Origin of the sequence: Streptomyces sp. NPDC059255, from assembly GCF_042752355.1 — a bacterium.
GTDB lineage: Bacteria > Actinomycetota > Actinomycetes > Streptomycetales > Streptomycetaceae > Streptomyces.
Genome location: NZ_JBHYZP010000028.1, coordinates 1 through 55,818, shown reverse-complemented (window position 1 = coordinate 55,818; position 55,818 = coordinate 1). Strand labels below are relative to the sequence as shown.

Genomic DNA, 55,818 nt, shown 5'->3' with positions numbered 1-55,818 from the left:
GGCGCCCGCCCACAGCGGCCGCAGCACATCGGCCTCCCCGGCCCCCGGCGGCAGGCACCGGTCGAGGCAGGCGAGACCGCTCGCGGCCAGGCCGCGCTCGTCCGCTTGCGCGATCAGTTTCACCAGACTCATGGACGACTCCCGTCACGGACGCAGTACTGACCAGTACTGCGTCAATCATCCGGAAAACGTCACTCCGAGATCGCGCGTAGACCACCTATAGGCCGTGGAACGCCCATGCATGCATCAACCATCTTCCAACGGCCCGCGTCCGGGGATGCCGAGTCCGTCGAGCAGCCGGAAGAAGAGCCCTTCCGCGCCCGCCTCCGGTGACTCGGGACGCCGCGCGTGCAGGACGTCGAGCAGCGGCCCCGGCTCCACCGCCGCGCCCGCCTCGACCGCCCACTCCACCGCGCGCCGCGCCGCGTCCTCCCCCGGCAGGAAGAGTTCGTCCAGCGACCGGCCGCTCGCGGCGAGATGGCGGGCCATCGGCTCGCGCGCCAGGCAGGCGTACCAGGACCCGCTCTCGGGCGCCGCCGCCTCCACCGCCACGCACTCGCTGTTCATGACGAAGCCGAAGAGCACCGGCGAGGAGAGCGCACGGGCCAGCGCCCCCATGCCGCCCGCGTCCGGTTCGCTGGGGTGGCGCCACACCTGCCAGCCGCCCGCGCGCCGCTCATGGAGCGTCAGCCCGGCCCGTACGGCGGCCAGCGCCGGCAGCTCCGCGAGCGGCGAGTCGCTCCTGCCCACCAGGAAGTAACCCCAGAAACCCATGGCCATCCCCCCAGCATGCGGTGCGCCCCGGGGGAGGCACTAGCGGTGCGTGCCACCCTGTCGTGAACCCGCCCCGTCGGCAGGGAAGGGGAGGGAGGCGCCGGTCGCCTTCGCGTGCTGCATACGGGACAGCTTCCGCACGAAGAGCAGGGCGAGTACGGCGGCCACGATGTCCAGCAGGTCCACGGCGAAGAGCGCGGCGGCGGCCTCCCTGACCTCGTCGGCCTCCTCCGCCTTGTCGTACATACGGGAGGCGTACCGCCCGAGCACCAGCGTGCAGACCCACACCGTCCACCAGGCGTTGACGAGCGCGTACGACACCCGGGGCGGCGCCCCGTCCGGTCCGCGGAGGGTGCTCGCCGCCCAGATGTCGCCCGCGACCCGGCGCGGCAGCACGAGGTTGGCGAACGGGACGAACCAGCCGCCGATGGCCCAGCCCGGTGCCATCCGCTGGGCGCCCGGGTCGAAGACCTGTGCGTTCTTCCGTACCCGGTGGAACCAGACGAGGAAGACGACGGCCGTGGCGACCACCGTGGCGAGCTGCAGCACCCCGGAGGCGGCGTAGAGCAGGTCGGCGCGGTCCAGGTCCTCGTCGGTGAAGGCGTCGAAGTCCTCGTCGACGACATCGGTCATCAGCCCGTGCACCCGGGCGCCGGCCAGCAGCGCGAAGAGGTCGGCGGCGATGACGGCGCAGAACAGGGCGACGAGCGCCGTGCACAGGCCGACCGGCGAGGCGAGCCGCGGCCCGGCGCTCCACCGGGCCGCGGCGCACTCGGCGCAGTGCCCTTCCGTGGTGGTCGCGGCTCTCGCGCGGCACTGGGAACACAGCATGTGACGTCAACCCCCCGGGGCCCGGAGCGGGCCCGCCCAAGGCCCTGAGGGCCTGTCCTGCGCCCACCCCGGGCGCCCGGGGAACATATGTGCCCCACGGGCGCCCTGTCCACAGGGTTCCGGCCGCTCCGGCGGCCCGGACGGCCCGGCGGCCCGGACGGTCCGGGGCCCCGGACCGTCCGAACGGTCCGGGGCTCCGGTGGTCCGACGGTCGGACGGTCGGACGGTTCAGACGCCGAGCTTGTCCGCGAGCGCCGTGAACGCGCTCCAGCTCAGCGGCGGCTTGTCCGGGTTCCACGTCTTCTGCGCCACCGCCGCCAGGGGCATCCGGATGCCCTGGGCGACCTGGTCCTGTGTCTGCGCGTTCGGGAAGTCGCCCCAGATCGCGAACACCCCGCCCTGGATCTGCGGCAGGTACTTCGCGGGCACCGGCTTCGTGCCGCGCAGGACCAGCGGCGTCCACTGCTCGTATATCCGCTTGCCCGTCGGATAGACGAAGTTGTTCGGCTGGCCGAGCACGTAGTAGAGGTACTCGTCGTTGAAGTTCACGACCTTGCGCCCCTCGCTCAGATACGCGACCGGCTCGCGCGCCCCGAACTCCCTGCCCGTCCAGTACTGGACCTCCATGTCCGGGTTCGCCTTCACGACGCCGCCCTTGAACAGGCCGTCGTTCCAGACCTTGAGCTTCTTGCCGTACGGGCCGAGCGCCGCGCCCCGGTCGTTCGTCCAGGCCGTCGTCAGGTCCTGGATGCGCGCGTTGGGGCCGTACTTCTGGACCGCCAGCTTGGCCAGCTTCGGGTACGACGCCTCGGGGTTGGAGACCACCAGTGCCTGGTACTCGTCGGCGCCGAGGTTCCACCACCGGCCGGGGAAGAGCTGGGCGAACTCGCTCTGGAGGTCGTCCACGATCTTCGCGGCCGCGGGCTGCGAGATGTCGATCGCGCCCTGGGTCGGCTTCCCGTTGACGTTGCGGAGCTGGAGGGAGGGGTGCGGGCGCATCACGGCGCCGAGGTGTCCGGGGGAGTCGATCTCCGGGACGACGGTGATGTGCAGCCGGTCGGCGAGCGCCAGGATCTGGCGGACCTGGGCCTTGGTGAGGTGCTGCCGGGAGACGATCTCGGGGTGGGTCGTGGACTCGATCCGGAAGCCCTGGTCGTCGGAGAAGTGCAGGCCCAGCTGGTTGAGCTTGAGGTCGGCCATCTCGCGCAGCCGGTCCTCGATCCAGCCCGGCGTGTAGTACTTGCGGGCGATGTCGAGGTTGAGCCCGCGCTGCGGGAAGGCCGGCGCGTCCCGTACGACGCCTTCCGGCATCACCCCGGCGGCCCGTACGGACTGCTTGAGCGTGCGGGTGCCGTAGAAGACCCCGGCCTCGTCCGGGCCGGTGATCCGTACCTTGCCGTCACGGGCGGTGAGGGTGTACGACTCGGCGGCGCCGCTGCCGCTCGCCAGCGCCAGCTCCACGTCGCCGGCCCGGGCGGCGACCGCGCCCCGGTAGGAGATCTTCAGCTCCTGGGAGAGCAGCTTCCCCTCGTCGGCCAGCCCCGCACTGCCCTTGGCTATGACGACGCCGCTGTCGGGTCCCGGCTTCCAGCCGGGCCCTCGGGCCGCCTCGTGCTTGCGCACGGAGGGTATGACCTCCGGTGCGGTGGAGAGCGGGTAGGACCGTGTGGGTGACGGTGTGGCCGCGGCGCTCGCGGCGGAGCGGCCCGTGCTGTTGTCCGAGGAGCCGGTGTTCCCGCTCCCGGAGCACCCCGCGACGGTGACGGCGGTGGCCAGGGCTACGGCCGCCGCGCCGGCGGCCCGGATACCCGGGGATGACCACATCACTCAAACCTCCCATGTGCGGATGTACGGCATAAGCGCGACACGATTACGGTGAAGGTCCCATGGCGGCGTCCATTCCGCGCGCCGAAACTCTCCCATCCGGGTGAATTTCGTGCAGTTGTCGGACGTCTCGCTCAAGGCATCGATAACGTTTACGACGCATCTGCCCCTTCGAGCTCAACCATTTCGTGTGCGATCACGTCTGACTTTGTGCGGGTCGTATGTGCAGGTCGCACGTGTGACAGGTGTGCACGCCCGACGCCCCTTCGTACCACCCGCCACCCGCGACCCGTCCGATCGTCACATCACGCCACATCCCCCGGGCACCCGCCCCAGGGGTACGGGCCCGACCGCTGCCGACCCACCGCGTTCGAGGAGCCTCCGCTGTCCCGCGCACCAGACGCCGGCCACCCGAACGGCACCGGCCACCACAACAACAGCACCGACCGCCCCACCGGCCTCGACCGCTTCAACGCCGCCCCGGAGGCCGACGCCGTGGCCGCGCTGCTCACCTGCTGCGGCAGCCGCCGCTGGGCCCAGCGCGTCGCCGCGCACCGCCCGTACCCCGATCTCGACTCCCTGCTCGCCGCCTCCGACGAGGCCGGGTACGACCTCCCGGTGCCCGACCTCACCGAGGCGCTCGCCGCCGAGTCCTCCGCCGTGCCGCCGCACCCCGCGCCGCCCGCCGCCAGGACCGCGCTGCACGCCGCGCACGCCGCGTACGAGAGCAGCTTCGGCCACGCCTTCGTGATCAGCCTCGACGGCCACCGGCCCGAGGAGCAGCTCGACCATGTCCTGGCCGGTATCCGCGCCCGGCTCTCGCACGATCCCGACCTGGAGCGCTCCGTCTCCGCCGACGAGCTGCGGCGGTGCGCCCGGGGCCGGATCGTCCGGCTGCTCTCGGCCCCGGAGCCCGGGGCACTGCCCGGCCAGGCAACGGGCCAGGGAGGCGGCGGCCGGCCGGGGGGCCGGGCCGCGTCCCGGCCGGCGGGCCGCCCGGCACGACCAGGGTGTTCAGGGTGGAGCGATAGCCCGTCCGTGGCTGTTTGATTGCCTGTTTGATCACATCTATGGACCCCGCGCGGAGGAACCGACAAGTCGTCGCTACCATTGCCGGGGCCGGTGGACCGTACCCGGCCGGGCGCGACCGACACCACTGTGCTTGATTGAGTAGAAGATGGCGGCCGGCCCCGATCCCCGCTCCCGGAGGGTTTTTCCGTGCCGGCTGGAACGCTGTACCGCGGCCGGGAAGGAATGTGGTCGTGGGTGGCTCATCGAGTCACCGGCGTGCTCATCTTCTTCTTCCTGTTCGTACACGTACTGGACACCGCACTCGTCCGCGTCTCACCAGAGGCGTACGACGACGTGGTGGCGACCTACAAGACACCGCTCGTGGCGCTGCTCGAATACGGCCTGGTGGCCGCGATTCTCTTCCACGCGCTCAACGGCCTGCGTGTCATCGCCGTGGACTTCTGGTCCAAGGGCCCCCGCTACCAGAAGCAGATGCTCTGGTCCGTCGTGGGCATCTGGGTCGTCCTGATGGTCGGTGCCCTCTACCCCGTGCTCGGCCACGCCGTACGCGAAGTCTTCGGGAGCTGAGAGACCGATGTCGACCGACACCACTTCCGCGATCAGCCCCGTCGAGGCCGAGGGCGGTGAGCGTCTGGAGCAGTTCAGTCCCGAGCACCCGGCTCCCGTGATCGAGCCGCCCCGCCAGCGCACCGGCAAGACCCCGAAGTCGACCCGCGGCAACTTCGAGATGGCCGCATGGCTCTTCATGCGGCTCTCCGGGGTCGTCCTCGTCGTCCTGGTCATCGGCCACCTGCTCATCCAGCTCGTGCTGGACGGCGGCGTGTCCAAGATCGGCTTCGCCTTCGTGGCCGGCCGCTGGGCCTCCCCGTTCTGGCAGGTCTGGGATCTGCTGATGCTCTGGCTGGCGATGCTGCACGGCGCCAACGGCCTCCGCACGATCATCAACGACTACGCGGAGCGCCCCAACACGCGCCTGTGGCTCAAGGGCCTGCTGTACACCGCCACGGTGTTCACCATCCTTCTGGGCTCGCTGGTGATCTTCACCTTCGACCCGAACATCCGCTAGAGCCGGGGCAGACGAGACCTATGAAGATCCACAAGTACGACACCGTCATCGTCGGCGCCGGCGGCGCCGGCATGCGCGCGGCCATCGAGTCGACCAAGCGCAGCCGTACGGCGGTGCTGACGAAGCTCTACCCGACCCGCTCCCACACAGGCGCGGCGCAGGGCGGCATGGCCGCCGCGCTCGCCAACGTGGAGGAGGACAACTGGGAGTGGCACACCTTCGACACGATCAAGGGCGGCGACTACCTGGTCGACCAGGACGCCGCCGAGATCCTGGCGAAGGAGGCCATCGACGCGGTCCTCGACCTGGAGAAGATGGGCCTGCCGTTCAACCGCACCCCGGACGGCACCATCGACCAGCGCCGCTTCGGCGGCCACTCCCGTAACCACGGCGAGGCGCCGGTCCGCCGGTCCTGCTACGCCGCGGACCGTACGGGTCACATGATCCTCCAGACGCTGTACCAGAACTGCGTCAAGGAGGGCGTGGAGTTCTTCAACGAGTTCTACGTCCTGGACCAGCTCCTCACCGAGGTCGACGGGGTCAAGAAGTCGGCCGGCGTCGTCGCGTACGAGCTGGCCACCGGCGAGATCCACGTCTTCCAGGCGAAGTCGGTCATCTACGCGTCCGGCGGCACCGGCAAGTTCTTCAAGGTGACCTCGAACGCGCACACCCTGACCGGTGACGGCCAGGCCGCGTGCTACCGCCGCGGGCTGCCGCTGGAGGACATGGAGTTCTTCCAGTTCCACCCGACGGGCATCTGGCGCATGGGCATCCTGCTGACGGAGGGCGCCCGCGGTGAGGGCGGCATCCTCCGCAACAAGGACGGCGAGCGCTTCATGGAGAAGTACGCGCCCGTCATGAAGGACCTCGCCTCGCGTGACGTCGTCTCGCGCTCCATCTACACGGAGATCCGCGAGGGCCGCGGCTGCGGTCCCGAGGGCGACCACGTCTACCTGGACCTGACGCACCTGCCGCCGGAGCAGCTCGACGCCAAGCTGCCCGACATCACCGAGTTCGCGCGGACCTACCTGGGCATCGAGCCGTACACGGACCCGATCCCGATCCAGCCGACCGCGCACTACGCCATGGGCGGCATCCCCACCAACGTCCAGGGCGAGGTCCTCCTCGACAACACGACGGTCGTCCCCGGGCTGTACGCGGCCGGCGAGGTCGCCTGCGTGTCGGTGCACGGCGCCAACCGCCTCGGCACCAACTCGCTGCTCGACATCAACGTCTTCGGCCGCAGGTCGGGCATCGCCGCGGCCGAGTACGCCGCGAAGAACGACTACGTCGAGCTGCCCGAGGACCCGGCGTCGCTGGTCGAGGCCCAGGTCGAGCGGCTGCGCGCGTCCACGGGCAAGGAGCGGGTCGCCGCGCTGCGCCTGGAGCTCCAGGAGTGCATGGACGCCAACGTGATGGTGTTCCGTACGGAGCAGACCATCAAGACGGCCGTCGAGAAGATCGGCGAGCTGCGCGAGCGCTACCTGAACGTGTCCGTCCAGGACAAGGGCAAGCGGTTCAACACGGACCTGCTGGAGGCCATCGAGCTGGGCAACCTGCTCGACCTGGCCGAGGTGATGGCCGTCTCCGCGCTTGCCCGCAAGGAGTCGCGCGGCGGTCACTACCGCGAGGACTTCCCCAACCGTGACGACGTGAACTTCATGCGCCACACCATGGCGTACCGCGAGGTCGGCGACGACGGCAACGAGTCCATCCGTCTCGACTACAAGCCGGTCGTCCAGACCCGCTACCAGCCGATGGAGCGTAAGTACTGATGGCTACCCCGACCCTGGACAAGCTCGACGCACTGGAGGCGGACTCCACCGTCTCGCACCTCATCGCGGTCACGTTCCGGATCCGCCGGTTCAACCCCGAGGTCTCCGCGGAGGCCGAGTGGCAGGACTTCCAGATCGAGATCGACCCGAAGGAGCGCGTGCTCGACGCCCTCCACAAGATCAAGTGGGATGTCGACGGAACGCTCACGTTCCGGCGCTCCTGCGCGCACGGCATCTGCGGCTCCGACGCGATGCGGATCAACGGCCGTAACCGGCTGGCGTGCAAGACGCTGATCAAGGACATCATCTCGACGGACAAGAGCGGCACGGTCACCAAGCCGGTCACCATCGAGGCCATAAAGGGGCTGACGGTCCTCAAGGACCTCATCGTCGACATGGACCCGTTCTTCCAGGCGTACCGCGACGTGATGCCCTTCCTGGTCACCACCGGCAACGAGCCGACGCGGGAGCGCCTGCAGTCCGCCGAGGACCGTGAGCGCTTCGACGACACCACCAAGTGCATCCTGTGCGCCGCGTGCACGTCGTCCTGCCCGGTGTTCTGGAACGACGGCCAGTACTTCGGCCCGGCCGCGATCGTCAACGCGCACCGCTTCATCTTCGACTCGCGTGACGAGGCGGGCGAGCAGCGCCTGGAGATCCTCAACGACAAGGACGGCGTGTGGCGTTGCCGCACGACGTTCAACTGCACGGACGCCTGCCCGCGCGGTATCGAGGTCACGAAGGCGATCCAGGAAGTCAAGCGCGCGCTGATCACGCGCCGTTTCTGACCGCCGCAGTCCAAGGGCCCGTTTCCGTTACGCACCCCGTACGGGAACGGGCCTTTGATGTGTCAGGATCGGTTGCGGAAAGCCGAGAAGGCCCACCGGGCCCGGGGAAGCGGGGAATGAACATGAGTGAGCCGAATCCGTACGCCGACGGAGAGTACAAGTGGGGTCCGGCCCAGCAGTCCGGCACGCCGGCACCGGGCACGCCCGCGGCGGGTGTCCCGCAGTACGACTTCCCGCCCCCGACCCTCGCCGAGGGCCAGTCGTTCACCCCTCCGGGATACGGCTACCCGCCGCCGCAGGCGGGCGTCCCGCACCCCGTGCCGATGGGCGGTCAGGGCGGCGGCGCGCCGCTGGTGACCCTCGGTGACATCACGGTCGTGGGCGACTCGATCATCACGCCGTCGGGCACGCTGCCGCTGCGGGGAGCGGTCTGGAACGCGACGGACATGTCGCGTACGGAGGAGAAGATCCCGACGCACGCCATCATCCTGGCGATCATCTTCTTCATCTTCTGTCTGCTGGGTCTGCTCTTCCTCCTGATGAAGGAGAAGACGACGACCGGCTTCATCCAGGTGACGGTGACCAGCGGCGGCAAGCACCACGCCGCGATGATCCCGGCCCACGACCCGGGAACGTTCCAGATGGTCATGAGCCAGATCAGCTACGCCCGGTCGCTGAGCGCCATGTGAGCGGGGGCCTGAAACCGAGCGAGGACCGGAAGCCGGGCGAGGACCGGAAGCCGGGCGGGAGCCGGAAGGACGCCAGGGCCCCCGCCACGTCCAAGACCGCGTCCAAGAGCGAGCAGACCCGCACGCTCATCCTCGAAACGGCGCTGCGGCTCTTCCAGGAGCGCGGTTACGACCGGACGACGATGCGGGCCATCGCGCAGGAGGCCGGGGTCTCCGTCGGGAACGCGTACTACTACTTCTCCTCCAAGGAACATCTCGTCCAGGGCTTCTACGACCGGATCGCCACGGAGCACCGGGCGGCGATCAGGCCCGTGCTCGACCGCGAGACCGGTCTGGAGGCGCGCCTCGGCGGGGTGCTGACGGCGTGGCTGGAGATCGCGGAGCCGTACCACGAGTTCTCGGCGCAGTTCTTCAGGAACGCCGCCGATCCGGACAGCCCGCTGAGTCCCTTCTCCCCCGAGTCGGAGCCCACCCGGGAGGCGGCCATCTCCGTGCACCGCGCGGTGCTGGCGGGGTCCGGTACCAAGATGGACCCGGAACTCGCCGACTCGCTGCCGGAGTTGATGTGGCTGGCGCAGATGGGCCTGGTGCTGTACTGGGTCTACGACCGCTCGGAGGGATGCGAGCGGTCCCACCGGCTCGCCCTGCGCGGCGCCCGGCTGATCGCGCGCGGCACCGCGCTCTCCCGCTTCCGGGTGCTGCGGCCGCTCGTACGCGAACTCCACGGGCTGGTCACGGAGTTCCTGCCGGGCATGGCCCGGGCGGCCGCCGCCCGCAAGGACGGCGGCGCCGCGCGGCAGGAGGGCTGAACCGGCCCGGTCGGAGCGCCTTGTCGGAGCTGATCGGAGCGATTCGGAGCCGGTCTCAGAGCCGGCCGAGCCGCCACAGCCGCCAGGCGCCCGTGCCGTCCGAGAGGTACTGCGCGCCGGTCACGTCCTCGCCGCTGAGGACGTAGTCCTTCTTCTGCCAGAGCGGCACGATCGGCACGTCCTCGGCCACCACGCGCTGGAGGGACTTGAAGTCCTCGGCGGCGCGCCCCCGTTCGCCGTACTGCTGCGTCGAGCGGATCAGCTCGTCGGCCTTGTCGCTCGCGTAGCCGTTGTGCAGGATCGAATCGCGTCCGATCAGGGGCTGGATGAAGTTGTCGGGGTCGGGGAAGTCCGGCACCCAGCCGATGGTGTACGCGTCGAACTCGCCGCCGGAGTAGCTCTTCTGGAACTGCGTCCACTCCTTCTCTACCACCTTCACCTTGAACAGCCCGGTCGCTTCGAGCTGCCGGCGCAGTTCGGCGGCCTCCGGCGCCGCCGCGCCGCCCTGCGCGTATCCGAGGGTGAGGCTGACCGGTGTCCGCACGTCGGCGTCGCCCTCCAGGAGGGTGCGGGCGCGCTCCGTGTCCGGCTCCGGGTAGGTGTCGAAGAACGGGGTGCTGTGGGAGGTGATGCCTTGCGGGATCAGCGAGTAGAGGGGCTCGACCGTCGACTCGTACACGTCGGAGACGATCCGCGGCCGGTCGACCACGGCGGCGACCGCCTGGCGCACCGCCTTGTCGGCCAACGGGGATCCGGACCGGGTGTTGAGGACGAGGTTGCGGATGGCGGCGCTGTCGGACTCGTTGACCCGCCCGCCGTCGGAACTGCCCTCCAGCGCGGCGATCTCGGACGGCGGGAGCTGGCGGTGGGTGACGTCGACCGTGCCGGCCTGCCAGGCGGCGGCGAGGGCGTCGGAGGTCTTGAAGTACTCGATGTCCACCGGGCCGCCGGTCTCCTCGATCGCGCCCCGGTAGCGGGTGTTGGGCTCCAGGTGGGCGGAGGAGCCCGGCAGGTAGCGGTCGAGGAGGTACGGTCCCGTACCGCCGGTCACGTCACCGTCGAGCAGCGCGTCCGCCGGGTACTGGGTGCGGTCGACGATCGAGCCCGCCCCGGTGGCCACCTTGAGCGGGAACGTCGCGTCACGGGAGCGGAGCTGGAAGGTGACGGTCCGGCCCTTCGCGGTCACCGACTTGAGCGTGGCGAAGAGCGGCGCGGGGCCGGCGTCCGCCTTGATGGCCAGGACGCGGTCGAAGGAGTACTTGACGTCCTCCGCGGTCATCCGCGCGCCGCTGGGGAAGGTGATGTCGTCCCGCAGCTCGCAGCGGTAGGTGGTGAGTTCCGAACCGGTGAAGGCGCAGGAGCGGGCCGCGTCCGGTACGGGGGTGACCGAGGCGGGCTTGAACGTGAGCAGCGACTGGTAGATGTTGCTGAACAGCGCCCAGGAGCCCGCGTCGTACGCCCCCGCCGGGTCGAGCGACGAGACGACGTCCGTCGTGCCGACGGTGATCGCTTTCGGCTCCGCCCGGTTGGCCGGAAGCAGCTGCCAGCCGCCCACGCCCGCGACCACCAGAACCAGACATGTGATGAGTATCCGCACCCGGACCGAACGCATCGTTGTGCCCCTCTGTCGCGCCCACCCCTGACCGCGATGGCGCATACCCAACCACACAGGTCTCCACCTGTGGAAGAGAAGTGGGGGCTCTTGCGGGAAACAGTCGCGTTAAGTCGAGACAACCGGTGAGTAGCTGTTGGCAACTGGGGAAATGGCCGGTTCTGAGCCGTGAAAAAGGGGTGGGGAGGGGGGGGGGGCCCGGGGCCCCCCCCCCCCCCCCACCCCGGGGGTCACGCCTGGCGCGAGGCCAGTTCGACGACGGTGATGTCGGAGGGCGCGCCGACCCGTACCGGCGGACCCCAGGCCCCCGCGCCGCGCGACACGTAGAGCTGGGTGTCCTCGTACCGCTCCAGACCGGCGACGGTGGGGTTGGCGAAGCCCGCGAGGAGGCTGCCGGGCCAGACCTGGCCGCCGTGGGTGTGGCCGGAGAGCTGGAGGTCGACGCCGTGGCGTACGGCGTCGTGGATGACGACGGGCTGGTGCGCGAGGAGCACGGAGGCCCTGGCCGGGTCGCGGTCCCCGAGCGCCTTCACGAAGTCGGGGCCGTCGCCCTCGCTCTCGCCCGCGATGTCGTTGACCCCGGCGAGATCGAATCCGGCGATCTCGACGCGCTCGTTCTCCAGGGGCCGCATGCCCAGCTCGCGTACGTGGTCGACCCACGCGGCGGCGCCCGAGAAGTACTCGTGGTTCCCGGTCACGAAGAAGGAGCCGTGCCGCGCCTCCAGACCGGCGAGGGGTGCCGCGGCCGGACCCAGGTCCTGGACGCTGCCGTCGACCATGTCGCCGACGACGGCGATCAGGTCGGGCCGGGTGGAGTTGATCGCGTGGACGATGCGCCGGGAGTGGCCGCTGCCCAGGATCGGGCCGAGGTGGATGTCGCTGACGACGGCGATACGGAAGCCGTGGGCGGAGCGCGGCAGCTTGGCGAGCGGGACGGTGACGCGCTTGACGCGGGGGCCGCGCAGGACGCCGTACGTGCCGTACCCGACGGTGGCGAGCCCGGCGGTGGCGGCGGCGCCGCCGACGACGCGGGAGACGAAGAGCCGGCGTGAGGGGCCGGCGGGTGCGGCGGTTGCTGCAGAGGCGGTGGAGGCGGTGGAGGCGGTCGTGGAAGGGGGTGCGGAGACCGGGGTGGAGGCGGTGGCGGTGACGGTGGCCGTGCCCGGCGTCGTCCCGGCGGCGGCGGGCGTCGTCTCGGCGGCGGTCGGCGTCTTCTCGACCGCGCCCGGCGTCGTCTCAGCGGTGGCGGACGGCGTGGTCCCGGTGGCGAACGGCTCCCGTGGCTCTGTCGGAGTAGTCGGCTCCGGTGTGTTTTCCGTCGCGTCCCGCCGGGCCAGACAGCGGCGCAGCAGCGGGCGCCCGGCCTCCGCCACACCCAGTGCCAGCACCAGGTACAGCAGCGTCGCCAGCCACAGGAACCCCGGCCAGGCCAGGGCCTGCTGGAGCAGGAACGGTGCCTCGGAACGACTCGACGTCATAGCGCCGACCGAGAGAACCGGCAGCAGAATAATCGCAACCGTCCCCAGTCTGCGGGCGGGCCCGGGCGCCGCCGTCGTGTCGCGCACCAGGCGCCGCCACACGTACCAGTGCGCCGCGACCAGCACCGCGACAACCGCGAGCACCGCCAGAACGACTACGACAACCACGAAGAGACCCCGCCCCTATACCTGTTGGTCAGGCTGTTCGCGCCGGAGTGCGCGGACGCCACGGAACCCGAGCACGCCGATCGCCGTCCCCAGAAGAAAGGACACGACGGCGAGCGTCAGGTGCACCCAGAAATATCCCGTCGGGTCGCCGGCGCCGTCGAAAGCAAGCCCGCTGCCGTCCTGCCAGAGATTTTTCACGAAAGTGATCCAGATGAACCAGCTCCAGACCCCGAACGCGAGCAGGAACCAGGACACGGGGCGGCTGAGCTTCATGGATTCAGTATCGCCGTCGCCCTCCGGGCGGCGGCGGCGGGGTCCGGGAGTTCCGCCGATGTCTGCGTCCATAACCAGGGCATGTACGTTCTCGGTCGTGCCCGCTCTGAAAAAGACCGCTGTGACGGTCCTCACCGCCGCCCTGCTGCCTGTTCTGACCGTGCTGCCCGCCTCGGCGGCCTCCGCGGTCCCCGAGACGCCCGAGGCGCCCGCGACCCCCGCGGCCTCCGCGGACAGCGGGTCCGACGCCGCCGGCGCGTCCGGCTTGAAGCAGCCCCAGCCGCCCGCCGCGATGTCCACCGTGGGCGGGGCGCTGCTCGGCAAGGCGGGGACGCAGGTGAATCTCGGCGCGGGCGCGCCGGTGCTGCCCAAGAAGCTGAGCGGCCGGTCCTGGATCGTCGCGGACGCCGAGACCGGCGACGTACTGGCGTCGCACAACGCGCACTGGCGGCTGCCGCCGGCCTCCACGCTCAAGATGCTCTTCGCGGACACGCTGCTGCCCAAGCTGTCCGCGACGAAGGAGTACAAGGTGACCAACACCGACCTCGCGGGCGTGGGCGCGGGCAGCAGCCTGGTCGGGGTGAAGGAGAACCTCACGTACACCGTCCACGACCTGTGGCTGGGGGTCTTCCTGCGCTCCGGCAACGACGCCGTCCATGTGCTCTCCGCCATGAACGGCGGGGTGGAGAAGACGGTGGGCGAGATGCAGGCGCAGGCCGAGGAGTTGCAGGCGCTGGACACGCATGTGGTCACGCCCGACGGTTACGACGAGAAGGGCCAGGTCTCCAGCGCGTACGACCTGACGCTGATCGCCCGTTCCGGTCTCCAGAAGAAGGAGTTCCGGGAATACAGCTCGACGCAGAGGGCCAAGTTCCCCGGCGAGTTCTCGAAGCCGAAGGAGGGCGAGAAGAAGGAAGGCTTCAAGCCGGTACGGGAGAACTTCGAGATCCAGAACACCAACCGGCTGCTGACCGGCGCGGGCGGTGTCGCCCAGTACCGGGGCATCGCGGGCGTCAAGAACGGCAGCACCACCCACGCGGGGAACACCTTCACCGGGGTCGCCGAGCGCGACGGCAAGAAGCTGCTGGTCACGGTCATGAACCCGTCGTCCACGGAGGCCCACGCGGTCTACCAGGAGACGGCCCGGCTGCTGGACTGGGGGTTCGCGGCGAGCGGCAAGGCGAAGCCGGTGGGGGTGCTGGTGCCGCCGAAGTCCGCCCGTACGAACGCGTCGCCGAACCCCACGCAGGTGGGATCCGACGACGGCGCCGGCCACGACGGCCGGCCCGTGGCGGCGGCGAACAGCGGCGGTACGGGCGGGGCCGGGGTCGCGCTCGGCATCACGGGCGGGGCGCTGGTCCTGCTGGCGGGCACGGCGTACCTGGTCAACCGGCGCTGGCCGCTGCCCGACCTGGTCCGGCGCCGTCCGCGCGCGTAGCACCCCCGTACTCCTCCCGGCCGTCGTACTCCTCCCGGGCGTCGTCACCATCCCTGCCCCCGTCGGCGTTGTCGCCGTCGTCGCCGGGCTCCGTCCGCTCCGTCTCCGCTTCCGGTTTGCTGCCCGTCGCCGTCCAGGCGGCGCAGAACAGCAGCAGCTTCGCCGTGAAGTTGATCCACAGCAGCAGCGCCACCGGCACCCCGAACGCGCCGTACATGCTCTTCGTCGCCACGCCGCTCATGTAGCCGCCGAGCAGCAGCTTCAGCAGTTCGAAGCCGACGGCGCCGAGCAGCGCGGCGACGACGAGGCGGCGGCGCGGCGGATGGACGCGGGGCAGCAGCGTCAGGACGTAGAGGAGGAGCAGGAAGTCGGCGACGACCGCGACCGCGAGGGCGGCGGCCTGGAGGAGTACGCCGCCCGCCCCGCCCCGGGGGATGGAGAGCTGCTCGGCGCTCCAGCCGACGGCCGTCGAGCCGAGCCACGAGGCGCCGACCGAGGCGAGCCCGGCCGCGCCGAGGCCCAGCAGGACCACGGCGTCCTTGCCCTTGAGCAGGATCGGGTTGCCGTCCTGCGGGTCCTCCAGCTCCCAGACGGCCCGCAGGCACTCCCGCATCGAGCCGATCCAGCCGATGCCGGTGAGGAGCAGCAGCGCGCCGGCCACCACCCCGACGGTGCCCGCGTTGGCGACGAGGGCGTTGATGTCGAGCTGCTGCGAGATGCCGGGCACCTGCTTCGCGATGTTCTCCTGGAGCCGGTCGAGCTGCCCCTGGCTCAGCAGCGCGGCGCCGATCGCCGCGCCCACGGTGATCAGCGGGAAGAGCGCGATGAAGCTGATGAACGTGATGGCGGCGGCGAGGCGTGTCCAGTGGACCCGGTCGAGCCTCTCGTACGAGCGCCAGGCGTGGGTCCGCATCAGGCGCGCCACGACCGGACCGATGACGGGGAGGTTTTTCAGCCAGTCCATGCGGAGGTCCCTACCCCCATTCATACGAGTATCCCTGCGGCCATCACGACAAAGGCGCTCAAGAGTGAGATATAGGGTGATCCTGGCGATACGGTCGCGTTCATGCGCTCACCGATGAAGGACGCCTCCGGTATCCCGCACGGCTCCGGTATCCCCCAGGCCCCCGGCATCCCGTACGCCCCCGGCATCCCGCGGTCCCTGCTCCTGCTCGGCGGAACGTCGGAGATCGGCCTGGCCACCGTGCGCCGGCTGATCGTCCGCGGCGCCCGTACGGTCTGGCTGGCGGGCCGCCCCTCCCCCGCTCTGGAGGCCGCCGCGGCCGGGCTGCGGACGCTGGGCGCGGAGGTGCGTACCGTCGCGTTCGACGCCCTGGATCCCGGCGCGCACGCGGAGGCGCTGGGGAAGGTCTTCGCGGAGGGCCCGGTCGGTCTGGTGCTGCTCGCCTTCGGGGTGCCGGGCGACCAGGCGCGGGACGAGGCGGACCCGCCGGCGGCGGCGCGGGTGGCGCAGACGAACTACACCGGCGGGGTCTCGGCCGGGCTGGTCTGCGCGGCGGCGCTGCAGGCCCAGGGGCACGGCGCGCTCGTGGTGTTCTCGTCGGTGGCGGCGGAGCGGGCCCGGCGCGCCGACTTCCTCTACGGGTCGGGCAAGGCGGGCCTGGACGCGTTCACGCAGGGGCTGGGAGACGCGATGCAGGGCACCGGGGTGCGGGTCATGGTCGTACGGCCCGGCTTCGTACGGCCGTGGACGCCGGCGCGGCCCGGGCAGCCACCGCGGGACCGGGCGCAGGCGCCGACGGCCCTGACGATGGCGGCGACGCCCGGGGAGGTGGCCGTGGCGGTCGAGGCGGGGCTGCGGCGGGGCGCGGAGACGGTGTGGGTGCCGGGGGCGCTGCGGATGCTGGCGGCGGCGCTCCGGCTGCTGCCGCGCCCGCTGTTCCGCAGGCTCCCCATCTGAAAGCTGAGGGGCTCAGGGGCTCAGGGAGGCGGGGCGGTCGGCGGGGGTGGACTGGGAGGGCACCCCCTGGGTCTCCGTACCGCCGCCGAACGCGTACTCCTGCACCTTGCGCCAGACGCCGTCCGTGCCCTGTTCGTAGAGGGCGAAGGAGGCGCAGCTCCACTCCGCCGCGTACTCCGACAGCTCCTCGTAGGCCCGGTCCATCGCCTCTTCCGCGATGCCGTGCGCGACGGTCACATGCGGGTGGTACGGGAACTGCAGCTCGCGGACGAGCGGCCCGGAGGAGTCTCTGACCCGCTTCTGGAGCCAGGCGCAGGCCGAGGCGCCCTCGACGACCTGGATGTAGACGACCGGGGAGAGCGGGCGGAACGTTCCGGTGCCGGAGAGCCGCATGGGGAAGGGCCGGCCGGCCTCCGCGACGGCGGCGAGGTGCGCCTCGATCGCGGGCAGCGCGGACGCGTCCACCTCGGTGGGCGGCAGCAGCGTGACATGCGTGGGGATGGACTGTGCGGCGGGGTCACCGAAGCCCGCACGCCGCTCCTGGATCAGAGTGCCGTAGGGCTCCGGGACCGCGATCGAAACGCCGAGCGTTACGGTCCCCACGTCGTTCTCCTCAGTCTCTCTGTCGGTCTGTGTCGGTCTCTGTGTCGGTCCGGATGGTCGGTCCGGGTCGGTCCGGGTCGGTCTCCGCGCCGGCCAGCGGGCCGGTCGGGGCCGGCTTCCGGGCCGCCGGGTCTGCCGGGCATCCGCCGCCCGCCAGTGTGACGGTCGCACCGCCGTGCTGGCCAGCGCTCGCCGGACCGGGGGCCGGCATCAGTACATGGCGTAACCGTCTGACGTACCCGCGTCACACGGATTCGTCCATACGGTGGCCCCTTCGTGGCCCCTCCGGACACCCGGTCCGGCCACCTGGCTCAGTGTCCGTCCGGGGCCCGCCCGGCGCCCGTCCGCCGCCCGCTCAGTGCTTGGCGGGCAGGAATCCCACTCTCTCGTACGCCTGGGCCAGCGTCTCCGCGGCGACCGTACGGGCCTTCTCCGCGCCCGCGGCCAGGACGGCGTCCAACGTCTCGGGATCGTCCAGATATTCCTGGGTGCGGGTCCGGAAGGGTGTGACGAATTCGACCATCACCTCCGCCAGATCCGTCTTCAGCGCGCCGTACCCCTTGCCCTCGTACCGCTGCTCCAGATCCGCGACGGGCGTCTCCGTGAGGGTGGAGTAGATCGTCAGCAGATTGCTCACGCCGGGCTTGGCCGCCGCGTCGAAGCGGATCTCCGTGCCGGTGTCGGTGACCGCGCTCTTGATCTTCTTCGCGGTGACTTTCGGCTCGTCGAGCAGGTTGACCAGGCCCTTCGGCGTGGACGCCGACTTGCTCATCTTGACCGCGGGGTCCTGGAGGTCGTAGATCTTGGCGACCTCCCTGACGATGTGCGGCGCCGGGACCGTGAACGTCTCCCCGAAGCGGGAGTTGAAGCGCTCGGCGAGGTCGCGGGTCAGCTCGATGTGCTGGCGCTGGTCCTCGCCGACCGGGACGGCGTCGGCCTGGTAGAGCAGGATGTCCGCGACCTGGAGGATCGGGTACGTGAAGAGGCCGACCGTGGCGCGGTCCGTGCCCTCCTTGGCGGACTTGTCCTTGAACTGCGTCATCCGGGACGCCTCGCCGAACCCCGTGATGCAGTTCATGACCCAGGCGAGCTGCGCGTGCTCGGGGACATGGCTCTGGACGAAGAGCGTGCACCGCTGCGGATCGAGCCCGGCGGCCAGCAGTTGGGCGACGGCCAGCCGTGTGTTGGCGCGCAGCGCGGCGGGGTCCTGCGGCATCGTGATCGCGTGCAGGTCCACGACCATGTAGAACGCGTCGTGGGTCTCTTGCAGCGCCACGTACTGGCGCACCGCACCGAGGTAGTTCCCGAGGTGGAACGAGCCTGCGGTGGGCTGGATGCCGGAGAGGGCACGGGGACTTTCTAGGGCCATGTTCAGCATTGTCTCAGGTGGGACCGACAGCTCGAAACTGTTCAGCCGGGTGACACCGCGGGCAAGCTTTCATCGTCCGGACTGCGCGCGACGAAAGAAAGTGGGGCCGTGCCCCGCGGACGCGGCAGAGCTTTGCCAGTCTGCCCTGAACGGATCGGAGAGACCCGTGTCGACTACGGAGAGCGCCATCGCCTCGGCGGAAGCCCACAGTGCGCACAATTACCATCCGCTGCCCGTCGTCGTCGCCTCGGCGGAGGGCGCGTGGATGACGGATGTCGAGGGACGGCGCTTCCTCGACATGCTCGCCGGGTACTCGGCACTCAATTTCGGCCATGGCAACCGGCGGCTCATCGACGCCGCCAAGGCCCAGTTGGAGAAGGTGACGCTGACCTCCCGGGCCTTCCACCACGACCGGTTCGCGGAGTTCTGCACGGAGCTGGCCGCGCTCTGCGGCATGGAGATGGTCCTGCCGATGAACACCGGCGCGGAGGCGGTGGAGACGGCGGTGAAGACCGCGCGGAAGTGGGGGTACCGGGTCAAAGGCGTGCCGGACGGCATGGCGAAGATCGTCGTGGCGGGCAACAACTTCCACGGCCGTACGACGACGATCATCAGCTTCTCCACGGACGCGGAGGCCCGCGCGGACTTCGGCCCGTACACCCCGGGGTTCGAGATCGTGCCGTACGGGGACCTCACCGCCATGGAGGCGGCGCTGACCGAGAACACCGTGGCCGTGCTGCTGGAGCCCATCCAGGGCGAGGCCGGGGTGCTGGTGCCGCCGCCGGGCTATCTCGCCGGGGTGCGCGAGCTGACCCGGGCGCGGAACGTGCTCTTCGTCGCGGACGAGATCCAGTCGGGGCTCGGCAGGACGGGCGCGACCTTCGCCTGTGAGCACGAGGGCGTGGTGCCGGACATGTACGTGCTCGGCAAGGCGCTCGGCGGCGGGGTGGTGCCGGTCTCTGCGGTCGTCTCCTCGGCGGCGGTGCTGGGCGTGCACCGGCCCGGCGAGCACGGGTCGACGTTCGGCGGGAACCCGCTGGCCTGCGCGGTGGCGCTGGAGGTCATCGCGATGCTGCGGACCGGCGAGTTCCAGCAGCGGGCGGCGGAGCTGGGCGACCATCTCCACCGGGAGCTGGGGCTGCTGACGGGCGGCGGGGCGGTGGCGGCGGTGCGCGGCCGGGGGCTGTGGGCCGGGGTGGACATCGTGCCGTCGCGCGGCACGGGGCGGGAGATCTCGGAGCGGCTGATGGAGCGGGGCGTCCTGGTGAAGGACACGCACGGCTCGACGATCCGGATCGCTCCGCCGCTGGTGATCAGCAAGGAGGACCTGGACTGGGGGCTCGACCAGCTGCGGGCGGTGCTCGCGGAGTAGCGGAGCAGTAGCCGTGCCCCCATCAGGATGACCGCTCAGGGGACGACGGCTCAGAGGATGACGTGGGGCAGGAAGCGCGCGTACTCGTCCGTGATCAGGCCCGACGACTCCCGGATGCCGAGCCCCGCCGCCTCGTCCCCGACCACCCACGCGCCGAGCACCACGTGGTTGCCGTCGAAGGCGGGCAGCGGGGCCAGTTCCTGGTAGCAGCACGCCTCGTCCCGTACCACCGGGCGGCCGTCCGGCTCGTGGATCGTGACCCCGGCGCCCTCCCGGCCCAGCAGCGGTTTGGCGACATAGCCGCGGGAGGCGGCGAGTTCGCGGGGGCCGTCGAGGTGGGCGGCGAGGAGGTGGGGGTGGCCCGGGTTCAGCTCCCAGAGGATCGCGAGGAGCGCTTTGTTGGAGAGGAGCATCTTCCAGGCGGGTTCGATCCAGCAGGTGGTGCCCGTACCGCCGCCGTTGTCGAGGGTGTCCAGGACGTGCGGGCCGAACCGGTCGGTGGCCAGCCACTCCCAGGGGTAGAGCTTGAAGCAGGTGCGGATGTAGCGGAGCCGTTCGTCGACGAAACGGCCGGAGAGCCGGTCCCAGCCGATCTCCTCGACGGAGAGCGCCTCGGTCGCCAGACCGGCCTGTGCCGCGGTCTCGCGCAGATACGCGACGGTCATCAGGTCCTCGCCCAGTTCGTCGCCGTCGGAGTGCGCGAAGTGGACGGGGCCCGGCGGCAGCAGGGCGGCCTGCCGACGCCAGGCGTCGACGAGGCGTTCGTGGAGGGAGTTCCACTGGTCGGCGCCGGGGAAACGGTCCTCCATCCAGAACCACTGGGCGCTCGCGGCCTCGACCAGCGAGGTGGGGGTGTCGGCGTTGTACTCCAGCATCTTCGCCGGCCCCGATCCGTCGTAGTGCAGGTCGAACCGGCCGTACAGGGACGGCAGTTCGGCGCGGCGCCGCCAGGACTCGGAGATCAGCGCGGCCAGCCGGGGGTCGGTGACGCCGAGGTCGGCGAACCGGTCGTGCGCGACGATGTGCGCGGCGGCGTCCAGGCAGAGGGCGTGCAGTTCCTCGACGACCTCTTCGAGGGCCTCCACCTCGGGCAGGGTGAAGGTGTAGTAGGCGCTCTCGTCCCAGTACGGGCGCAGGGAGCCGTCCGGGTAGCGGGTGAGCGGGTAGACGACGCCCTGTTCCTCGACGGTCCGCTGCCAGTCGGGGCGCGGGGCGATGGTGTGACGTTTCATCAGCCGCCGCCGGAGCCGGAGCAGCCGAAGCCGCCGCGGTCGACCGCCGTCTTGTCGAAACTGCCGCCCTCGACCTTGCCCTTGCTGTTGGAGCCCCCGTAGTAGTACGAGCCGCTGCCACCGCTCTTGCACTGGGAGCTGGGCAGGGTCTCCTTGGTCGTACGGTCGGCGCACCGCTTGTCGGGCTCCGATCCGCAGGAAGTGAGGGCGAGCGCCAGCACCCCCATGGACCCCAGCACGACCGTGCTCGACCTCAGCTTCCGTTCCCGTGCGGTCATGTGCCGCACCTCCCCCGTGGTGTTCGATTCCGGCCAAGAGGCCGCTCGAACACCTTAGATGGCCGGTTCGGCCACTTGTAAGGACGGTGCGCCGTCTGTTGCCCGGATGTGTCCGCCGGAGAGGACCTAAGGTCGCTTTGTGCTTCTCGGGATGATCTGCGCACTGGGTTCGGCGGTCTGTTACGGCACCGCGTCCGTGCTCCAGGCCGTCGCGGCGCGCGCCGCGGAACCCGGGACGGGGTCGGGGGTCGATCCGGCCCTGCTGCTGCGGGCGCTGCGGCAGTGGCGGTACGCGGCCGGACTCGGCCTGGACGGGCTGGGGTTCGCCCTCCAGATCGTCGCGCTGCGCGCGCTGCCGATCTACGCGGTGGGTGCGGCGCTCGCCGCGAGCCTGGCGGTGACGGCGGTGGTCGCCGCGCGGGTGCTGCGCGTACGCCTCAGCTCCACGGAGTGGGCCGCGGTGGCGGTGGTCTGCGGCGGCCTGGCGATGCTGGGACTCGCCTCGGGCGCGGAGGGGCACGGCACGGGCCCGGCCGCCCTGCGCTGGGCCCTGCCGGCCGTCGTGGCGGCGATCCTCCTGGCGGGCGCGGTCGCGGGGCGCCTCCCCGGCCGGGCACGGGCGCTGGTGCTGGGGCTGGGCGCGGGGTTCGGCTTCGGGGTGGTGGAGGTGGCGGTCCGGCTGATCGACCCGGCGGATCCCCTCGACCCCGGGAACCCCGCGCTCTGGGCGGTGCCGCTGGGCGGCGGAGCGGCGTTCCTGCTGCTCACCTCGGCGTTCCAGCGCGGCTCCGTGACCACGGCGACGGCGGGTCTGGTCCTCGGCGAGACGGTCGGCCCGGCCCTGGTGGGCGTGGCCTGGCTCGGTGACCGTACGCGGGACGGGCTGGCGTGGCTGGCGGTGACGGGCTTCACGGTCGCGGTGGCGGGAGCGCTGGCCCTCGCCCGCTTCGGCGAACCGCCGCCGCCCGCCGAGCCAAGGGGAAAGCCTGGCGAGTAGATGCCAGAGAGTGATCGAGCCATTGCCCACGGCGATCACGGTGAGCGACGATGTCCCGTATCCGATGAAGCCGTATCCGATGAAGAGGAGGTGACCATGGGTGGTCACAGCAAGCCCGATCCCGCCCCCTCCCAGGGCAAGCCCCCGCCGGGGAACTCCGACAGCAAGGTGCCCGATCCGCCACCGCCCACCGGCAAGCGGAGGAAGCAGGGGTGACGGTCCTCGACCTTGTGGACACCGGTCCCGTGGACACCAGTCCCGTGGACATCGACGCGTACCGGCGGCGGCTTGCGGACGACATGGCGGCCCGGGGCTGCTGGCCGGAGGATTCGCCCTGGGTCCGCTCGGCCGTCGATGCCCTGCCCCGGCACCGGTTCGCCCCCGAGCGGGTCTGGGTGTGGGACGGCGAGGAGTACCTGCCGGTGGACCGCGCCGCCGACCCCCGGGGATGGGCGGGCGCCGTGTACGCCGGGTCGTACGACTCCACGGTCATCCAGGTCACCGACGGCCTGCCCACCTCCAGCCTGTCCTGCGTCTCCGTCGTGGCCGACATGCTCGACTCGCTGATGCCCGAGCCCGGCCACCGGGTCCTCGAACTCGGCACGGGAGCGGGGTGGAACGCCGCTCTGCTCGGGCTGCGCGCGGGCGCCGGGCGGGTCGTCAGCGTGGAGTTCGACGCGGGGCTGGCGGACGCCGCGCGGGAGCGGATCAGGAGCGCGGGCGCGGAGGTGTCGGTACGGGTGGGTGACGGGTCGCGCGGGCTGCGGGACGGGGCGCCGTACGACCGGGTGATCGCGACCTACGCGGTGGAGGAGGTGCCCTGGGCCTGGGTGGCGCAGACCCGCCCCGGCGGCCGGATCGTCACCCCGTGGGGACGGCTCGGGCATGTCGCGCTCACGGTGGCCGGCGACGGCCGGTCGGCCTCCGGCTGGATGCAGGGCCTGGGGATGTTCATGCCCAGCCGGTACGCCGCCGGACCGGGCCCGGGGTTCCACGCGATCCGTGATGCCGTCCCGCCGGAGACGGAGTCCCCGTTCTCCAGGGACCCTTCGGCGCTCGCGGACGGGAACGCGCTCTTCGCGCTGCGGGTGCTGCTCCCCGACGTACGGATCACCACGGAGTCGGGCGGAGACGGCATGCGCGCCCTGCTGCACGACGGCCGTTCCTCCTGGGCGACCCTCTCGGCGCCCCTCGCCGGGACGGCGGGCCGCCCGGCCCGTGCATACCCGGCCGTGGCCCGTCAGGGCGGGCCCCGGCGGCTGGCCGACGAGGTCGCGCGGGCGTGGCGGAGGTGGGAGAGCGCGGGCGCGCCGCCGCTCCACGACTTCGGCATGACGCGGACGCCCGACGAGCAGTACATCTGGAGCGGCGACCGGGAGACGGGACCCCGCTGGGCGCCCGGGTAGCCGGCGTTCGGTGCCGTGAACCGCGCGGCCGTTCGGTGCCGTGCCCGGCGCGGGCCGTTCGGTGCCGTGCCCCGCGCGGGCCGTTCGGTGCCGTGCCCGGCGTCACGGCAGGGCCCGGCACAGGGCGTCCAGGGCGCCCGCCCACGCGCTGTCGGGCGGGGTGCCGTAGCCGACGACCAGGGCGTCCGGGCCCGGCGGTGTCGACGGATGGCGGAAGTCGGCGAGGCCTTCCAGGGCCAGGCCCTGCCAGGCCGCGCCCTCGACCACCGCGCGTTCCATGCCCGGCGGCAGTTCGATGACGGCGTGCAGCCCGGCCGCGACCCCGGTCACCCGGACGTCGGGGGCCCGGTCCGCGAGGGCCTCGGTGAGCTGGTCGCGGCGGCGCCGGTAGCGCAGCCGCATGGCGCGGACGTGGCGGTCGTACGCGCCCGAGGCGATGAACTCCGCGAGCGTGAGCTGGTCCAGCGCGCTCGACGCCCAGCCGGTGGTCTCCTTCACCGCCGCCACCTCCTCCACCAGCCCGTCCGGCACCACCAGCCAGCCCAGCCGCAGCCCGGGGGCCAGGGACTTGCTGGCCGTACCGAAGTAGACCACCCGCTCCGCGTCGAGCCCCTGGAGCGCCCCGACGCGCTGGCGGTCGTAGCGGAACTCCCCGTCGTAGTCGTCCTCCAGGAGCAGTCCGCCCGTGGCACGCGCCCAGTCGACCGCCGCCGCGCGCCGGTCGGGGTGGAGGGCGCCGCCCGTCGGGAACTGGTGCGCCGGGGTCATCAGCACCGCGCCGACGCCCTCGGTACGGGCCAGCTCCGGCAGTTCCTCGGTGCGGGTGCCGCGCGCGTCGAGCCCGAGCGCGGGCGTGCGGATCCCGGCGCCGGTCAGCTTGGCGCGGTGGTGCCGCAGCCCGTACGCCTCGACGGCCACGGCCCGCACCCGGCGCGCCCTGAGCACCTGCGCGAGGAGGCTCAGCCCGTGGACGAAGCCCGCGCAGACCACGATCCGCTCGGGGGTGACGTCCACCCCGCGCGCCCGTGCCAGGTAGTCGGCGAGGACGGTCCGCAGCTCGATCCGGCCGCGCGGGTCGCCGTAGCCGAAGGCGTCGTACGGCGCGGTGGTCAAGGCGCGGCGGGCCGCCGTCAGCCACTGCGCGCGGGGGAACGCGGCGAGGTCGGGGGTCCCCGCGAGCAGGCTGTGCGCGGCGCGGCCCGGGTCCCGGCGGCCCCCGACCGCCACCGGCGCGGTCCGGCGCGGCGCGGAGCGCCTGGCGACCCGGGTGCCCGAGCCCTGCCGGGCGACGAGCCAGCCCTCGGCGACGAGCTCGGCGTAGGCGTCGGCCACGGTGTTACGGGCCACGCCCAGATCGGCGGCGAGGGAACGGGAGGACGGCAGCCGGGTGCCGGGCGCGAGCCGGCCCGTACGGACGGCGTCCCGCAGGGCGTCCATCAGGCCGGCCCGCAGCCGGGGGCCGTGCAGCTCCAGGTGGAGGTCGCCGCCGAAGGAGACCGTCGGCCCGCGCGGACCGGGCGGCCGGTCCGTGTCCGACGACCGGTCCCTATCCGATGACCGGTCCCTATCCGATGACCGGTCCGTATCCGATGGCCCGTTTGCGGACGACGGCCCGTTTGCGGACGACGGCCCGCTGGCGGACGATGGCTCGGGGCGCCGATTGGCCCAGGAATCTGTCATGGAAATGGACCATAGCCCTGTGCCACTGACGGCGTAGCGTCGTACCCATGACGACAGACACGACAGACACCACGACAGACACCACGAACGCGACCGGCACCCTGCCCGAGCACACCCCCCGCCTCGACCTCGCCCGGCTCGTCCCCGACGTCTACAAGGCCATGGTCCGGCTGGACGCGGCGGCCCGGCAGGGGGTGGACCCGACCCTGCTCGAACTGGTCAAGATCCGTGCCTCGCAGCTCAACCACTGCGCCTTCTGCCTCGACATGCACTCGAAGGACGCGCTGGCGGCCGGCGAGTCGGTGGAGCGGATCGTGCAGCTCAGCGCGTGGAAGGAGTCCCGGCACTTCTACACGGCGAAGGAGGTCGCGGCGATCGAGCTGGCCGAGGCGATCACCGTACTGACCGTCGGCTTCGTGCCGGACGAGGTGTACGAGAGGGCCGCCGCGCACTTCGACGAGACCGAGCTGGCCCATCTCATCTCGGCGATCACGGTGATCAACGCCTGGAACCGCTTCGCCGTGACCACCCGTGGCGTCCCGGGCCACTACACCCCGGGCACGCACAGGTGACCGTCCCCGCAGCCTTGCGCGCGCTCCACCACGGCTGTCCGGCCGTTCGCCGGCATGCATCCGACCTGGGCGAGGACGGCGGGGCTTACGGGTGACGGCCGGTCAGCGCACCGGGCCGGCCGGGGCGGGCAGTGCCGTCCCGGGAACGACCAGGTCGGCCAGGGCTCGGGTGGCCGCGACCAGGTCGGCGTTGCGCTGGTCGGTGCCGAGCGCCCAGGCCACCGCCGCGTCATGGGGCTTCCCGAACTCCTCGTGCCGGGCCACGAGCCGGCCGACCCGGTCCCGCTCGTCCGGTGCGCAGAACCACACCTCGTCCAGCTCCGCCCGTACCCGCGCCCAGGCGCCCGTCCCGAGCAGCAGGTAGTTGCCTTCGGTCACGATCAGGCGGGCCGTCGGCGGCACCGGGATGACGCCCGCCAGCGGCTGCTCCAGCGTCCGCTCGAAGCCCGGCGCGTAGACGATGTCGCCGGACTCCTCGCGCAGCCGCCGCAGAAGGGCCGCGTAGCCCGCCGGGTCGAACGTGTCGGGGGCGCCCTTGCGGTCGCGGCGGCCCAGCCGGTCGAGTTCGGCGTCGGCGAGGTGGAAGCCGTCCATCGGGACGTGCGCGACCCAGGGCGGTCCTTCGCCGTTCAACTCGGCCACCAGCCGTTCGGCGAGTGTCGTCTTGCCCGCGCCGGGGCTGCCGGTGATCCCGAGGACGGCCCGGCGCCCGGGGCGGGCCAGTCCGGCGGCCCGCCTCAGGAGGTCGTCGAGGGTCATCCGCGGGCGCCGCTCACGGCCAGGTGCTGGGCGATGAAGCCGCGCGCGTGGCGGGCCAGGTCCGTACCGTCGGACCACAGGTCCCGCCAGATCGCGAGGTCCGCGGAGAGCCCCGGAGCCACCACCGCCGAGGAGAACGACTCGAAGGTGATCGGTCCGGTGTAGCCGATGTCGGCGAGCGCGTGGAAGAAGGCCGTGAAGTCCAGATGGCCGGAGCCGAGGTAGCCCCGGTGGTTCTCGCCTATGTGGACGTAGCCGAGCCGGTCGCCGGTCTCCCGCACCGGCCGGACCAGGTCGTCCTCCTCGATGTTCATGTGGTAGGTGTCGAGGTGGATCAGGACGTTGTCCTCGCCGATGTCGTCCGCCAGGGCCAGTGCCTCGCGGGCGGTGTTGACGACGTTCGTCTCGTAGCGGTTGCAGATCTCCAGGCCCAGCGTCATGCCCAGGCCCCGGGCCTCCCCGGCGAGCCCTCGCAGCACAGAGACCACGTTGGCGCGGCCCGCCGTGCTCAGCGGGGAGCCGTACTTGCCGAGCGCGCTGTAGAGGGCGCCGGTGAAGTGGGTTCCGCCCAGGCCGTGGGTGACGGCGAGGGAGTCGTGCAGCAGCTTCTCGCCGCGCTCGACGACGGCCGGGTCGGCGCTGGAGACGTCCGCGTCGAAGGCGAGCCCGCGCGAACAGGCGACCTTCAGACCGGCGTCGGCGATCTCCTTGCGGGCCGCGCTCACGTCGAGGTTGACGGAGTCGTGCAGCGACAGCTCCAGCAGGTCGAACCCGGTGGCCCGGGTGCGCTCCACCGCGTGGCTCACCGAGGCGGGTGAGGTGTCGCCCGCCCACACGAGGGCGTGCACCCCGATCGGGTTCACGGGGCTCGCGCTCGCGGTGGTGTCGGCTGTGGCCGGGGCGGCGGTCATGGTGGGGGACTCCTCAGTCAACTCGGGCTCCCGTGATGAGGGAGACGATCTCGTCGCCGGTGGTCTCGGCGGTGCGCCGGCCGCCGACGCAGCGGCCGGCGCGCATCACCCACACCTGGTCGCTCAGACGCATGACCTGGGCGAAGTTGTGGCTGATGAGCAGCACGGTGTGGCCCTTGTCACGGAGATCGAGGATGAGTTCCTCGACCTTCGCGGTCTCCTGGACACCCAGGGCCGCGGTCGGCTCGTCCATGATGACCAGCCGGGAACTGAAGCCCGCCGCACGGCAGATGGCCACGGCCTGCCGCTGGCCGCCGGACAGCCGGCGCACCCGGGAGCCGACCGCCGGCACGTTCACCGCGAGGGTGGACACCATCTCCTGGGCCCGGCTCCGCATCGCCCGGCGGTCCAGGAACGCGACCGGACCGAAGCGGCGTACCAGCTCCCGGTTCAGGAAGAGGTTCTGCCAGACCGTCAGATCCTCGACCAGGGCGAGGTTCTGGTGCACGGTCTCGATGCCGGCCTCGCGGGCGTCCTCCGGGGAGTGGAAGTCGACGGGCCGGCCGTCGAAGAGGATCCGTCCGCCGTCCGGGCGGTGGATGCCCGAGATGCAGCGTACGAGGGTGGACTTGCCGGCGCCGTTGTCGCCGACGAGCGCGGTGATCTCCCCGGGCCGCAGCGTGAGCGAGACCTCGGCGAGGGCCCGCACGCTGCCGAAGGACAGGGAGACGTCCTCGCAGGCGATGAGCGGTTCGGCCGCGGCGGCCGACCCGTCGGAGGGAAGGGGATGGGTCATCGCTGGAACCTCGTGAGGAAGGCCGCGAGCACCACGACGATGCCGACGGACAGCGGCTGGTAGAACTGCGAGACGCCGAGCAGGGTCAGCCCGTTGACCAACGCGGTCAGCAGCAGGGCGCCGATCACGGGACCGGCGATGGTGGCCCGCCCGCCGAACAGGCTGACTCCGCCGAGCACCACCGCGGCGACCGAGTTGAGCAGGAACGAGGTGTTCGCCGCGGGCTCCGCCGCGCCGACCCGGGCCACCAGCAGGACAGCCCCGAGTCCGGCCAGCGCGCCGGAGATCACATACACCGCGATCTTCACGCGGGCCGTGCCGATGCCCATCGCGGACGCCGACTCCGGCGCACCGCCGGTGGCGAGGACATGGGTGCCGAACCGGGTGCGGAAGAGCACGACATGGGCCACGGCGGCGACACCGGCCGCGATCAGGAACGTCCAGCCCAGCATGCCGAGGCCGCCCGTGGACAGGCTCAGCAGCGTGCTGTCGACCACCGTCACCGGCTTGCCGTCCGACAGGATCAGCGCGAGCCCGGAGGCGGCCGACAGGGTGCCGAGGGTGACGATGAAGTCGGTGATCTTCCCGCGTGCCACGATCAGGCCGTTGGCCGCGCCCACGGCCGCCGAGGAGACCACCGCCAGCAGACAGGCTGCGCCGAGTCCCCAGCCCGCCTGGTACGCCTGGCCGAAGCAGACAGCGCCCAGGGTCATGGCCGAGGCGATCGACAGGTCGATCCCGGCGGTCGCGATCACAAAGGTCTGGCCGACCGCCAGAATGATCAGGATCGCGGCGGCCACGAGCATGGACTCGATGTTGCCGATGCTCAGGAACGTCGAGTTGGCGCTCTGAAAGACGATCACCAGCACGACGAGTCCGACCAGCGCGGCCCAGTCGGCCCAGAAGCCGACGTCGCGCAGGCGCGCGGCCCAGGCCCGCTGGTCCGGCCCGCGCTGGGGAGCCGCGAGTGTTGCGTCAGTCATGGTCTTTCGTTTCTCCTCCGAGGGCACGGCCGCAGGCTCACTTGAGCAGTGCCGCGAACGGGTCGTCGTAAGCGCCGAACGGCTTCGGCGTGCTGGCCAGCGCCTTGTCCGCGTCCGCCTTGGTGACGAGTTCCACAGGCGCCTTGACGTTCGCGGGCAGGGTCTTGCCCTTGGCCGCCGCCTGGCATGCCTCGACGCCCATCTGCCCGATGGCGTAGGGGTACTGGGCCACGGTCGCGTCGAGGGTGCCGGCCTTGACGGCCTCCAGCGCGTCCTTGACGCCGTCCACGCTGATGACCCTGACCTTGCCGGTCCTACCGGCGTTGGCGATGGCCTGGGAGACGCCGAGTCCCATGTCGTCGTTGGCGACGAAGAAGCCCTTGAGGCCGGGGTGCGCGCGCATCACGTTGGTGGCGGCGGTCAGCGCGGTCTGCCGGTCCCAGTCGGCCGCGACGGTCTGCACGACCTTGAGGTTCGCGCCGATGCCCTGCCCGAAGCCCTCGACCCGGGCGCCGCTGGTGACGTCGCCGGCGATACCGCCGATCACTGCGACGTCCCCGCCCTCCGGCACCAGCTTCGACATCTGCGCGCCGGCCGTCTTCCCGGCGTCCGTGTTGTCCGTGCCGATGTACGTCGTCGGCGTAGCCTTCGCGGCCTTCGCGGCCTTGGCGTCGACCGGGTTGTCGATGTTGACGATCGTCTTGCCCGAGGCGGCGGCCTTGGCGAGCCCCTGCACCAGGTTGGTGGCGGAGATCGGGTTGACGATGAAGCAGCCGTACGACTGCCCGGCCAGCCCCGCGAGCTTGTCCGCCTGCCCAGTGGTGTCGGTGATCGAGTTGGCGGCCTGCACCTTGACCGTGACGTCGCCGGTCTTCGCCTGGGCCTGGATGCCCTGCTCCATGCTCTGGAAGAAGGGGTTGTCCAGCCCTTTGATCACGGCGGCGTACTCGGTGCTGCCGGCCGAACCCGAACCGGACGAGCCTCCCGAGCCGCAGGCGCTCAGCGCCAGCGCCCCGGTCACGGCCAGCACGGTCCCGATGACGGCTCTGCGGTCTGTCACAGCTCTGTGAAGTGTGCGCATGGGGTTGTCCCTTTCCCACTGGATACGTGCAGACCGTACGACTCCTTATGGAGCCTGGCAATAGCGCTTTCGACTTTTTTAGTCAGAAGAACCGGGACTTCCGTCCAGTGACCGTCATAGCTAAAGTGTCGGGGTGGATACGACGCAGCCAGCTGCCGCCCGGTCAGGGACGAGTCCGGGCGAGATCCTGGCCCTCTTCCGCGACGTCCCCGACGGCCTCACCAAGACCGACGTCGTACAGCACACGGGCCTGTCGCGCACCACGGTCAACCAGCGACTCGACGGTCTGCTCGCCGCCGGCCTCCTCGTCCCCGCACCCCGGGACGCGCGCACGCGGGGCCGCCCCGCCGGACGGTTCGTCGTCAACCGTGACCGAGGGGTCCTGCTCGTCGCCGACCTCGGCGCGACCGGTCTGCGCACCGCCGTCTGCGACCTCGCGGGCGAGGTCCGCGCCGAACGCGAGGTCGCGTCCGACGTGACGGACGGACCCGAGGCCGTACTGGCCGTCGTGGACGGCCTCTTCCGCGAGCTCCTGCCGGAGACGGGGCACGTCGAGTCCGACGTCCTCGGTATCGGGATAGGCGTACCGGGTCCCGTCGACTTCGCCACCGGACGGGTCGTCAGCCCGCCGATCATGACCGGCTGGGACCGCTACGACATCCCCGGCCACCTCGCCCCCCGCTACCGCTGCCCCGTCCTCGTCGACAAGGACGTCAACGCGATGGCCTACGGCGAACACCGCCTGAGCTACCCCGACGTCGACCATCTGCTCATGGTCAAGATCGGCACCGGTGTCGGCACCGGCATGATCGCGGGCGGCCGGATCCACCGCGGCGCCGACGGCGCGGCCGGAGACGTCGGACACATCCAGGTCACCGTCGACGACATCGACGAACCCCCCGTCTGCCGCTGCGGCAACACCGGCTGCGTGGAGGCCTACGCGGGCGGCTGGGCCCTGGTCCGCGACCTGCGCGCGGCCGGCCGCGACGTCGCCGGTGTGGACGACGCCGTCCGCCTCATCCGCTCCGGCGACCTCACCGCCGTACGTCTCGCCCGGCGCGCAGCCCGCATCCTCGGCGTCGCCATCGCCGACGCGGTCAACATGTTCAACCCGCGCGTCATCGTCTTCGGCGGACAACTCGCCCACACCGAAGAGCAGTTGTTCGCGGGGATCCGCGAGGTCGTATACCGTCGCTCACTGCCGCTGGCCACCCGCAACCTCCAGATCGTCCGCAGCGCCCTCGACGCGCGCGCCGGAGTCATGGGCCTCTCCCAGCTCCTGGTCGACGGGCTCTACGCACCGCACCGGGTCCAGGAACTCATCGACGGCGTCCCCGAGGCCCACCCGGCGCCGTCGGAGCGGACCGTCGCCGCACCCTGACCGCGTACGCGGGTGCCCGCGGGACACGGCGGCCGGTCCCCGCGGGGCCGGCCGCCGTACCGTCGTCACCCGGCGTCGGCCCCTCGCGGCCCGCCGGCGCCGGCTTCGGGAGCAGGAGACTCACCTGTTGAGGCGGCCGGCGGCCTCCGGGCGCCTACTTCGCCGGCAGCCACTTCCGCCACGTCGGCTCGTTCGCCCCGACCCACTTCTCCGCCGCTTCCTCCGGTGTGAGCTTCTGCTCGGCGATCATCAGGGCGACCTCGTTCTGCGCCTCGGTCGTCCAGCGGAAGTTCTTCAGCAGGGTCGCCGCTCCGCCGCCCTTCTCCGCGAAGTCCGCGTTCAGGTACTTCTGGAGCGGGGTGTGCGGATAGGCGCAGGCGACCTTCTTCGCGTCGGCGTCGCAGCCCTCCTTGTACTCCGGGAGCTTCACCTCCGTCATGGGAACCTTCTGGAACAGCCACTGCGGGGTGTACCAGTAGGTCAGGAAAGGCTTCTTCTCCTTGGCGAACTGCTTGATCTGGGTGATCTGGGCCGCCTCGGAACCCGAGAAGACCACTTGGTAGTCCAGTTTCAGATTGGCCACCAATGCCTTGTCGTTGGTGACGTACGACGGCGAGCCGTCCAGCAACTGGCCCTTGCCGCCGCTCTCCGGGGTACGGAACTGGTCCGCGTACTTGTTGAGGTTCCGCCAGTCCGTCACGTCCGGGTGCTGTTTCGCGAAGTACGTGGGGACGAACCAGCCGATGTGGCCGGTGACCCCGAGCCCGCCGCCCGGTGTGATGGTCTTCTTGTCCTCGATGTAGCGCTGTTCCTGTTCCGGGTGGCCCCAGTCCTCCAGGATCGCGTCGACCCGGCCCTGGCTGAGGGCGTCCCAGGCGGGGACCTCGTCGATCTGGACGGTGTCCACGCGGTAGCCCAGCTCGTGTTCGAGGAGATATGTCGCCACGGCCACATTGGCCTGGGCCCCCACCCACGACTGCACGGAGAGGGTGACGGTCTTCGAGCCCTGCGCGTTGGCGTACGGGGACGCCTGCTTGGTCATGTCGGCCGCGCCGCAGCCGGTGACGGCCAGCAGCGCGGCCACCGAGGCGAGGACCCCCGCCGTACGCGGACGGACCCACCCGCGGGAACGCGTTCCGGTGCGTGCCATGTCAGGCCCCCTTCCTCTCTCCACCACGGCGTTCCGTGGGCTGGGTCACCCGGTCCAGCATCAGACCGAGGCAGACGATCGCGGCGCCCGCGACCAGGCCGGTCGCCAGGTCGCCCTGGGCCAGGCCGAACACCACGTCGTAACCGAGCGCCCCGCCGCCGACCAGTCCGCCGATGATGACGACGGCGAGGACGAGGACCACGCCCTGGTTGAGCGCGAGGCGCAGCGCGGGCCCGGCGAGGGGCAGTTGGACCTGGCGCAGCTGCTGGCCGCCGGTCGCGCCGAGCGAGCGCGCGGACTCCAGCGCCGCCGGGTCGACCTGGCGCAGCCCCTGGGTGGTGATGCGGACGACGGCGGGCAGCGCGTAGACGACGGCGGCGGCCACCGCGGGGGCGCGGCCCACGCCGAAGAGCGCCACGACGGGGATCAGGTAGACGAACTGCGGCAGGGTCTGGAAGACGTCGAGGACCGGGCGGAGCAGCGCCTCGAAGCGGGCGCTGCGGGCCGCCGCGATCCCGGTGGCGAAGCCGATGACCAGGGTGACCGCGACGGCGGCCAGCACCTGGGAGAGCGTGTCCAGCGAGGGCTTCCAGACGCCGAGCACGCCAATGGCGGCCAGCGCGAGGACGGCGGTGAGCGCGGTCCGCCAGGTGCCGATGAGCAGGGCGAGCGCGGCGACGGTCAGCAGCAGCGCCCACCAGGGCAGCCCCTGGAGTCCGCCGCGCAGCGGGTCGAGCACCCAGGTGGTGAAGCGGCCGGCCCAGTCGGCGGTGCCGCCGACGACGGGGACGCCCGAGTAGAGGTGGGCGGTCATCCAGTCGACGGCGGTGTTGACGGGCCCGGCGATGGCGAGCGTCCACCCCGCGGGCCAGTCGAGCCGGTCCAGGAGGCGTCCGGCGAGCGCGACGAGGGCGGCGGCGCCGGCCGCCACGGCCCAGCCGCGCCATCCCGTACGGAACCGGGCCGCCACCGCCGACGGCGTACCGGAGAAGCCGGATCCGCCGGAGGCGGACGTACCGAAGGCGGACATACGGGAGGCGGGCCTACCGGGGCGGGCGGCGGCGCGGTCCAGGCCGGAGCCGGCCGCGGCGGTCGTCCGGTCGAGGACCACGGCGAGCAGCACGATCGGCAGCCCGGCGGCGAGCGCCGCGCCGACGTCGACCGAGGCCAGCGCCTGGTAGACGCGGTCGCCGAGGCCCCCGGCGCCGATCACGGAGGCGATGACGGCCATCGAGAGGGCCATCATGATCGTCTGGTTGAGGCCGAGGAGCAGCTGTTTGCGGGCGAGCGGCAGGCGCGCGGTCAGCAGCCGCTGCCACGGCGTCGCGCCGAGGGAGGTGACGGCTTCCATCACGCCGGGGTCGGCGCCCCGCAGGCCGAGCGCGGTGAGCCGGGCCATCGGCGGGGCCGCGTACACGACGGTCGCCAGGACCGCCGCGGGGACGCCGATGCCGAAGATCAGCACGACCGGCAGCAGATAGGCGAAGGCGGGCAGCACCTGCATGGTGTCGAGCACCGGGCGCAGCGCGCGGTGGAGCCGGTCGGAGAGTCCGGCGGCGAGGCCGAGAAGCGCGCCGGCCACCACGGACGCGGCGACGGCGACGACCATCAGCGCGAGCGTCTGCATGGTCGGCACCCACATGCCGAGCACCCCGCACAGGGCGACGGAGCCGGCGGTGGTGAGGGCGAGGCGCCCGCCCGCGACGCGCCAGGCGATCAGGCCGGCCGCCGCGGTGACCCCGGCCCAGCCCATGGCGAGGAGCAGCAGGTAGACGGCGCGCACGGAGAGGACGACGGCGTTGCTGACATGGCCGAAGAAGTAGAGGAAGAGCGGGTGGCTGTCGCGGTTGTCGATGATCCAGTCGCTGGCGCCGCCGAGCGGGCCGGACAGGTCGACGGTCAGCGCCTCGGGCCAGACGGTGCCGGGCCAGCGGGTGAGGGCCAGCGGGACGAGGACGGCGGCGAAGACCGCGAGCAGCAGCAGCTTGCCGAGCCCGCGCCGGCGGCCCGACGTCGCGGCGAGGGCCCCCAGGGTCCGGGAGGTTCCGGGGGCTCCGGGGGTGCCCGTGGCGGTGGTCATCGGAGGGCCGCCGCCTCTCCGTTGCCGGGCCGCGCCGCCGCGTCCGTACCGCTCCCCGGGCCGCTCGCCGCGTCCGTACCGGCGACCACGCCGAGCAGGCACGCGTGGTCGACGACGCCGACGAGCCGGCCCGCGTCGACGACCCGCGCCGCCGTGTCGCCGGAGCGGGCCACGGCCTCGATCGCCTCGGAGACGGTGGCGGTCGGCGCGAGGGCCGGGCCCGTGGCGGTGTCCCCGGGACCACCGGGCCGCATGGCCGCGCGTACGGTGATGACCTGCTCGCGGGGTACGTCGCGGACGAAGTCCCGTACGTACGCGTCGGCCGGCTGCCCGACGATCTCCTCGGGCGTGCCGAGCTGCACGATCCGGCCGTCGCGCATCAGCGCGATGCGGTCGCCGAGGCGCAGCGCCTCGTTGAGGTCGTGGGTGATGAAGACCATCGTGCGGCCCTCCTCGCGGTGGAGCCGGATGACCTCCTCCTGCATCTCGCGGCGGATCAGCGGGTCGAGCGCGCTGAACGGCTCGTCGAAGAGGAGCACCTCGGGGTCGACGGCGAGCGCGCGGGCCAGCCCGACGCGCTGCTGCTGGCCGCCGGAGAGCTGTCCTGGCCTGCGGTCCTCCAGCCCGTCGAGGCCGACCTTGCCGACGACCTCGGCCGCCTTCGCGCGGCGTTCGGCGCGGGCCATGCCCTGGATCTCCAGGCCGTAGGCAACGTTGTCCAGCACGGAGCGGTGCGGCAGCAGGCCGAAGTGCTGGAAGACCATGGCGGCCCGATGCCGGCGCAGGGCGCGCAGCCGGGTCCGGTCCATCGACAGGACGTCCTCGCCGTCGATGGCTATCGCGCCGGACGTCGGCTCGATGAGCCGGGTCAGACAGCGTACGAGCGTGGACTTCCCGGAGCCCGACAGGCCCATGACGACGAAGACCTCGCCCTTGCGGACGTCGAAGGAGACATCGCGTACGGCGGCGGTACACCCGGCGCGTTCCCGCAGCTCGGGCGCGGGGAGCGCGGCGAGTTCCGGGTCGGCGGGTACGCGGGCGGCCCCCGGGCCGAAGACCTTCCACAGGTCGCGTACGGCGAAGACGGGCGGCTGTCCGTCCGTACCGCGCGTGCCCGTGCCCCCGCCCCCGCTCCCGCTCTCCTCGGTGACGGCTTCGGATCGGTCGAGTTCGCTCATCGGATCAGCCCTTTCTCCTCGGTGGCTGCCTCGATGAGCAGTTCCGCGCACTTCTCCCCGACCATCAGGACCCCGATCATCGGGTTGACCGCCGGCATCGTCGGGAAGACCGACGCGTCGGCGACACGGATGGATTCGAGTCCCCGGATCCGCAGATCGGGTGCGACGACGGCCTGTTCATCGGTGGCGGCACCCATCCGGCAGGTACCGGCGGGGTGGTACACGGTGTGGGCGCACTTACGGGCGTACTCGCTCAGTTCCTCGTCAGAGGTGATCTCCGGGCCCGGCGCGACCTCGCGCTTCAGCCAGGCCGACAGCGGCTCGGCGGCGGCGACCCGGCGCGCGATCCTGATGCCGTCGACGAGCGTGCGCCCGTCGTGGTCGTCCTCGTCGGTGAAGTAGCGGAAGTCCAGGGCGGGTTTGACCTCCGGGTCCGCGCTCGTGAGGTACAGCCGGCCCCGGCTGCGCGGCTTGGGGATGTTCGGGGTCATCGACACGCCGTGCTCGGGGCGTTCGTACCCGATCCGCTCAGGGTTGTCGGTGAAGGGGATCTGGTAGAAGTGGAACATCAGGTCGGGGCCCTCGGTCTCCGGGTCGCGCCGGACGAACAGCCCCGCGTCGGAGTCCATCGCCGAGTTCTCCGGGATCGGCCCGTCGGTCTCCCAGACGATCACCGACTCGGGGTGGTCGAGCAGGTTCTCGCCGACGCCCGGCAGGTCGTGGACGACGGGGATGCCGAGCTTCTCCAGGTCCGCGCGCGGGCCGATGCCGGAGTGCAGCAGCAGCCGGGGCGTGTCGACGGCGCCCGCGCAGACGAGGACCTCGGTGCGGGCCTCGACCAGCTTCTCCGTACCGTCCGCCGTCCGCACCCGTACGCCCGTGGCGCGGGTGCCCTCGAACTCCAGCCGGTACGCCCAGGTCTCCAGCAGCAGGTGGAGGTTGGGGCGGTCGAGGAAGGGGTGGAGGTAGGCGACGGAGGCGGAGGAGCGCTTGTTGTTCTCCGGGTGGTACGCGAGGTCGAAGAAGCCGACGCCCTCGTGGAAGGGCTTCCGGTTGAAGCCTTCGACGCGGGGGACGCCGAGCGCGGTCTGCGCGGCGTCGACGAAGTCGCGGGCGATGGCGTTGCGGTCGCGCTCGTCGACGGGCACGACGTTGTTGCGCAGCCGGGCGAAGTACGGGTCCATGGAGCCCGCGTCCCAGCCCTCGGCGCCGGCCGCGGCCCACTCGTCCCAGTCGGACGGCAGCGGCTTGAAGGCGATGAGCGTGTTGTGCGAGGAGCAGCCGCCCAGCACCCGGGCGCGGCTGTGCCGGATGTGCGAGTTGCCGCGCGGCTGCTCGGTCGTCGGGTAGTCGTAGTCCAGCTCGCCGCCCAGCAGACCCATCCAGCGCCGCAGGGTCAGTACGTCCTCGCGGTCGACGTCCGAGGGGCCGCCCTCGATGACGGCGACGGTGACGCCGGGGTGCTCGGTGAGCCGGGAGGCGATCACCGAGCCGGCCGTGCCGCCTCCGACGACGACGTAGTCGTACGTGTCCACCGTCCCCGTCGTCTCCGTCGTCTCCGTCAGGTCCGCCATGTCCACGAGTGGTCTGCTCCTCTGCTGGAGGGTCGTACGAGGTTCTTGCGGCGCTGTTCCAGCGCGGTTCCGGTGCGGTTCCGGGCTTGTTCCAGGCCTGTTCCGGTACGCGTACGCCGATACGTACGTCAGCCCGCGAACCAGCGGACCGGGCGCGGTTCGAGGTTCTGGTAGACGTGCTTGGCCTCGCGGTACTCCGCGAGCCCTGCGGGCCCCAGCTCACGTCCGATGCCGGACTTGCCGAATCCGCCCCACTCGGCCTGCGGGAGGTAGGGGTGGAAGTCGTTGATCCAGACGGTGCCGTGCCGCAGCCGGCCGGCCACGCGCCGCGCGCGCCCCGGGTCCGCGCTCCACACGCCGCCCGCGAGCCCGTACTCGGTGTCGTTGGCGAGGGCGACGGCCTCGTCCTCCGTACGGAAGGTCTCGACCGTCAGGACGGGGCCGAAGACCTCCTCCCGTACGACGCGCATCTCGCGGTGGCACTGGTCGAGGACGGTCGGCTCGTAGAAGTAGCCGCCTTCGGGCCGGGCGGCGGACGGCGCGGGCCGCTTGCCTCCGGAGCGCAGCACGGCGCCCTCGGCGAGCGCGGAGGCGACGTACTCCTCGGTCCTGGCGAGCTGCCGCGCGGAGACGAGCGGGCCGCACTCCACGGCGTCCTCGGTGCCCCGGCCGAGGCGGATCCGGCCGGCGCGGCGGGCGAGTTCCGCGACGAAGCGCTCACGCAGGGACTCCTCGACGATGAGCCGGGAGCCGGCGGAGCAGACCTGGCCGCTGTGCATGAAGGCGGCGTTCAGCGCCTGGTCGACGGCGGTGTCGAAGCCCTCGTCGGTGGCGCAGGCGTCCGCGAAGACGACGTTCGGGTTCTTGCCGCCGAGTTCGAGGGCGACCTTCTTCACGCCCGGGGCCGCCGCCTCCATCACCTTCGTACCGCTGCTGAGCCCGCCCGTGAACGAGACGAGGTCCACGTCGGGGTGGGCGGAGAGCCGGGCGCCGACCGGGTCACCGGCGCCGGTGACGAGATTGGCGACGCCGGGCGGCAGTCCCGCCTCGGCGAGCAGGTCGATGAGGTCGACCGTGGAGAGCGGGGTGATCTCGCTCGGCTTGATGACGAACGTGTTGCCCGCGGCGAGCGCCGGGGCGATCTTCCAGCTCGCCTGGAGGAGGGGATAGTTCCAGGGGGTGATCAGCGCGCAAACCCCGACGGGCTCGTGGACGACCACACTGTGGACGGTGTCCGAGCCGGCGTCGACGACCCGGCCGCCGCTCTCGTTCATCACGAGGTCCGCGAAGTAGCGGAAGGCGTCCGCGACGCAGTCGACGTCGACGCGCCCCTCTTCGAGGGTCTTGCCGGAGTCCTTGCTCTCCAGCAGCGCTATCTTCTCGCGGTTGCGTATCAGCAGGCCGGCGGTCCTGCGCAGCAGCGCGGCCCGCTCGGCGACCGGGGTACGCGGCCAGGGGCCGTGGTCGAAGGCGGCCCGCGCGGCGGCGACCGCGACGTCGGCGTCCTGGGCCCCGCCCTCGGAGACGACGGCGAGCACCGTCGCGTCGGCGGGGTCGAGGATGTCCCGCGTGGCACCGGAGGCGGCAGCACGCCACTTTCCATCCACATGAATCGTCTGTTGTGCCGACACGTCGCGTATTGCCTTCCATTCCCGGAACATTCCTCACCAGCGAGAACTGGCGATTCAGGCATCTGCCCAGGGGCGTGGAAAGCATGCGTACGGCGTGACGGAAAGTGCCTCGTGTCACTCGGCGGGTGTCACTCGACGGGTGTCACCTCGGCAGGTATCACCTCGTCGGATGTCACCTCGTCGGGTGCCACTTCCCGTCACGCCCTCTTACGGTGCTCAGTCCTCCGCGGGCTCGTCCTGGACCCGGAGTCCCGCCACCCACAGCGGCATGAGCCAGTGCGTGATCAGTGCCACAGCCAGGGCGTACGGCAGCGACACCGTCACATCCGTGTCCCCGAGCACCCGGGCCCCGATGAAGCCGAGCGTGCCGCCCAGCAGCAGGACGAGCATGGTCCGGTGGGCCCGCGCGCCGACCCGGTCGCGCTCCGCGCGCTGCCGCTCGTCCAGCACCCGGCCGCGCAGCTCCAGCAGCCCGCGCGTGGCGCTGTTGATGACGCCGGTCGCCAGGCACCAGGGCAGCAGCAGCCCGATCGCCACGAAGAGGAGCCAGCTCCGCTCCGTGGCGTGCGCCACGCCCCAGGTCACGGCGATGGACACGGTCAGCGCGATGTGGGTGGCGACGACCAGTCTCCGGCGGGCGGCCGTCGCGTGGAACGGCCGGGCCTCGCCCCGGTTCATCAGCGCGCGCATGCGCCGGTCGTACGCCGTGGGCGCCGGCGTCGGCGCCGCCCGCCCTGCCGTCTCTCGTGCGGTCATCACTGCTTCCTCCCGTAGACCTTGTCCGTGAGCGGGCTGAAGGGTTCGAGGGAGAACAGCGCCTCCACCGGGAGGCCGAAGTACTCCGCGATCCTCAAGGCCAGGTCGAGGCTGGGGTTGTACTGCCCGCGCTCGATGTAGCCGACGGTCTGGTAGTGGGCTCCCACTGCCTCGGCCAACTGCTGGCGGGACACGTTCCGTTCGGCCCTCACCACGGCCAGCCTGTTGTGCACCTGCTCGCTCATGTATAAGAAGTACTACATTCACGAGGAGGTTGACAACACCGGTGGCGCGAAAAAGCCCCGTACGGCCGGTGGTGGTCCGGCGGTACGGGGCCTTCGTTCAGCGGGGTCCGGTCAGATCAGGCCGATCGGATCAGACGGGTCGGATCAGACGGGTCGGATCAGGCGGTCAGATCAGGCGGTCAGATCAGGCCGAGCTCGCGCACCGCGTCGCGCTCCTCCGCCAGCTCCTTGACCGAGGCGTCGATCCGGGCGCGCGAGAAGTCGTTGATCTCCAGGCCCTGGACGATCTCGTAGGCACCGTTCTCGGTGGTGACCGGGAAGGAGGAGATCAGGCCCTCCGCCACACCGTAGGAACCGTCCGACGGGATACCCATCGAGGTCCAGTCGCCCTCGGCGGTGCCGTTGACCCACGTGTAGACGTGGTCGATGGCCGCGTTGGCGGCGGAGGCGGCCGAGGACGCGCCACGGGCCTCGATGATCGCCGCGCCGCGCTTGGCGACGGTCGGGATGAAGGTGTCGGCCAGCCACGCCTCGTCGTCGACGGTCTCCGCGGCGTTCTTGCCGGCGATCTCCGCGTGGAAGATGTCCGGGTACTGCGTGGCGGAGTGGTTGCCCCAGATCGTCAGCCGCTTGATGTCGGAGACCGTGGCTCCGGTCTTCGCCGCGAGCTGGGAGATGGCGCGGTTGTGGTCGAGGCGCGTCATGGCGGTGAAGCGCTCGCGAGGTACGTCCGGGGCCGCGGCCTGGGCGATCAGGGCGTTGGTGTTGGCCGGGTTGCCCACGACGAGAACCTTGATGTCGTCGGCGGCGTGGTCGTTGATCGCCTTGCCCTGCGGCTTGAAGATGCCGCCGTTGGCCGCGAGCAGGTCGCCGCGCTCCATGCCCTTCGTACGGGGGCGGGCGCCGACCAGCAGGGCGACGTTCGCGCCGTCGAAGGCGACGTTCGGGTCGTCGGTGATCTCGATGCCGCGGAGCAGCGGGAAGGCGCAGTCGTCCAGCTCCATCGCGGTGCCCTCGGCGGCCTTGAGGCCTTGGGGGATTTCGAGGAGACGCAGCTTGACCGGCACGTCCGCGCCGAGGAGCTGGCCGGAGGCGATGCGGAAGAGCAGCGCGTAACCGATCTGGCCGGCCGCGCCGGTGACGGTGACATTCACGGGAGTGCGGGTCATGGCGGTCTCCGTAAGACAGTCTGGCGGTGGGGGTCCCTGCCCCTGATGCGGGACATCTCCCCAGCACCATTCCGCATGGGGACCGGTGTTCGACCGTCCGTCATCCGAATCTTGACGTGAAGAGATATCCAGCGGTCAGGCTATCCGACCCGGGACAGCCCGCGCCCGCGCCCCCTTTGTGGGGCACCTCACGGCGCGGGCGGGTGCCGGTGCGGGTATCCGTGCAACGGCCGGTGCGGGACCTGTCGGAGTGGCGCGCCGGAGCCGGTACCGGAGCCGGTGCGGGTGGTCGCCTCACTGCGGGGGCGTGGTGCAGCCCGTCTCGCCGGTCTTGAGCGTCGCGCAGGCCTTGACGCTCGCCTCGTCCGGCGCCGCGGACATGGCGGTGTACGCGTTGGTGGCGGTCTCCACCGCGCCGCTCTGGCTCTCCCCCTTCACGGGGGTGATCCGTATCTCGTCGCCGAGGGCCGCCTGCGTTATTCGCGCCCAGGCGGCGCCGCAGGTCTCGCTGTAGCGGACCTCGACCAGCGCCGTGCCGACCGTGGCGCTCGCGATCGTCCGGGCGAGCTGCCCGCCGCACCCCATGGCTTCCGGGTCCTTGCCGGCGCACGCTTCACCGGCACACTTCACCCCTTCGGGGAGCACCGGTGCGCTGGTGGACGCCTTGGGCGACGGGGACTGCGCGACCGCCTTGCCGTCGCCGTCACCGCCGAGGCTGGTCAGCGTGAACGCGGCGGCGATCACCACCAGCGCGCCGACCACACCGGACACGAAGATCGTCGCCTTGCGCCGGCCGCCCTTGCGTCCCGAACCGGAACTCGAACCGGAACCCGGGCGAGGGCCGTTGCCCGAGCCGGGACCTGACGGCCCGCCGGGTGCCCGCCGGGCCGTGGCAGGGGCCTGCGACGCCCCGTCCGCCCGGTGTGCCCCATGGGCTCCGTGAGCCCCTTGCCCGGGTACGGAGCCACGCCCGGGGCCGAGACCGACCGTCGTGCCACCGCCGTCGCGGGAGGCGGCCCCGCCGGCCCCGCCCGCCCCGATGACCGGATTCTTTCCGGACTCGGCGAGCGCTGTCCGCGCCTGGGAGATACGGATCGCTTCCATGGTCATGTCGTGACGCATCTCGGAACGGCTCCAGGCCCGCTCCGCCAACTCCCACATCGTGGTCAGATGGCCCTGATGGGTGCCGGTGACCTGGGCCAGTGCGACGACCGCGCCCTTGGGCGGGAGCAGCCGCCCGCTCAGATAACGCTCCCACGACGTCTTGCTGTAGCCGGTTCTGTCGGACACGGCGGCGATGCTCAGACCACTGCGGTCGACGAGCCTGCGCAATTGGCTCGTGAACTCACTGACCTCCGGATCGAGCCCTTCCGGTAGCGCCTTCCAACGAGGCATTCCGCCTCCCCCTTGTCCCCCCGCACGTGCCTGATGAACCCCGCGCTGTCCCTGCTCCCCCGCGCCGCCCTTGCTCCCCGGCGCCGTTCCCCCCGCGCCGTTCTCCCGCCGCCGCGACGGGCGCGCCCAGCCAGGATGCCAGGACCTGGGTGAGCCTCGCACGGGAGCATTCGGAACCGTACGGACGCGTCGGCGCGCGCCCCCGGCCCGAACACCACTTCAGTCTCCCATCCGTTGCGGACTCTTCACACCATGGCGGAATCTTCACTTCCGTGCCACAGGCACCAAGGAGATCTTGAAGGGGTTCCGCCGGTCCGTGCCGCTGAGTACACCGCCACGGACAGACGGCGCCCGTCCTTCGTCCTTCTCGTCCTTCTCGTCCTTCTCGTCCTTCCGGGGCCTATGGCCGCTTCCAGTCGAAGCACTCCTCGGCGGCGGTCGCGTCGGCACCCGTCGCGTCGGCACCCGTCGCCTCGGCAGCTGTCGCCTCGGTACCGACGCAGATCCGGGCCGAGGCCGCGTTCCCGTCGCCCGCGATGTCCGTGGAGAGATAGCTCTCGGCGGCGCGCGCGTCCTGGACCACGATCCGCTGGGCCTGCCCGCCGGGCACGCTCAACTCCGCGTACTCCCCCACCCGTAGCCCGGTCGTCCGCAGCCACAGGGCGCGGCACGTCTCGCCGTACCGGAGTTGCAGCCGCTGTCCGCCCGAACCCGTGAACGTGGACAGGGTCGTCACCATGTCCCCGACCGCGCAGGCCATCGCCCCCGGGTTGAGCCCCACGCAGGCGGCGCCGACGCACTTCGGCGCCACCGGGTTCGCCGTACGCCACTCCGCGGCCACGGGGGGCCGCCCGCCCGCCGCTCCGGCCCCCTCGCCGCCGGGCGGCCGGGCGACGACCAGCGCGATCGCGCCGGCGCCCACCACCGCGGCGCCGACGAGCAGCCACGCGGCGAGGCGTCCGCCGCGCCTGACGCGTCCGCCGCGCCCGTCGCGCCCGCCAACGGGGGCCGTGGCGACGGAGGCCATGCCCGCGGGGACCGTGCCGGCGGCGGCCGTGTCGGCGGCGGCCGTGTCGGCGGTGGCCGTGTCGGCGGTGGCCGTTCCCGCCCGGCCGCTCCAGGCCGCGTCGGCCAGTTCCCAGAGAGCGAGCAACCGGTCGGCCGGCTCGCGCGCCTGCGCGCACAGCACCGTGACCGCCGTCCTCGGCACGGGTTTCGTACCGTTGAGGTAGCGCTGCCAGGACGACTTGCTGTACGGCGTCCGCGCGGCCAGGGCCGCCAGGCTCAGCCCCGTACGCTCCCGTAACGTGCTCAACTCGGCGGCCAGCCGCGCGCATTCGGCGGCCACCGGGTGTCCGACGGTCACCTGCGCAGCTCCCCCCAGGTGTCGGGACCGACGATGCCGTCGCTCACCAGGCCGCGCCGGGCCTGGAACTTCCGTACCTCTTCCTTGGTACGGACGCCGTACAGCCCGTCGATCTCCCCTGGTTCGAAGCCCTGTTTGCGCAGCAGGCACTGCACCTCGACCACGTCGCGGCCGTTCCCGTTGAGATCGACCAGCGCCTCACGGGTCACGCTGTGCCCGGCGTAGGCGGCGCCGTCCTTGCGGTCGTCGGCGCATTCGTACGTACGGCCGGGGGCATACACCACGGCGGCAGGGACGCTCTCCGAATCTCCGTCGTCCGGCGCGAGCAGCAGCCCGGCGCCGAACGCGGCGGCCATGGCGACGAGTCCGCCGCCGACCGCCCACCACAGCGGAACCACCCGCCGGGGCCGTGGCCGGGACCGCGGCTCGCCCGGCTCCTCGGTCTCCGGGGGCACCGCTCCCTCTGCCGCCTCCGCCGCCGCCTCCGCTGTCTCCGTCTTCGTCTCCGTCTTCTCGGCGCGGCCGGCGGATCCGTCGTCGTGGGCGGTCCCCGGCTCCGTCGCCTCCGTCCGCGCGTTGGCCTCCGCGGCCACCTCGTGCAGCACGAGCAGCCGGGTCGGATCCGCTCCGCACGCCCTGGCCAGTTCTTCCACCGCCGCCCTGGGCACCGGCTGCTTCCCGTTGAGGTAGCGCTCCCAGGAGGAGCGGCTGTATCCGGTCTTCGCCGCGAGGCCGGTGAGCCCGAGGCCGGACCGGTCCTTGAGCCGCCTTAATTGAATGAGCAGTTGTAAATCCTTCTCCGGTAACTCCGAAGGCAGTTCTTTCCAACGCGGCATGTCCACCTCATGCGTAAGTCGGATGTGTCCGGGGTCCCTCCCCACACCCTGTCCTCCCCATGGCGCCGCCGTCCGACGCGCGGTTCCGCGCCCTGCCCCGGACCCACCGCCTTCCGGCCACCTCCGCACTCCTCGCCGGAGGGGCCGGACCGTCCCACACCGTCCCACCGCGTCCCATGGAGCGGCATGTCCCCGCAGGTCAGCGCGGCACCCGTCCCACGAGGGCCCAATTCACCGGATCGGCCTGGCGGTACGCCGACCTGACGCGGAACAGTCTGTGGTGCACACCGGGCGGCGCGGTCCACCCCGCGCCGCCCCTCTTCAGCAAACGGGGAGAATTCGACCGATGAACATCCGCAGGAACATCGCTCTCGCCACCGCCATGGCAGCGTCCGTGGCTGGACGGCGAACTACAGCAACACCATGACCGCCGTCATCGGCGTGGGTAACACGGGCAACCACGTCACCGAGGCGCAGTGCATGCTCCTCGGCTGGGGATTCAACCCGAAGGGCGTGGACGGGACCTTCGGCGCCAACACCAAGGCGGCCCTCATCAAGTTCCAGAAGGACCAGAGGATCTCGGCCGACGGCGTCGTCGGCAAGACCACGTGGAGCCGGCTGCGCAACCCCCGGTGATCCGCCTCGTCGCGTGATCGCACCACACACCACGGCGGCCCGTCCTCCTCGGGGGAGAGGACGGACCGCCGTCACGCATTGGCCGCGGCTATGGCTATGGCTATGGCTATGGCTATCGCACGGTGAAGTGCAGGGTGTCCTCCAGGAACGGGATCTCCAGCCACGGCTTCGGCTGCGTCATCAGCGAGAGCAGCACGATCGTCACGCCGAGCAGCCCGTACGTGAGCATGTCGGTGAAGCGCGAGCGCACGGCGAGCATGCCGACGGAGGGCAGGACCCGCCGCATGACCGCGCCGCCGATGAGGGCGATACCGATCAGGATCGTGCCGATACGGAACGCCTCGGCGAAGGGGTGCAGGCCGACGATCAGCAGCCCGAGGCCGGTCGTCCCGAGCACGCTGAGGAGCGGCCACTGGCGGGCGGGCGCCGGGGCGTCCAGGGGCGCGGCCCGGCCGCCGCCCTCGGGGCGCGCGGTGTCGCGGGTGAGCGAGAACCGCCTGCTCTGCCCGCCCGCGCCGGAGGTGTCGTCCGTACCGGGCGCGTCGTCCGTACCGGAGGAATCGCTCGCACCGGAGGAGGAGTCCTCCGCCGTGATCGTCGCCCCTCCGGTTTCTCCGGTTTCTCCGGCCGCGCCGGGGCCTTCGGCCGCGCCCTTCCCCGCCGTACCGGTCCCGGCACCACCCGTGGTACCCGGCTCCGGCTCCGTACCGCCGTTCACTCCGGTCCCCGTACTCGCGTCCCGGCTCGTGCCAGCACCCATCACCCGCGCCCCTTTCCGCTCAGGTTCCCGCTCGGGTACGCGCTCAGCCCGCGTCCTTGACCGTGCGTTCCGCCGCCTCGACGACATTGACGAGAAGCTGCGCGCGGGTCATCGGCCCGACGCCGCCCGGGTTGGGGGAGATCCAGGCGGCCACGTCCGCGACGCCCGGGTGGACATCGCCGACGATCTTGCCCTCGCCGTCCCGGCTGACGCCGACGTCGAGGACGACCGCGCCTTCCTTGACGTCCTCCGGGTTGATGATGTGCGGCACACCCGCCGCGGCCACGATGATGTCGGCCTGCTTCAGCAGCGCGGGCAGGTCACGCGTACCGGTGTGGCACTGCGTGACGGTCGCGTTCTCGGTCTTACGGGTCAGCAGCAGCGGAATCGACCGGCCCACGGTGATGCCACGCCCCACGACCACGACATGCGCGCCGTTGATCTCGACGCCGTGGTGGCGCAGCAGCTGGATGATGCCGTACGGGGTGCAGGGCAGCGGGCCCGTCTCGTTGAGCACGAGCCGGCCGAGACTCATCGGGTGCAGCCCGTCGGCGTCCTTTTCCGGGTCCATCAGCTCCAGCACCCGGTTGGTGTCGATGCCCTTGGGCAGCGGCAGCTGCACGATGTAGCCCGTGCATTCGGGGTTGGCGTTCAGCTCCGCGACGACCGCCTCGATCTCCTCCTGCGTGGCGGTGTCGGGCAGCTCACGCTGGATGGAGGCGATCCCGACCTGCGCGCAGTCGCGGTGCTTGCCGTTGACGTACCAGCGGCTGCCGGGGTCGTCCCCGACCAGCAGGGTTCCGAGACCGGGTGTGACACCCCGCTCCTTGAGGGCCGCCACGCGGACGGTGAGATCGGACTTGATCGCGGCTGCGGTGGCCTTGCCATCGAGAATCTGGGCGCTCATGCCCCCATCCTCGCGGAAGACCCCTCCCCGGTTCCAATCCGTGTCCCTGCCGCGTCCGCGTACCCGAGCGCGCGCCCCCGCACGGGCGCCCGCACGCGCGCCCGCACAGGAGGTTGCACTTGCACAACACCTGAGAAAGGCGACTGGACAAAATCATGCGTTGATAACACGATTGCGTCGCAGTGCGGCCGGCGTCGGGGGGCAGACCGCTCAGACCGCTCAGTCTTGAGAAGTTCCTCCACGCGGGTCATTCCGTCCCCGCATCACCCAACGGAGGAACCCTGTCATGAGCTTCGGCGACCCGAACAATCCCTACGGCCCCCAGGGCCAGCAGCCCGGTTACGGGCAGCCGCAGGGTCCGCCGCAGGGCCAGCCGGGGTACGGCTACCCGCAGGGCCAGCCCCAGCAGCCTCCGGGCTACGGCTACCCGGCCCCGCCGCAGGCCCCCATGGGCTACGGCTACCCCGGTGGCCAGATGGAGATGCCCAGTCTGATGAAGACCGCGCGTGTTCTGCTCTTCATCTTCGCCGGTTTCCAGATTCTCGCGGGGCTGATCATCGGCGTCGCCCTCGGTCTCCTCAGTGACGCCGCGGGCGACACCACCGGCGCCAACATCGTCGGCGGCATCGGCATCCTTTTCGGCGTCCTGCTGCTCGGCATGGGCGCCGTCTCCATCTTCCTGGGCGTCAAGTTCGCCACCGGCGGCACCGGGATCCGTGTGACGACGATCGTCTACGCCTCGCTGGCGCTCCTCGGCGGCCTCAGCAACCTGGTCACCGGAGGCGGCGGTTCCGCCACCTTCGGCGGGATCATCTCGCTCGCCTGCAGCGGGATCATCCTCGCCTCGATGGTGAACGGTTCGGCTTCCGCGTGGTTCAACCGCCCGCGCTACTGACGTCCCCTCAGTGCGCCGCTTAGGCATGCCACGAAAAGCAGCGAACCGCCGAAGGCCGCGTTTCCCCGGAAGGGAAGACGCGGCCTTCGGCGTGCCGTGCGACGCGACTCGGTTCACGAGACCCAGTTCACGCGACTCAGTTCAGGCGACTGAGTTCACGCGACCCAGTTGACGCGACCCAGTTCAGTGGAAGAAGTGGCGCGTCCCCGTGAAGTACATCGTCGCGCCCGCCTTCCGCGCCGCCTCGATCGTCTGCTCGTCGCGGACCGAGCCGCCCGGCTGGACCACGGCCCGGACGCCCGCGTCCAGCAGGATCTCCAGACCGTCCGGGAACGGGAAGAACGCGTCGGACGCGGCGTACGCACCGCGCGACCGCTCCTCCCCCGCCCGCTCCACCGCGAGCTTCGCGGAGTCGACACGGTTGACCTGGCCCATGCCGACGCCCACCGACGCCCCGCCCTTGGCCAGCAGGATCGCGTTGGACTTGACCGCGCGGCACGCCTTCCAGGCGAAGGACAGCTCGCGCAGCTCGGCCTCGGGGAGCGGCTCGCCCGTCGCGAGCGTCCAGTTCGCCGGGTCGTCGCCGTCGGCCTGGAGCCGGTCGGTGACCTGGAGCAGCGCACCGCCGTCGATCGGCTTGACCTCGACGGAAGCGGCCGGCGCCTCGGGGCAGCGCAGCACGCGGATGTTCTTCTTGCGGGCCAGCACCTCGACGGCGCCGTCCTCGTACCCCGGCGCGACGATGACCTCGGTGAAGATCTCCGCGACCTGCTCGGCCATCGCGACGGAGACCGGGCGGTTGACGGCGATCACGCCGCCGAACGCGGAGAGCGGGTCGCAGTCGTGCGCCTTGCGGTGCGCCTCGGCGACGTCGTCACCGATGGCGATCCCGCACGGGTTGGCGTGCTTGATGATCGCGACACAGGGCTCGGTGTGGTCGTACGCGGCACGGCGCGCGGCATCCGTGTCCGTGTAGTTGTTGTACGACATCTCCTTGCCGTGGAGCTGCTCCGCCTCCGCGAGCCCGCCGTCGGCGGCGGTGTAGAGCGCGGCCGGCTGGTGCGGGTTCTCGCCGTAGCGCAGCACGTTCTTGCGCGCGTACGTGGAGCCGAGGAAGTCGGGGAAGCCGGAGTCGTCGGGCGCCGCGTAGGCGTCCGCGAACCAGGAGGCGACGGCCACGTCGTACGCCGCGGTGTGCTGGAACGCCTCGCCCGCGAGCCGCTTGCGCGTCGTCAGGTCGAAGCCGCCGTTCCGTACGGCGCCGAGGACGTCCGCGTACCGCTCGGGGCTGGTGACGACCGCGACCGACGGGTGGTTCTTGGCGGCGGCGCGGACCATCGAGGGGCCGCCGATGTCGATCTGCTCGACGCACTCGTCGGGGGTGGCCCCGGAGGCGACCGTCTCGCGGAACGGGTACAGGTTCACGACGACCAGGTCGAACGGCTCGATCTCCAGCTCGGCGAGCTGCTCGCGGTGGGAGTCGAGACGCAGGTCGGCGAGGATTCCGGCGTGGACGCGCGGGTGCAGCGTCTTGACGCGGCCGTCCAGGCACTCGGGGAAGCCGGTCAGCTCCTCGACCTTGGTGACCGGCACACCGGCGGCGGCGATCCTCCCGGCGGTGGAACCGGTCGAGACCAGGGTGACACCGGCCTCGTGCAGACCGCGCGCCAGCTCCTCCAGGCCCGTCTTGTCGTAGACGCTGACCAGTGCGCGCCGGATCGGCCGCTTCGTGCCCTCGGCGGCTGTCCCCGCGGCGGTCGCGGACCCCTGATTATTCACCGACGTATACCTTTCGTCCCTCGATACGACAGCCATGCCGGGCCAGTGTCCCCACGGCCTCGACGAGCAGGCGCCGCTCGACTTCCTTGATGCGCTCATGGAGAGCGTCTTCGTCGTCCTCCTCCCGGACCTCGACCACGCCCTGCGCGATGATCGGGCCGGTGTCGACACCGTCGTCGACGAAGTGGACCGTGCAGCCGGTGACCTTCGCCCCGTAGGCGAGCGCGTCGCGTACGCCGTGGGCACCGGGAAAGCTGGGGAGCAGGGCGGGATGCGTGTTGACGCACCGGCCGCCGAAGCGTGCCAGGAACTCCTTCCCCAGGATCTTCATGAAGCCGGCCGAGACCACGAGGTCAGGCTCGTACGCCGCGATGGCCTCGGCGAACGCCGCGTCCCACGCCTCGCGCGTCGCGTAGTCCTTCACCCGGTGCACGAAGGTCGGCAGTCCCGCGCGCTCGGCGCGCTCCAGACCGGCGATGGAGTGCCGGTCCGCGCCGACGGCGACGATCCGGGCACCGAAGCCCTCGGGATCGTCACCGATGGCATCGAGCAGTGCCTGGAGATTCGTGCCGGACCCGGAGACCAGGACCACGATCCTGGCCGGGGCGGCGGAGGGCCGGGGGACGAAGGGCGGGGAGGCCACAACGGGCGCCTTTCTGGGAGCGAGCACAGCCTCGCGGGTCGTGCGGCGTTGTACGGACGGCGACTTGGCGTGGTCGTACGGCTTTGTGTGGTCGTACGAACGAGTCACGTTCCCCGATACGGGGAACTCTACGAAGGAGCCGACCGTCAGCAACGATACCGGCACACCGAGCGGCCCCCACGGGACGGGGGCGCGGCCGGGAGGTAGCGTCTGGGGACAGGGTTCGTCTCCGGGACGGGCCCGTACAGGACAAGACCCCCGCGTGATGGGTCTGAGGGGAAGACGTTCACCACATGCAGGACCGACGCCGCCGCACGGCACTCCACATCCCGCCGCCCTCCGGGCCGGTGCTGCTGCCGCGAGAACGCCAGTCCTCCTCCACCGGCCCGTCCGGCGCCGCCGGCTCCAGTTCCGGCTCCGGCTCCGGCTCCACGGGACCGTCGTCGGGATCCCCGGAGCCGGAGGGATCTTCCGGTACCTCGGGGACGTCCGGGGCCGGCGGGTCCGGGTCGGGCGGCTCCTCCGACGACAATCCGTTCGCGCCGCCGCCCGAGGGCAGGCCCGACCAGCCCTGGCAGCCCCGGCGCCCCGAGAACGGCGAAGGGCAGGACGGCGGTTCCGGTCGCGGTGGCTGGGGCAGCCAGTGGAGCAGCCGCCAGCCGGGCCGCTCCTCGGGAGGCTTCGGCAGCCGGGCCGGCGGCCAGGGCGGCAACGGACCGCACGGCCAGAACGGGCCGGACGGTCCGGCCAACGGCCAGGACGGCCCAGGGACCGGCCAGGGCGGCGGCCCACGCTGGGACCCGACGGACCCGGCCCAGCGCCGCGCCCGTTACGCCCTGCTCGGCGGGTTGTGGGCCTTCTTCTTCGCCCTGTTCGACCTCCCCGAGATCGCCCTCCTCCTCGGCTCTCTCGCGGTCTACTGGGGCGCCAGCTCCCTGCGCGCCAGGTCCAGGAAGCCGTCGGACGGCACCGCCGCGTCCGGCGCCGGGCAGCCGTCCCTGACGGGACCGTCGGCGCCGTCGGGACAGCTGAACCAGCCCGGCCCGGACGGCCGGCCCGGCCAGATCTCGACCAGGCCCCAGACCACGGCTGCGGTGAGCGGTCTGCTGGCGGCCGGGCTCGCGCTGGCGATCGTGGCGACGACCTTCACGGTCCAGCTCGTCTACCGCGACTACTACACCTGCGTGAACGACGCGCTGACGAAGACGGGCCAGCTCTCCTGCAACGACCTGCTGCCGCGCTCCCTGGAGCCGGTCTTCGGCGTCAAGGAGTAGACCGGCAACCGCCCGGCCAGTAGGCCGTCGGCCGCGCGGCCGTGCCTACCGTGCCTACCGCGCCCCGGACGGCGGGTCCACCGGGGGCGGCTGGGGCGCGGGCGGATAGTTCGGCTCGGGAGGCTGCGGCGCAACCGGGAAGTGCCGCTCGGGCAGCTGCGGCGCGGCCAGGTAGTTCGGCTCGGGAGGCTGCTGCGCGGGCGGGTAAGGCGGCTCCGGAGGCTGCGGTACGGCGGGGAAGTCCGTCAGCAGGTTCCCCGACGCCTCCTTGAACGCGGCCCACCGGGCCTCCCGCGCACCCCGCTCGTGCCAGGCGTCCGCCGCCAGGAAGTCGTACGGCTCCTCGTCCGGATCGACGTCCCCCGCGTTCGTGTCCGCCGACCGGGGGTCCGGCACGTCCGGGTCACCGCCCGCCCCGGGCGCGCTCCCCGGCCCGGGGGGTACGGCGTCCGCGCGACCTGTCGCCATGGCCTCCCCCGGGCCACTGCGCAGCCCCAGCCACCACAGCGGCGCCCGCCACCACGCCGGAAGCGCCGGCTCGGCGACGGCGGTGCCCGCCGCCGCTCCCGCCGCCGCTCCCGCCGCCGCTCCCGCCTTCTTCCCAGCCTTGTTCCCAGCCTTGTTCGCCGCCTCCTTCCCCGCCCTCTTCGCCTCCTGTCCCGCGCTCTTCTCCGCCTTCTGCGCGCGCCGCGCGGCCCGCCGCTCGGCTCTGCTCATCGGCTCCGCGTCCGGCGTGCCCGTCACCCGCCGCGTCCGCAGCCGCCAGGCCCTGAGCAGCAGCGCGACCGGTACGCCGAGGCCCACCGTCCACACCAGCGCGGCGCCGCCGGTCAGCCACCACGCCGGGCCGAAGGAGGCCAGCCGCCCGTTCCCCAGCGGCCCGCCCGCCAGCGCCGCCAGGAGCGCCATCAGCGCCGCGCACACCGCGCCCCCGAGGGCCGTCCCCAGCGCCGTGTCGCGCGCGCTCCACGACTCCTCCCGTACGGCGAAGGGCGGCACGGCCACCCGGAGCGTGAACCAGGCGACCGTCACCCCGGCGACGGCGGGCACCGCCGCCACGGCCCAGTTCAGCGCCGTGGCCGGACCTTCCGGCACGGCCGCGAGGAGCGGGAAGGAGGGCGGCGCGGGGCTGCCCAGCACCCCGAACGGGGTGACCGTCGCGCCCGTACCGAGTACGAAGCCGGGGCCCAGCGCGTACGCCGCCCCCCAGATCGCGGCGTTGGGCACCAGCGTCACCCCCAGCAGCAACAGGCCGCACCGCCCGGACCAGTCCGCGGCGAGCTGCTCGAAGGACGCGTGCGCCGGGCCGCCGTGCCAGCCGAGCGAGATCCCGACGAGCAGCGCGCCACCGCCGGCCAGCAGCAGGGCACCCGCCGCGCCGGAGCGCAGGGCGGCCCGGGTCCTGGTGCGCGCCAGCGCCGTACGTACCGGTCCGGGCAGCCACAGCGGCAGCGGTCCACGCGGGCGTCCGCTCGCCGTCCACGCCCCGACGGTGGCGGCCAGGAGGGTCACGACGGGCAGGCCGAGCAGCGCGCGCAGCGGATGCACGGTGAGCGGGCCACCCGCCACGTAGAGCATGACGGCGCCGCCGACCAGCAGGTATCCACAGCTCACGGTGGCCACGGCACCGAGCGCGGTGAGCTGGGGACGCCCCTCTTCCGGTTCGAGCGTGTCCCGTGCCGCGCGGTGGATCAGACAGACGGGCAGGGCGACGAGCAGCAGCGGCACGACACCGAGCGGCGCGGGCCCGCCGGAGAGTGTCTCGGGCCGTACCAGCTCGATGCAGTGGGACAGCAGCCAGAGCCCTGCCGCCACATGGAGGGCAGAACCCGCTCCGCCGTCCGGGTACGGAGAGGCGATCCACATCGCCGTCAGGAGCACGGCGAGCATGCCGAGGCCGAGGCCCGCGGCGATGGCCCCGCGGAGGAAAGAGGCGGTCAGCGCGGCGGCCCGACCGCGGTCCACGGCGGAGGCCGAGGACAACGGTGTGCCGCGATCGGTCAATTGGGTCACAACGCCATGTTGCCCACGACACGCTCTTTATCTGTGCAACAGGCGAATTTTCGCCATGTCGCTCAATATTCGCTTATGTGCTTTTTCTCCCATCACCGCGCCGCAGGGAGCCCTTCATGACCCGGAACACCACGCAGAACAGCACCCCGCAGCCGACCCCGGCCGACGCTCCCGGCACTTCCGATGTTTCCACCGCTTCCACCGATTCCACCGCTTCCGGCGCGGGGCTTCCCTCTCCGGAGGAGCGGCGCCGGCTGCGCGAGGCGAAGGCGATGACCGAGAAGCAGGCGGCAACGACGGTGGGGGTCACCCGGGCGACGCTCAGGAACTGGGAGACCGGCCGGAAGACGCCGCGCGGGCGCAAGGGGGAGGTCTACGCGAGGCTGCTGGCTGGCATCGCGGCCGAGCTGCGGCTGACGGAGGAGCGGGCACGGCGCACGGAGCGGGCCGCGGTACGGGCGGCACAGGAGCGGTCGGCGGCGCGGCAGCACCATCACGGCGCCGCGCCCACGCCCGCACCCGCACCCACGCCCACGCCCGCGCCCGCGCCCGCACTCAGTCCCGGTCCCGGTCCCGCGTCGCCGCCGGAGTCCGCGTCCGACTCCCCGTCCAACTCTCCGACCGCCTCTTCATCTGACTCCGCACCCGAGTCCGCACCCCAGTCCGCGCCGGACCGCGCGCCTGACTCCCCACCCGGGCCCGCGGTGGAGCCCGGTGTCGTCCCCGTCGCCTTCAGCGGTGCCGCCGTCGCGTCGCTCACGCCCGACCAGGCGTTCGACGCGCTGTACGCCTGCACCGCGCCCGCCCTCGTACGGCAGACGTATGTGCTCACCGGACGGCGCGCCCTCTCCCAGGAGTCCGTCGAGCGCGCCTTCCACTGCGCGTGGGAGAGCTGGCCCCAGGTCGCGGTCGACCGGGACCCGGTGGGCTGGGTGCGGGCCGCGGCGCACGAGTACGCGATGTCGCCCTGGCACCGGCTGCGCCGCGCGCACCGCCGCCCCGAACCGGTCCATGGTGAGCAGGAGCGGGAGGGGGCCGAGAGCCGGGCGCTGCGCGAGGCGCTGCTCGCGCTGCCGCCGTCGTACCGCCGCGCGCTGCTGCTCTACGACGGGCTCGGGCTCGACCTGCCGGAGACCGCCGCCGAGACGGAGGCCAGCACCCCGGCCACCGCGCACCGGCTGATCCGCGCCCGCAAGGCCGTCTCGGCGCGGGTGCCGGAGCTGGCCGACGCCGAGTCGCTGCACGAGCGGCTGAGCGCGCTGGTCCGCGCGGTGACGTCCGCGGAGATCGCGTCGGCGCGGACCGTACGGAACGGCAGCGAGCGCCGGGCCACGATCTGGACGCGGGCGGCGATCGCCTTCACCGTGCTGATCATCGGGGCGACGAGTTTCACCCTCGCCACCGCTCCCCGGCAGTACGAGCCACGGCAGTCGCCGGGCGAGCGGGTCGGCGGCGTTCCCGTACCGAGCGGTCCCGAACGGCTCAGCCCCGAGGACCTGCGGCTGCGCGACGCGCTCCGTACTGCGCCGATGACCGGCCCGTACCGCCTCGTACCCCTGGCAGGCTGACGCCGACCCGCGTCGCGCGCCGCCCCACCACACGCGCGTGGGCCCGCACCCGGAGAGGGTGCGGG

52 protein-coding genes (1 of these 52 only partly in view) are annotated in these 55,818 nt (G+C 72.0%); 18 read left to right on the top strand and 34 right to left on the bottom strand.

Annotated elements, in window-relative coordinates; all coding sequences use genetic code 11:
* From ACFXKG_RS27970 to ACFXKG_RS27955, 4 genes are all read right to left on the bottom strand, one after another.
* On the bottom strand, window positions 1-132 hold the 5' portion of the coding sequence (locus tag ACFXKG_RS27970) for a hypothetical protein (protein ID WP_384844739.1). The gene continues 540 nt to the left of window position 1, outside the view; 132 of the gene's 672 nt are visible here — the first part of the coding sequence; the start codon lies at window positions 130-132; the stop codon falls past the left edge of the window.
* A 114-nt stretch (window positions 133-246) separates the two neighbouring features.
* Entirely contained in the window at window positions 247-780 is a 534-nt protein-coding gene (locus tag ACFXKG_RS27965) for a hypothetical protein (protein ID WP_384844736.1), read from the bottom strand.
* Window positions 781-813: 33 nt separating this feature from the next.
* Window positions 814-1,605, bottom strand: a complete 792-nt coding sequence (locus ACFXKG_RS27960) for a DUF4328 domain-containing protein (protein ID WP_384844733.1) — start codon at window positions 1,603-1,605, stop codon at window positions 814-816.
* 228 nt (window positions 1,606-1,833) lie between these two features.
* Entirely contained in the window at window positions 1,834-3,429 is a 1,596-nt protein-coding gene (locus ACFXKG_RS27955; RefSeq protein ID WP_384844730.1) for a glycoside hydrolase family 20 protein, read from the bottom strand.
* A 495-nt stretch (window positions 3,430-3,924) separates the two neighbouring features.
* Here ACFXKG_RS27955 and ACFXKG_RS27950 point away from each other — a divergent pair, with 495 nt between their 5' ends.
* The 7 genes from ACFXKG_RS27950 to ACFXKG_RS27920 all read left to right on the top strand — a co-directional run bounded on the left by ACFXKG_RS27950 (window position 3,925) and on the right by ACFXKG_RS27920 (window position 9,588).
* Window positions 3,925-4,479 carry a 2-oxo-4-hydroxy-4-carboxy-5-ureidoimidazoline decarboxylase gene (locus tag ACFXKG_RS27950; protein WP_384844728.1) on the top strand — a complete coding sequence of 185 codons (555 nt, stop codon included), beginning with the start codon at window positions 3,925-3,927 and terminating at the stop codon, window positions 4,477-4,479.
* A gap of 168 nt (window positions 4,480-4,647) precedes the next feature.
* Window positions 4,648-5,028 (top strand): succinate dehydrogenase, cytochrome b556 subunit, encoded by a 381-nt coding sequence (sdhC, locus tag ACFXKG_RS27945; protein ID WP_365807303.1) that lies wholly within the window; start codon window positions 4,648-4,650, stop codon window positions 5,026-5,028.
* A 7-nt stretch (window positions 5,029-5,035) separates the two neighbouring features.
* On the top strand, window positions 5,036-5,527 hold the full coding sequence (locus tag ACFXKG_RS27940; RefSeq protein WP_384844725.1) for a succinate dehydrogenase hydrophobic membrane anchor subunit: 492 nt from the start codon (window positions 5,036-5,038) through the stop codon (window positions 5,525-5,527).
* A 20-nt stretch (window positions 5,528-5,547) separates the two neighbouring features.
* Window positions 5,548-7,302: a succinate dehydrogenase flavoprotein subunit gene (gene sdhA / locus ACFXKG_RS27935; protein ID WP_384844722.1), complete on the top strand. Its 1,755-nt coding sequence runs from the start codon at window positions 5,548-5,550 to the stop codon at window positions 7,300-7,302.
* Window positions 7,302-8,090, top strand: a complete 789-nt coding sequence (locus ACFXKG_RS27930; RefSeq protein ID WP_384844719.1) for a succinate dehydrogenase iron-sulfur subunit — start codon at window positions 7,302-7,304, stop codon at window positions 8,088-8,090. Before sdhA ends, ACFXKG_RS27930 begins: the two co-directional genes overlap by 1 nt.
* Before the next feature lie 122 nt (window positions 8,091-8,212).
* A complete protein-coding gene (locus ACFXKG_RS27925) occupies window positions 8,213-8,779 on the top strand; it encodes a hypothetical protein (RefSeq protein WP_384844716.1) in 567 nt (188 codons plus the stop codon).
* Between the two features lie 128 nt (window positions 8,780-8,907).
* Entirely contained in the window at window positions 8,908-9,588 is a 681-nt protein-coding gene (locus tag ACFXKG_RS27920; protein ID WP_384844908.1) for a TetR/AcrR family transcriptional regulator, read from the top strand.
* A 55-nt stretch (window positions 9,589-9,643) separates the two neighbouring features.
* Here ACFXKG_RS27920 and ACFXKG_RS27915 read toward each other — a convergent pair whose 3' ends face one another.
* The 3 genes from ACFXKG_RS27915 to ACFXKG_RS27905 form a co-directional block, all read right to left on the bottom strand.
* Window positions 9,644-11,200: an ABC transporter substrate-binding protein gene (locus ACFXKG_RS27915; protein ID WP_384844713.1), complete on the bottom strand. Its 1,557-nt coding sequence runs from the start codon at window positions 11,198-11,200 to the stop codon at window positions 9,644-9,646.
* A gap of 230 nt (window positions 11,201-11,430) precedes the next feature.
* Window positions 11,431-12,846, bottom strand: coding sequence for a metallophosphoesterase (locus tag ACFXKG_RS27910; RefSeq protein WP_384844710.1), 1,416 nt, complete (start codon window positions 12,844-12,846; stop codon window positions 11,431-11,433).
* Between the two features lie 15 nt (window positions 12,847-12,861).
* On the bottom strand, window positions 12,862-13,119 hold the full coding sequence (locus ACFXKG_RS27905) for an SCO4848 family membrane protein (protein WP_384844707.1): 258 nt from the start codon (window positions 13,117-13,119) through the stop codon (window positions 12,862-12,864).
* A 97-nt stretch (window positions 13,120-13,216) separates the two neighbouring features.
* Between ACFXKG_RS27905 and ACFXKG_RS27900 the strand changes: the two genes are divergently transcribed.
* The gene (locus ACFXKG_RS27900) at window positions 13,217-14,557 is read left to right on the top strand and encodes a D-alanyl-D-alanine carboxypeptidase family protein (RefSeq protein WP_384844704.1); all 1,341 of its coding nucleotides are present in this window, start codon (window positions 13,217-13,219) and stop codon (window positions 14,555-14,557) included.
* Here ACFXKG_RS27900 and ACFXKG_RS27895 read toward each other — a convergent pair.
* Window positions 14,505-15,521, bottom strand: a complete 1,017-nt coding sequence (locus ACFXKG_RS27895; RefSeq protein WP_384844701.1) for a YihY/virulence factor BrkB family protein — start codon at window positions 15,519-15,521, stop codon at window positions 14,505-14,507. The genes ACFXKG_RS27900 and ACFXKG_RS27895 overlap by 53 nt on opposite strands.
* A gap of 168 nt (window positions 15,522-15,689) precedes the next feature.
* On the opposite strand from ACFXKG_RS27895, the gene ACFXKG_RS27890 reads away from it, so the two are divergent.
* Window positions 15,690-16,478, top strand: a complete 789-nt coding sequence (locus tag ACFXKG_RS27890) for an SDR family NAD(P)-dependent oxidoreductase (protein WP_384844906.1) — start codon at window positions 15,690-15,692, stop codon at window positions 16,476-16,478.
* A gap of 12 nt (window positions 16,479-16,490) precedes the next feature.
* Here ACFXKG_RS27890 and ACFXKG_RS27885 read toward each other — a convergent pair whose 3' ends face one another.
* Both ACFXKG_RS27885 and trpS read right to left on the bottom strand, forming a co-directional pair.
* Window positions 16,491-17,081: a 2'-5' RNA ligase family protein gene (locus ACFXKG_RS27885; RefSeq protein WP_384844698.1), complete on the bottom strand. Its 591-nt coding sequence runs from the start codon at window positions 17,079-17,081 to the stop codon at window positions 16,491-16,493.
* 355 nt (window positions 17,082-17,436) lie between these two features.
* On the bottom strand, window positions 17,437-18,450 hold the full coding sequence (trpS, locus tag ACFXKG_RS27880; protein WP_384844694.1) for a tryptophan--tRNA ligase: 1,014 nt from the start codon (window positions 18,448-18,450) through the stop codon (window positions 17,437-17,439).
* Between the two features lie 166 nt (window positions 18,451-18,616).
* Here trpS and rocD point away from each other — a divergent pair, with 166 nt between their 5' ends.
* A complete protein-coding gene (gene rocD, locus ACFXKG_RS27875) occupies window positions 18,617-19,822 on the top strand; it encodes an ornithine--oxo-acid transaminase (RefSeq protein WP_384844691.1) in 1,206 nt (401 codons plus the stop codon).
* Between the two features lie 50 nt (window positions 19,823-19,872).
* On the opposite strand, the gene ACFXKG_RS27870 is transcribed toward rocD, so the two are convergent.
* Both ACFXKG_RS27870 and ACFXKG_RS27865 read right to left on the bottom strand, forming a co-directional pair.
* Entirely contained in the window at window positions 19,873-21,054 is a 1,182-nt protein-coding gene (locus tag ACFXKG_RS27870) for a glutathionylspermidine synthase family protein (protein ID WP_384844688.1), read from the bottom strand.
* Window positions 21,054-21,332: a hypothetical protein gene (locus tag ACFXKG_RS27865; RefSeq protein WP_384844685.1), complete on the bottom strand. Its 279-nt coding sequence runs from the start codon at window positions 21,330-21,332 to the stop codon at window positions 21,054-21,056. Before ACFXKG_RS27865 ends, ACFXKG_RS27870 begins: the two co-directional genes overlap by 1 nt.
* A gap of 151 nt (window positions 21,333-21,483) precedes the next feature.
* On the opposite strand from ACFXKG_RS27865, the gene ACFXKG_RS27860 reads away from it, so the two are divergent.
* Complete coding sequence (locus ACFXKG_RS27860) at window positions 21,484-22,329, top strand: hypothetical protein (protein WP_384844682.1); 846 nt, start codon at window positions 21,484-21,486, stop codon at window positions 22,327-22,329.
* Between the two features lie 212 nt (window positions 22,330-22,541).
* Window positions 22,542-23,735, top strand: coding sequence for a methyltransferase domain-containing protein (locus ACFXKG_RS27855; RefSeq protein ID WP_384844679.1), 1,194 nt, complete (start codon window positions 22,542-22,544; stop codon window positions 23,733-23,735).
* Window positions 23,736-23,837: 102 nt separating this feature from the next.
* On the opposite strand, the gene ACFXKG_RS27850 is transcribed toward ACFXKG_RS27855, so the two are convergent.
* Window positions 23,838-25,172 carry a PLP-dependent aminotransferase family protein gene (locus ACFXKG_RS27850; RefSeq protein WP_384844676.1) on the bottom strand — a complete coding sequence of 445 codons (1,335 nt, stop codon included), beginning with the start codon at window positions 25,170-25,172 and terminating at the stop codon, window positions 23,838-23,840.
* Window positions 25,173-25,462: 290 nt separating this feature from the next.
* Here ACFXKG_RS27850 and ACFXKG_RS27845 point away from each other — a divergent pair, with 290 nt between their 5' ends.
* Window positions 25,463-25,987 (top strand): carboxymuconolactone decarboxylase family protein, encoded by a 525-nt coding sequence (locus tag ACFXKG_RS27845; RefSeq protein WP_384844673.1) that lies wholly within the window; start codon window positions 25,463-25,465, stop codon window positions 25,985-25,987.
* 102 nt (window positions 25,988-26,089) lie between these two features.
* Here ACFXKG_RS27845 and ACFXKG_RS27840 read toward each other — a convergent pair whose 3' ends face one another.
* Genes ACFXKG_RS27840 through ACFXKG_RS27820 form a run of 5 tightly spaced genes read right to left on the bottom strand, consistent with a single transcriptional unit; the run spans window position 26,090 to window position 30,496 of the window.
* Window positions 26,090-26,746 carry a nucleoside/nucleotide kinase family protein gene (locus tag ACFXKG_RS27840; protein WP_384844670.1) on the bottom strand — a complete coding sequence of 219 codons (657 nt, stop codon included), beginning with the start codon at window positions 26,744-26,746 and terminating at the stop codon, window positions 26,090-26,092.
* On the bottom strand, window positions 26,743-27,657 hold the full coding sequence (locus tag ACFXKG_RS27835; protein ID WP_384844667.1) for a sugar phosphate isomerase/epimerase family protein: 915 nt from the start codon (window positions 27,655-27,657) through the stop codon (window positions 26,743-26,745). Before ACFXKG_RS27835 ends, ACFXKG_RS27840 begins: the two co-directional genes overlap by 4 nt.
* Before the next feature lie 13 nt (window positions 27,658-27,670).
* A complete protein-coding gene (locus ACFXKG_RS27830) occupies window positions 27,671-28,453 on the bottom strand; it encodes an ATP-binding cassette domain-containing protein (protein ID WP_384844664.1) in 783 nt (260 codons plus the stop codon).
* The gene (locus ACFXKG_RS27825) at window positions 28,450-29,436 is read right to left on the bottom strand and encodes an ABC transporter permease (RefSeq protein WP_384844661.1); all 987 of its coding nucleotides are present in this window, start codon (window positions 29,434-29,436) and stop codon (window positions 28,450-28,452) included. Before ACFXKG_RS27825 ends, ACFXKG_RS27830 begins: the two co-directional genes overlap by 4 nt.
* A 37-nt stretch (window positions 29,437-29,473) precedes the next feature.
* Entirely contained in the window at window positions 29,474-30,496 is a 1,023-nt protein-coding gene (locus ACFXKG_RS27820) for a substrate-binding domain-containing protein (protein WP_384844658.1), read from the bottom strand.
* Window positions 30,497-30,650: 154 nt separating this feature from the next.
* Between ACFXKG_RS27820 and ACFXKG_RS27815 the strand changes: the two genes are divergently transcribed.
* Complete coding sequence (locus ACFXKG_RS27815) at window positions 30,651-31,898, top strand: ROK family protein (RefSeq protein ID WP_384844655.1); 1,248 nt, start codon at window positions 30,651-30,653, stop codon at window positions 31,896-31,898.
* Window positions 31,899-32,052: 154 nt separating this feature from the next.
* Here the strand turns inward: ACFXKG_RS27815 and ACFXKG_RS27810 are convergent, their stop codons facing one another.
* The 11 genes from ACFXKG_RS27810 to ACFXKG_RS27760 all read right to left on the bottom strand — a co-directional run bounded on the left by ACFXKG_RS27810 (window position 32,053) and on the right by ACFXKG_RS27760 (window position 45,278).
* Window positions 32,053-33,048, bottom strand: coding sequence for an ABC transporter substrate-binding protein (locus ACFXKG_RS27810; RefSeq protein ID WP_384844652.1), 996 nt, complete (start codon window positions 33,046-33,048; stop codon window positions 32,053-32,055).
* A gap of 1 nt (window position 33,049) precedes the next feature.
* Entirely contained in the window at window positions 33,050-35,128 is a 2,079-nt protein-coding gene (locus tag ACFXKG_RS27805) for an ABC transporter permease (RefSeq protein WP_384844649.1), read from the bottom strand.
* Window positions 35,125-36,306, bottom strand: coding sequence for a glycine betaine/L-proline ABC transporter ATP-binding protein (locus ACFXKG_RS27800; protein ID WP_384844646.1), 1,182 nt, complete (start codon window positions 36,304-36,306; stop codon window positions 35,125-35,127). Before ACFXKG_RS27800 ends, ACFXKG_RS27805 begins: the two co-directional genes overlap by 4 nt.
* Window positions 36,303-37,880 (bottom strand): GMC family oxidoreductase, encoded by a 1,578-nt coding sequence (locus ACFXKG_RS27795; RefSeq protein WP_384844903.1) that lies wholly within the window; start codon window positions 37,878-37,880, stop codon window positions 36,303-36,305. The genes ACFXKG_RS27800 and ACFXKG_RS27795 overlap by 4 nt, the downstream gene beginning before the upstream one ends.
* 128 nt (window positions 37,881-38,008) lie before the next feature.
* Entirely contained in the window at window positions 38,009-39,541 is a 1,533-nt protein-coding gene (locus ACFXKG_RS27790; RefSeq protein WP_384844644.1) for an aldehyde dehydrogenase family protein, read from the bottom strand.
* Window positions 39,542-39,727: 186 nt separating this feature from the next.
* Window positions 39,728-40,267, bottom strand: a complete 540-nt coding sequence (locus ACFXKG_RS27785) for a hypothetical protein (protein ID WP_384844641.1) — start codon at window positions 40,265-40,267, stop codon at window positions 39,728-39,730.
* Window positions 40,267-40,512, bottom strand: a complete 246-nt coding sequence (locus tag ACFXKG_RS27780) for a helix-turn-helix transcriptional regulator (RefSeq protein ID WP_365807253.1) — start codon at window positions 40,510-40,512, stop codon at window positions 40,267-40,269. The genes ACFXKG_RS27785 and ACFXKG_RS27780 overlap by 1 nt, the downstream gene beginning before the upstream one ends.
* 179 nt (window positions 40,513-40,691) lie before the next feature.
* Window positions 40,692-41,681 (bottom strand): malate dehydrogenase, encoded by a 990-nt coding sequence (locus ACFXKG_RS27775; RefSeq protein ID WP_384844638.1) that lies wholly within the window; start codon window positions 41,679-41,681, stop codon window positions 40,692-40,694.
* 294 nt (window positions 41,682-41,975) lie between these two features.
* A complete protein-coding gene (locus ACFXKG_RS27770; protein WP_384844635.1) occupies window positions 41,976-43,076 on the bottom strand; it encodes a DUF2690 domain-containing protein in 1,101 nt (366 codons plus the stop codon).
* A 400-nt stretch (window positions 43,077-43,476) separates the two neighbouring features.
* On the bottom strand, window positions 43,477-44,442 hold the full coding sequence (locus ACFXKG_RS27765) for a helix-turn-helix domain-containing protein (protein WP_384844632.1): 966 nt from the start codon (window positions 44,440-44,442) through the stop codon (window positions 43,477-43,479).
* Window positions 44,439-45,278: a helix-turn-helix domain-containing protein gene (locus ACFXKG_RS27760; RefSeq protein WP_384844629.1), complete on the bottom strand. Its 840-nt coding sequence runs from the start codon at window positions 45,276-45,278 to the stop codon at window positions 44,439-44,441. Before ACFXKG_RS27760 ends, ACFXKG_RS27765 begins: the two co-directional genes overlap by 4 nt.
* A 423-nt stretch (window positions 45,279-45,701) precedes the next feature.
* Here ACFXKG_RS27760 and ACFXKG_RS27755 point away from each other — a divergent pair, with 423 nt between their 5' ends.
* Window positions 45,702-45,914 (top strand): peptidoglycan-binding protein, encoded by a 213-nt coding sequence (locus ACFXKG_RS27755; RefSeq protein ID WP_384844626.1) that lies wholly within the window; start codon window positions 45,702-45,704, stop codon window positions 45,912-45,914.
* 112 nt (window positions 45,915-46,026) lie between these two features.
* Here ACFXKG_RS27755 and ACFXKG_RS27750 read toward each other — a convergent pair whose 3' ends face one another.
* A complete protein-coding gene (locus ACFXKG_RS27750; RefSeq protein WP_384844623.1) occupies window positions 46,027-46,674 on the bottom strand; it encodes a DUF3017 domain-containing protein in 648 nt (215 codons plus the stop codon).
* Between the two features lie 43 nt (window positions 46,675-46,717).
* Window positions 46,718-47,581 (bottom strand): bifunctional methylenetetrahydrofolate dehydrogenase/methenyltetrahydrofolate cyclohydrolase, encoded by an 864-nt coding sequence (locus ACFXKG_RS27745; RefSeq protein WP_384844620.1) that lies wholly within the window; start codon window positions 47,579-47,581, stop codon window positions 46,718-46,720.
* A 286-nt stretch (window positions 47,582-47,867) separates the two neighbouring features.
* On the opposite strand from ACFXKG_RS27745, the gene ACFXKG_RS27740 reads away from it, so the two are divergent.
* Complete coding sequence (locus tag ACFXKG_RS27740; protein ID WP_384844617.1) at window positions 47,868-48,476, top strand: hypothetical protein; 609 nt, start codon at window positions 47,868-47,870, stop codon at window positions 48,474-48,476.
* 183 nt (window positions 48,477-48,659) lie between these two features.
* Here ACFXKG_RS27740 and purH read toward each other — a convergent pair whose 3' ends face one another.
* Both purH and purN read right to left on the bottom strand, forming a co-directional pair.
* A complete protein-coding gene (gene purH, locus ACFXKG_RS27735) occupies window positions 48,660-50,291 on the bottom strand; it encodes a bifunctional phosphoribosylaminoimidazolecarboxamide formyltransferase/IMP cyclohydrolase (RefSeq protein WP_384844614.1) in 1,632 nt (543 codons plus the stop codon).
* Window positions 50,248-50,898 carry a phosphoribosylglycinamide formyltransferase gene (purN, locus tag ACFXKG_RS27730; RefSeq protein WP_384844611.1) on the bottom strand — a complete coding sequence of 217 codons (651 nt, stop codon included), beginning with the start codon at window positions 50,896-50,898 and terminating at the stop codon, window positions 50,248-50,250. Before purN ends, purH begins: the two co-directional genes overlap by 44 nt.
* A 293-nt stretch (window positions 50,899-51,191) precedes the next feature.
* On the opposite strand from purN, the gene ACFXKG_RS27725 reads away from it, so the two are divergent.
* A complete protein-coding gene (locus tag ACFXKG_RS27725) occupies window positions 51,192-52,172 on the top strand; it encodes a hypothetical protein (protein ID WP_384844608.1) in 981 nt (326 codons plus the stop codon).
* Between the two features lie 54 nt (window positions 52,173-52,226).
* Here the strand turns inward: ACFXKG_RS27725 and ACFXKG_RS27720 are convergent, their stop codons facing one another.
* A complete protein-coding gene (locus ACFXKG_RS27720; protein ID WP_384844605.1) occupies window positions 52,227-54,185 on the bottom strand; it encodes a DUF6350 family protein in 1,959 nt (652 codons plus the stop codon).
* A gap of 116 nt (window positions 54,186-54,301) precedes the next feature.
* Between ACFXKG_RS27720 and ACFXKG_RS27715 the strand changes: the two genes are divergently transcribed.
* Entirely contained in the window at window positions 54,302-55,753 is a 1,452-nt protein-coding gene (locus ACFXKG_RS27715; RefSeq protein WP_384844602.1) for a sigma factor-like helix-turn-helix DNA-binding protein, read from the top strand.
* Window positions 55,754-55,818 lie beyond the last annotated feature (65 nt).

Excerpts from the sequence above, each read along its gene's own strand:
- ACFXKG_RS27745 (WP_384844620.1), bottom strand. The coding sequence starts at position 47,581 with ATGAGCGCCCAGATTCTCGATGGCAAGGCCACCGCAGCCGCGATCAAG.
- ACFXKG_RS27845 (WP_384844673.1), top strand. The coding sequence starts at position 25,463 with ATGACGACAGACACGACAGACACCACGACAGACACCACGAACGCGACC.
- ACFXKG_RS27755 (WP_384844626.1), top strand. The coding sequence starts at position 45,702 with ATGACCGCCGTCATCGGCGTGGGTAACACGGGCAACCACGTCACCGAG.
- ACFXKG_RS27715 (WP_384844602.1), top strand. The coding sequence starts at position 54,302 with ATGACCCGGAACACCACGCAGAACAGCACCCCGCAGCCGACCCCGGCC.
- ACFXKG_RS27955 (WP_384844730.1), bottom strand. The coding sequence starts at position 3,429 with ATGTGGTCATCCCCGGGTATCCGGGCCGCCGGCGCGGCGGCCGTAGCC.
- ACFXKG_RS27925 (WP_384844716.1), top strand. The coding sequence starts at position 8,213 with ATGAGTGAGCCGAATCCGTACGCCGACGGAGAGTACAAGTGGGGTCCG.
- ACFXKG_RS27895 (WP_384844701.1), bottom strand. The coding sequence starts at position 15,521 with ATGGACTGGCTGAAAAACCTCCCCGTCATCGGTCCGGTCGTGGCGCGC.
- ACFXKG_RS27825 (WP_384844661.1), bottom strand. The coding sequence starts at position 29,436 with ATGACTGACGCAACACTCGCGGCTCCCCAGCGCGGGCCGGACCAGCGG.
- ACFXKG_RS27750 (WP_384844623.1), bottom strand. The coding sequence starts at position 46,674 with ATGGGTGCTGGCACGAGCCGGGACGCGAGTACGGGGACCGGAGTGAAC.
- ACFXKG_RS27930 (WP_384844719.1), top strand. The coding sequence starts at position 7,302 with ATGGCTACCCCGACCCTGGACAAGCTCGACGCACTGGAGGCGGACTCC.
- ACFXKG_RS27915 (WP_384844713.1), bottom strand. The coding sequence starts at position 11,200 with ATGCGTTCGGTCCGGGTGCGGATACTCATCACATGTCTGGTTCTGGTG.
- trpS (WP_384844694.1), bottom strand. The coding sequence starts at position 18,450 with ATGGCCCTAGAAAGTCCCCGTGCCCTCTCCGGCATCCAGCCCACCGCA.
- ACFXKG_RS27770 (WP_384844635.1), bottom strand. The coding sequence starts at position 43,076 with ATGCCTCGTTGGAAGGCGCTACCGGAAGGGCTCGATCCGGAGGTCAGT.
- ACFXKG_RS27725 (WP_384844608.1), top strand. The coding sequence starts at position 51,192 with ATGCAGGACCGACGCCGCCGCACGGCACTCCACATCCCGCCGCCCTCC.
- sdhA (WP_384844722.1), top strand. The coding sequence starts at position 5,548 with ATGAAGATCCACAAGTACGACACCGTCATCGTCGGCGCCGGCGGCGCC.
- ACFXKG_RS27760 (WP_384844629.1), bottom strand. The coding sequence starts at position 45,278 with ATGCCGCGTTGGAAAGAACTGCCTTCGGAGTTACCGGAGAAGGATTTA.
- purH (WP_384844614.1), bottom strand. The coding sequence starts at position 50,291 with ATGGCTGTCGTATCGAGGGACGAAAGGTATACGTCGGTGAATAATCAG.
- ACFXKG_RS27850 (WP_384844676.1), bottom strand. The coding sequence starts at position 25,172 with ATGGACGCCCTGCGGGACGCCGTCCGTACGGGCCGGCTCGCGCCCGGC.
- ACFXKG_RS27865 (WP_384844685.1), bottom strand. The coding sequence starts at position 21,332 with ATGACCGCACGGGAACGGAAGCTGAGGTCGAGCACGGTCGTGCTGGGG.
- ACFXKG_RS27740 (WP_384844617.1), top strand. The coding sequence starts at position 47,868 with ATGAGCTTCGGCGACCCGAACAATCCCTACGGCCCCCAGGGCCAGCAG.
- ACFXKG_RS27835 (WP_384844667.1), bottom strand. The coding sequence starts at position 27,657 with ATGACCGCCGCCCCGGCCACAGCCGACACCACCGCGAGCGCGAGCCCC.
- ACFXKG_RS27960 (WP_384844733.1), bottom strand. The coding sequence starts at position 1,605 with ATGCTGTGTTCCCAGTGCCGCGCGAGAGCCGCGACCACCACGGAAGGG.
- ACFXKG_RS27800 (WP_384844646.1), bottom strand. The coding sequence starts at position 36,306 with ATGAGCGAACTCGACCGATCCGAAGCCGTCACCGAGGAGAGCGGGAGC.
- ACFXKG_RS27870 (WP_384844688.1), bottom strand. The coding sequence starts at position 21,054 with ATGAAACGTCACACCATCGCCCCGCGCCCCGACTGGCAGCGGACCGTC.
- ACFXKG_RS27775 (WP_384844638.1), bottom strand. The coding sequence starts at position 41,681 with ATGACCCGCACTCCCGTGAATGTCACCGTCACCGGCGCGGCCGGCCAG.
- ACFXKG_RS27805 (WP_384844649.1), bottom strand. The coding sequence starts at position 35,128 with ATGACCACCGCCACGGGCACCCCCGGAGCCCCCGGAACCTCCCGGACC.
- ACFXKG_RS27840 (WP_384844670.1), bottom strand. The coding sequence starts at position 26,746 with ATGACCCTCGACGACCTCCTGAGGCGGGCCGCCGGACTGGCCCGCCCC.
- ACFXKG_RS27965 (WP_384844736.1), bottom strand. The coding sequence starts at position 780 with ATGGCCATGGGTTTCTGGGGTTACTTCCTGGTGGGCAGGAGCGACTCG.
- ACFXKG_RS27905 (WP_384844707.1), bottom strand. The coding sequence starts at position 13,119 with ATGAAGCTCAGCCGCCCCGTGTCCTGGTTCCTGCTCGCGTTCGGGGTC.
- ACFXKG_RS27940 (WP_384844725.1), top strand. The coding sequence starts at position 5,036 with ATGTCGACCGACACCACTTCCGCGATCAGCCCCGTCGAGGCCGAGGGC.
- ACFXKG_RS27790 (WP_384844644.1), bottom strand. The coding sequence starts at position 39,541 with ATGTTCCGGGAATGGAAGGCAATACGCGACGTGTCGGCACAACAGACG.
- ACFXKG_RS27785 (WP_384844641.1), bottom strand. The coding sequence starts at position 40,267 with ATGACCGCACGAGAGACGGCAGGGCGGGCGGCGCCGACGCCGGCGCCC.
- ACFXKG_RS27860 (WP_384844682.1), top strand. The coding sequence starts at position 21,484 with ATGATCTGCGCACTGGGTTCGGCGGTCTGTTACGGCACCGCGTCCGTG.
- ACFXKG_RS27830 (WP_384844664.1), bottom strand. The coding sequence starts at position 28,453 with ATGACCCATCCCCTTCCCTCCGACGGGTCGGCCGCCGCGGCCGAACCG.
- ACFXKG_RS27795 (WP_384844903.1), bottom strand. The coding sequence starts at position 37,880 with ATGGCGGACCTGACGGAGACGACGGAGACGACGGGGACGGTGGACACG.
- ACFXKG_RS27780 (WP_365807253.1), bottom strand. The coding sequence starts at position 40,512 with ATGAGCGAGCAGGTGCACAACAGGCTGGCCGTGGTGAGGGCCGAACGG.
- ACFXKG_RS27810 (WP_384844652.1), bottom strand. The coding sequence starts at position 33,048 with ATGGCACGCACCGGAACGCGTTCCCGCGGGTGGGTCCGTCCGCGTACG.